The organism is Pseudomonas deceptionensis (genome assembly GCF_900106095.1).
Lineage (GTDB): Bacteria > Pseudomonadota > Gammaproteobacteria > Pseudomonadales > Pseudomonadaceae > Aquipseudomonas > Aquipseudomonas deceptionensis.
This window is the reverse complement of sequence record NZ_FNUD01000002.1, coordinates 1,168,664-1,223,804: the sequence shown is the minus strand read 5'-3', so window position 1 is coordinate 1,223,804 and position 55,141 is coordinate 1,168,664. Positions and strand designations below refer to the sequence as shown.

The window sequence follows — 55,141 nt, the reverse complement described above, 5'->3', positions numbered from 1 at the left end:
CTGCTGACTGAAATCCTCGACACCGCAGACTCGTTCCTCGAAGTCGGCGCCCGGGCGGTGAAAAAAGTCCCGTTGCTGCGCGGCAAGACCGTGTGCAACGTGTTCTTTGAAAACTCCACCCGCACCCGCACCACCTTTGAGATGGCCGCCCAGCGCCTGTCTGCCGACGTGATCACGCTGAACGTGTCGACCTCGTCCGCGAGCAAGGGCGAAACTCTGCTCGACACCCTGCGCAACCTTGAAGCCATGGCCGCCGACATGTTCGTGGTACGCCACGGCGACTCCGGTGCCGCACACTTCATCGCCGAGCACGTGTGCCCGCAGGTCGCGATCATCAACGGTGGCGACGGCCGCCACGCTCACCCGACACAGGGCATGCTCGACATGCTGACCATCCGCCGGCACAAGGGCAGCTTTGAAAACCTGTCGGTGGCCATTGTCGGCGACATCCTGCACTCGCGGGTGGCGCGCTCGAACATGATCGCCCTCAAGACCCTCGGCTGCCCGGACATCCGTGTGATCGCGCCCAAAACCCTGCTGCCGATCGGCATCGAGCAATACGGCGTGAAGGTCTACACCGACATGACCGAAGGCCTGAAAGACGTCGACGTGGTCATCATGCTGCGCCTTCAGCGCGAGCGCATGTCGGGCGGCCTGCTGCCGAGCGAAGGCGAGTTCTACCGCCTGTTCGGCCTGACCACTGCCCGCCTGGCCGGCGCCAAACCCGATTGCATCGTGATGCACCCGGGCCCGATCAACCGAGGGGTCGAGATTGAATCGGCGGTAGCCGATGGTCCGCAATCGGTCATTCTCAACCAGGTCACCTACGGTATCGCCGTGCGCATGGCCGTGTTGTCCATGACCATGAGCGGGCAAACCGCCCAGCGCCAATTCGAACAGGAGAACGCCCAGTGAAGCTCAGCATTCTCGGCGCCCGCGTGATTGATCCGACCAGCCAACTGGATCAAGTGACAGACCTGCATCTGGAAGCCGGCAAGATCATTGCCATTGGCGCAGCGCCAGCCGGTTTCACCCCGACCCAGACCATCGAGGCCAAAGGCCTGGTGGCCGCTCCCGGGCTGGTTGACCTGAATGTCGCCCTGCGCGAGCCGGGTTACAGCCGCAAAGGCACCATTGCCAGCGAAACCCGCGCAGCTGCGGCCGGTGGCGTCACCAGCCTGTGTTGCCCGCCGCACACCAAGCCAGTCCTGGATACCTCGGCGGTCGCCGAGCTGATCCTTGACCGTGCCCGTGAAGCCGGCAACTGCAAAGTGTTCCCGATCGGGGCACTGAGCAAAGGCCTGGACGGCGAACAGCTGGCAGAACTGATTGCGCTGCGTGACGCCGGCTGCGTCGCCTTCGGCAACGGCCTCAACAGTTTCACCAACACCCGCACCCTGTGCCGGGCGCTGGAATACGCCGCAACGTTCGACCTGACGGTGATCTTCCACTCCCAGGACCGCGACCTGGCAGAAGGCGGCATTGCCCACGACGGCCCGATGGCGGCGTTCCGCGGTTTGCCGGGCATTCCTGAAACTGCCGAAACCGTGGCCCTGGCCCGCGACCTGCTGCTGGTTGAGCAAAGCGGCGTGCGTGCACACTTCAGCCAGCTGACCAGCGCCCGGGGTGTGGCCCTGATCGCCCAGGCCCAGGCTCGCGGCCTGAAAGTCACGGCCGATGTGGCCTTGTACCAGTTGATCCTCACGGATGAAGCACTGGTGGATTTCTCCAGCGTTTATCACGTGCAACCGCCGCTGCGCACCCGTGCCGATCGCGACGGTCTGCGCGAGGCAGTGAAATCGGGTGTGGTGCAAGCCATCTCCAGCCATCACCAGCCTCACGAACGCGACGCCAAACTGGCACCGTTCGCCGCGACCGAACCGGGCATGAGCAGTGTTGAACTGCTGCTGCCGTTGGCCATGACCCTGGTGGAAGACGGTTTGCTCGATTTGCCGACACTGCTTGCGCGTCTCAGCGCCGGCCCGGCTCAGGCCCTGCGCCTGCCTGCCGGCAAGCTGGCGGTGGGTGCGCCTGCGGACCTGGTCCTGTTTGATCCGGCGGCCTCGACCGTAGCCGGTGAAACCTGGCTTTCCAAAGGCGACAACTGCGCGTTCCTCGGCCATTGCCTGCCGAGTGCCGTGCGTTACACGCTGGTGGATGGCCGGATCAGTTTCGAAGGCTAACGCGGTACAAACAACCTGTCGTCATGGGAGCGAGCCTGCTCGCGAAGATCATTCGCAAGCAGGCTCGTTCCCACAGGGGCAGGGCTTGTGAGTTAACGACGCTCGGCGTTCTTGATCGAGATCTGCTCGTTCAAGGTCCAGAAGTCATAAAGGATACCGATCAGGAACAAACCACCGGTAAACAGGTAAATGATCCCCGTGATCCATTTGCCCATGTACATGCGGTGTACGCCGAACAACCCCAGAAACGTCAGTAGAATCCAGGCCACGCTGTAGTCGGTGTCACCTGAGGTGAAACGCAGGTCGGCTTCACGATCCATGCTCGGGATCAGGAACAGGTCGATCAACCAGCCAATACCCAGCAAGCCCAGGGTGAAAAACCAGATCGTCCCGGTTACCGGCTTGCCGTAATAGAAGCGGTGCGCCCCCAGAAAACCAAAAATCCACAGCAAATAGCCCAGCACTTTGCTGTGAGTATCGCGCTGTACATCATCTCGATAGCCGCTCATGAATGCCCTCTTTGCTGTTGATAGAAAAATATTGTGGTTTTTTTTGTGACTTTTTTACTGTCGCGCAACAGGTAAAAGTGTCTTACAAGAATTGGCGCAAAGCCTTGTAGTACCTGACCTGCACCGTTGCCATGTGACAATTTGCCACCACGTTTGCGGAATTTGACCCCATAGTCCAACCGACAAATGGCCTGAGAAAGGACAAAAAAGCTGTTATAAAGTTTCGCGTTTATAACCATTGAGCCCTGCCGAATGCGTCCTATATTCAAGACATGGCTAACCATTTGCCTATTATTGCCACTGGCCGCCCACGCCACCAATCGTGAGCAACATCTTCCTACAGGCTTCACTGGCTACACCGCAAAATCATCTGCGAACGCCACCGTTGTAGCCTCTAACAGCAAGACCACGAGCAAAACCGTAGCACGTCCTGCGTCCAGTAAAGCCCACCGCAAAGCCCCCGGCAAAATTGCGACCGCTTCACTGGCCGCCGCCAACAAGCAGAGCAGCACGGTTTTGAGCCGCGCTGTAAACGTGTTGGGTACCCCTTATCGTTGGGGCGGCAGCAGCCCAAGTAAAGGGTTTGACTGCAGCGGGCTGGTCAAATATGCCTTTAACGACGTGTCGGCAGTCGATTTGCCTCGCACCTCCAGCGAAATGGCCAGCGGTCATGGGCAAAAGATCGAACGCAAGGATCTGAAACCAGGCGACTTGCTGTTTTTCAACATCAAGAGCCGCAAGGTCAACCATGTCGCCATCTACCTGGGCAACGACCGGTTTATCCATGCTCCGCGTCGGGGCAAGTCGGTAACCATCGACACCCTGAACAAGCCTTACTGGCAGAGCCACTACGTGGTCGCCAAGCGTGTACTCCCTAAAGAGAAAACACCGCTGCAGGTTGTGCAACGCTAAAGCATCACACCTGATCTGTGGGAGCGGGCCTGCCCGCGAAGGCAGGCCGCGAGGCAGTTCTGGCACACCGAAGCGCTGCTTTCGCCAGCAGGCTGGCTCCCACGGCTTAGTGTGTCAGCCCCCGCTCCCTCAGCCTGTTCAGGCTCATCTCCAGCGTCTGCATGCCAACCGCCCCGCCGGTCTGGATCGCAGAAACCATCTGCGACACCTTGTTTTCCCGAATCAGATTCCGAATCGCAGGCGTAACCCGCATGATTTCGTGCGCCGCAATCCGTCCCCCGCCAACTTTCTTGACCAGCGTCTGGCAAATCACCGCCTGCAGTGACTCCGACAGCATGGCGCGCACCATCGCCTTCTCTTCAGCCGGGAAAACATCCACCACCCGGTCAATGGTCTTGGCCGCCGAAGGCGTGTGCAGCGTGGCAAACACCAGGTGCCCGGTTTCTGCGGCCGTCAGCGCCAGCCGGATGGAGTCCAGATCGCGCATCTCGCCCAGCATGATCACGTCCGGGTCTTCGCGCATGGCCGAACGCAACGCCGCAGCAAAACTGCAAGTGTCGCGATGCACCTCGCGCTGGTTGATCAGGCATTGGCGCGACTCGTGGATAAACTCAATCGGGTCCTCAATAGTGAGGATGTGCTGCTGGCGGGTGCTGTTGAGGTGATCAATCATTGCCGCCAGGGTCGTGGTCTTGCCCGAGCCGGTCGCCCCCGTGACCAATACCAGCCCGTGCGGCATATGGCAGAGCTGGCTGAACACTTCGCCCAGGCCCAGCGATTCAAGGCTCGGTACCCCCTGCGCAATGCTGCGAAAAACAGCCCCCGCACCGCGTTGCTGTTCGAAGGCGTTCACCCGGAAGCGACCCAAACCGGGCACCGCGTATGAAAAATCCGCCTCGTGATGCGACTCAAACGCCAGGCGCTGGGTGTCACTCATCACGCTGTGGATAAGTTCACACACCTCACCGGGCGCCAACTCGGGCAGCCCGCTGCGCCGTACTTCACCATCAATGCGCAGCATGGGCTCCACACCCGCCGACAGGTGCAAGTCCGAAGCCCCGTGATTGACGCCAAACGCCAACAGGTCGGTGATATCCATCCCCCCTCCCAATTCCAGTAGAATGCCGCAGACTTTCACAACGGCGGGCTTAACGAATGTCCACGATAGCTGACAACATTGCTGAAGTTGAGGCGCGTATCCGTGCCGCAGCACTGGCTGTGCAACGTGATGTGACGAGCATCCACCTGCTCGCGGTCAGCAAGACCAAACCTGCCGCCGCGCTGCGTGAAGCCTATGCCGCAGGGGTTCGCGACTTTGGCGAAAACTACCTGCAGGAAGCCCGCGCCAAACAGCTTGAATTAGCCGACCTGCCCTTGAGTTGGCACTTCATCGGCCCCATTCAATCGAACAAGACGCGCGACATCGCCGAGCATTTTGCTTGGGTGCATTCCGTGGACCGGCTCAAAATTGCCCAGCGTTTGTCAGAACAACGCCCGGCAGAACTGCCGCCGCTCAACATCTGCATTCAAGTCAATGTCAGTGGTGAGGCCAGTAAATCGGGCTGCACCCCGGCAGACTTGCCTGCTCTGGCAAACGCTATCAGTGCGTTGCCACGCCTGAAGTTGCGCGGCTTGATGGCAATACCGGAACCAACCGAAGACCGCGCCGAACAAGACGCCGCTTTCGCGACCGTTCGCCAATTGCAAGAAAGCCTGAACCTGGGGCTCGACACGCTTTCCATGGGCATGAGCCACGACCTGGAATCGGCCATTGCCCAAGGTGCCACTTGGGTGCGTATTGGTACTGCACTCTTCGGCGCCCGCGACTACGGCCAGGCCTGAGAAGACCGACCTCATTTTTTATAAGGATCTGTTATGAGCAAGACGCGTATTGCCTTTATCGGAGCCGGCAACATGGCTACCAGCCTGATCGGCGGCCTGTTGGCCAAAGGTCTGGACGCTGCACAGATCCGCGCCAGCGATCCGGGCGCCGAAACTCGGGCCAAAGTGGCAGCCGAGCATGGCATCGAACTGTTTGCCGACAACGCACAGGCCATTCAGGGCGCCGATGTGATTGTGATAGCGGTCAAGCCACAGGCCATGAAAGCCGTGTGCCAAGCCCTGCGCCCGCATCTGTTGCCGCATCAACTGCTGGTGTCGATTGCCGCAGGCATCACTTGCGCCAGCCTGCTCAACTGGCTGGGCAGCCAACCGCTGGTGCGCTGCATGCCCAATACCCCGGCACTGCTGGGCAAGGGCGTGAGCGGCCTGTACGCCACCGCCGACGTGAGCACCGAGCAACGCCAACTGGCCGAGCAACTGTTGAGCGCCGTGGGCATTGTGGTGTGGGTTGAGACTGAAGCGCAGATCGATGCCGTGACCGCTGTGTCTGGCAGTGGCCCGGCGTATTTCTTCCTGCTGATCGAGGCGATGACCGACGCCGGCGTCAAACTCGGCCTGCCCCGCGAAGTCGCCAAGCAGCTTGCCGAGCAGACAGCTCTGGGCGCAGCGCACATGGCCGTGAGCAGCGATGTGGACGCCGCCGAACTGCGTCGCCGCGTGACCTCGCCAGCCGGGACCACCGAAGCCGCGATCAAATCATTCCAGGCCGATGGTTTTGCAACCATGGTCGAAAAAGCATTGAGTGCCGCCGCGCACCGCTCGGCCGAAATGGCCGAACAACTGGGTCAATAAGGAGCACATGATGTCCGGACTTAATGGCGCTGCCATTTTTGTAATTCAAACCCTGGGTAGCCTCTACCTGCTGATCGTCCTGCTGCGGTTCATCCTGCAACTGGTACGTGCCAACTTCTACAACCCGCTGTGCCAGTTCACGGTCAAGGCCACGCAGCCGCTGCTCAAGCCTTTGCGCCGAGTGATCCCGAGCGTGTTCGGCCTGGACATGTCTTCGCTGGTGCTGGCCATCGTCGTGCAGATGGTGATCTTCGCCGTCGTGCTGACACTCAGCTACATGTCGTTCAACGTGCTGGGCCTGCTGGCCTGGGCGATCATCGGCGTGACCGCGCTGTTCTTGAAGGTGTTCTTCTTCGCCCTGATCATCAGCGTGATCCTGTCGTGGGTTGCACCTGGCAGCACCAGCCCGGGCGCTGAACTGGTCAACCAGATCACTGAACCTGCGCTGGCACCCTTCCGCCGCTTTCTGCCAAGCATGGGCGGCCTGGATATCTCGCCGATCCTGGCATTCATGTTGATCCAGCTCATCCAGAGCTTCGTGATCCCGCCATTGGCCATGTACGTCGGCATGCCGGTCGTGTTGTTCGGCCTGATCTGATGAGCTACTACCGTTGGGACGGCGAGGACCTGATTCTCGACTGTCACCTGCAACCCAAGGCCAGCAGCGATGAGTTTGCCGGCCTGCACGGTGACCGCCTGAAAATCCGTCTCACCGCCCCACCGGTAGAAGGCAAGGCCAATGCCCACCTGATGGCTTTTCTGGCCAAGGCATTCGGCATCTCGAAAAGCCAGGTAAGCCTGATCAGCGGCGAACTCAACCGACAGAAACGGGTGCGGTTGCACGCCCCGAAAAAACTGCCGGATTTGCCGGGGCTGGCTGACTCAAAACCCTGACGCTGTAGCCGCTGCCGAAGGCTGCGACGGGTTGCGAAGCGACCCCGTTGTTATCAAGCATGACAAAGGTCCTGTGGACCTTATCGCAGCCTTCGGCAGCGGCTACAGGGTTTTGCACCATTGCTTGCTGCTGCGCCCCCCGCTCATTAGACTTACGCCTCATTTAAATGAGAGCAGGGTCGATGCCAGCTGCCTTTCCCCCCGATTCCGTTGGTCTGGTTGTGCCGCAAACTGCGCACTTCAACGAGCCCCTGGCTTTAGCCTGCGGCCGCTCACTACCTGCCTATGACCTGATTTACGAAACCTACGGCCAGCTCAATGCCACGGGCAGCAATGCCGTGCTGATCTGTCACGCGCTGTCCGGCCACCATCACGCGGCGGGCTTTCACAGCGTCGATGAGCGCAAGCCCGGCTGGTGGGACAGCTGCATCGGCCCTGGCAAGCCGATTGATACCAACAAGTTCTTTGTCGTCAGCCTGAACAACCTGGGCGGCTGCAACGGCTCTACCGGCCCAAGCAGCATCAACCCCGAAACCGGTCGCCCGTTTGGCGCCGAGTTCCCGGTACTGACCGTCGAAGACTGGGTCCACAGCCAGGCACGTCTGGCTGACCGGTTGGGTATCAACCAATGGGCGGCTGTGATCGGTGGCAGCCTGGGCGGCATGCAGGCATTGCAGTGGAGCATCAGCTACCCGGATCGCCTGCGCCACTGCCTGGCCATTGCCTCGGCGCCCAAGTTGTCTGCGCAAAATATTGCATTCAACGAAGTCGCCCGCCAGGCCATCCTCACCGACCCCGAGTTCCACGGCGGTTCGTTCCAGGAAAAAGGCGTGATCCCCAAACGCGGCCTGATGCTGGCGCGCATGGTGGGGCACATCACTTACCTGTCCGATGACTCGATGGGTGAGAAGTTCGGCCGGGGCCTGAAAAACGAAAACCTCAACTACGACTTCCACAGCGTCGAGTTTCAGGTCGAGAGCTACCTGCGCTATCAGGGCGAGGAGTTTTCCGGGCGTTTCGATGCCAATACTTACCTGCTGATGACCAAGGCGCTGGATTACTTCGACCCTGCGGCCAATTTCGACGACGACCTGGCCAAAACCTTTGCCGGGGCCAAGGCGCGCTTTTGCGTGATGTCGTTCACCACCGACTGGCGCTTCTCACCAGCCCGCTCGCGGGAACTGGTGGATGCACTGATGGCCGCGAAAAAAGACGTGTGCTACCTGGAGATCGACGCTCCGCAAGGCCATGACGCCTTCCTGATCCCGATCCCCCGCTACCTGCAAGCCTTCAGCAATTACATGAACCGCATAGAACTGTGAGAACGCCATGAGAGCCGACCTGGAAATCATCCAAGACTGGATCCCCGCCGGCAGCCGCGTGCTCGACCTCGGTTGTGGTGATGGCGAACTGCTGAGCTGGCTGCGCGACAACAAGCAAGTCACCGGCTACGGCCTGGAGAACGACCCGGACAACATCGCCGAGTGCGTCGCCAAAGGCATCAACGTTATCGAGCAAGACTTGGACAAGGGGCTGGGCAACTTCGCCAGCAACAGTTTCGACATCGTGGTCATGACCCAGGCGCTGCAAGCCGTGCATTACCCCGACCGGATCCTCGACGAAATGCTGCGCGTGGGTCGCCAGTGCATCATCACCTTCCCCAACTTCGGCCACTGGCGCTGCCGCTGGTACCTGGCCAGCAAGGGGCGGATGCCGGTATCCGACTTTTTGCCCTACACCTGGTACAACACGCCGAACATCCACTTCTGCACCTTCGAAGACTTCGAGGCGCTGTGTCGCGAGCGTGAAGCACGCGTGATCAACCGCCTTGCCGTAGATCAACAACACCGACACGGGTGGGCGAGCAAAATATGGCCTAACCTGTTGGGCGAGATTGGCATTTATCGTGTCAGCAGCCCTGGCCTTCAGGATCATCAGGTCGCGGTTTAAATCAGCGAGTTCAAGGAGAAAGACAATGATGGGTCGTATTGGATTACTACTGCTTTCGATGTGCTTTGGCATGCAGGCAATGGCAGCCGGAGCACTGGTCGTCGGCCAGACAAAAGTGAATTACAACGCCTACATGTCGGACTTCCTGTCCCCCGCCATTGCCCAGAAATACAAGCTGGAACGCAGCAAGCAGCTCGGCGGGCTGAACATCAACCTGGACACGGCCGGCAAAAAAGTCGCCAGCACGATCAAAGGTACTGTGCGCGCAGAGGGCGAGAAAAAAGCCACTCCCCTGACCTTCAAGCAAGTGATCGATGACAGCGGCGCGATCGATTATTTCGCCCAGTTCCCGGTCAATAAGCCTCAAACCTTTGTTTTTGACATCGAACTCAAGATCAACGGCGAAACTTCAGACTTAAAATTCTCTCAACTGGTCGCTCCGCTCTAATGATGAACTTCACGCAATTGGTACTGGCTAGCCATAACGCCGGCAAACTCAAAGAACTTCAGGCCATGCTCGGCGAGTCGGTGCAATTGCGCTCGATTGGAGAATTCAGCAGCGTCGAACCGGATGAAACCGGCTTGTCGTTTGTTGAAAACGCGATTCTTAAAGCCCGCAACGCGGCGCGTATCTCGGGGCTGCCAGCACTGGCTGACGACTCGGGGCTGGCCGTGGACTTTCTCGGCGGCGCGCCGGGTATCTACTCGGCGCGTTATGCCGACGGCAAGGGTGACGCGGCGAACAACGCCAAGCTGCTCGACGCCCTCAAGGACGTGCCCGAAGCCGAGCGCGGCGCGCAGTTCGTGTGCGTGCTGGCGTTGGTGCGCCACGCCGATGATCCGCTGCCAATCATTTGTGAGGGCCTGTGGCACGGCCGCATCCTGCCTGCCGCCAGTGGCGAGCACGGTTTTGGTTACGACCCTCTGTTCTGGGTGCCCGAGCGCAACTGCTCAAGCGCCGAACTGAGCCCCACCGAAAAGAACCAGCTGAGCCATCGCGCCCGCGCCATGGTCTTGCTGCGTCAGCGTTTGGGCCTGAAATGACCCACGACACACCTCCCCAGCCGCTCTTTCTCAGTGAGGCTGGCTTTACCCAGCAGGCGCCGCGCGCGCCACTGACGCAACTGCCGCCGCTGTCGCTGTACATCCATATTCCGTGGTGCGTGCGCAAATGCCCGTATTGCGACTTCAACTCCCATACCGCCAGCCCCGTGCTGCCTGAAGACGAATACGTCGACGCGCTGCTGGCCGACCTCGATCAAGACCTGCACGCCGTGTATGGCCGCGAACTGAGCTCGATCTTCTTCGGCGGCGGTACCCCGAGCCTGTTCAGCGCCCAGGCGCTGGGCCGTCTGCTCAAAGGGGTTGAAGCCCGCATCCCGTTCGCCGGCGACATCGAAATAACCCTCGAAGCCAACCCCGGTACGTTCGAGCAGGAAAAGTTCGTGGCCTACCGCAAGCTGGGGATCAATCGCCTGTCGATTGGTATCCAGAGCTTCCAGGAGCAAAAGCTCAAGGCCCTGGGCCGCATCCACAACGGTGACGAAGCCGTGCGTGCGGCCGGCATGGCCCGCCAGGCGGGCTTTGACAACTTCAACCTGGACTTGATGCACGGTTTGCCCGATCAGTCGCTGGACGACGCCCTGAGCGACCTGCGCCAGGCTATTGCCCTCAATCCGACGCACCTGTCGTGGTATCAGCTGACCCTGGAGCCCAACACGGTGTTCTGGAACCAGCCACCGACCCTGCCCGAAGACGACACGCTGTGGGACATCCAGGAAGCCGGCCAGGCGCTGCTCGCCGAACACGGTTACGCCCAGTACGAAGTATCGGCTTATGCCCAGCCCGGTCGCCCGGCGCGGCACAACCTCAACTACTGGAGCTTTGGCGACTTTATCGGTATCGGCGCCGGTGCCCACGGCAAACTGAGCCATCCCGATGGCCGTATCCAGCGCACCTGGAAAACTCGCCTACCAAAGGACTACCTCAATCCAGCCAAAAACTTTCAGGCAGGCGAGAAAACCCTTACAGCCGAAGAGCTACCCTTTGAGTTTCTAATGAACGCCTTGCGCCTGACCGATGGCGTCGACTCGGCGCTTTACCCCCAGCGCACAGGACTGGCGCTTGATAGCCTGAAAACAGGACGCGAAGCAGCCGAACAAAGTGGCTTATTGCAGGTCGAACCGTCACGTCTGGCGGCAACTGCCCGAGGCCAGCTGTTTCTCAACGACTTGCTGCAGCACTTTTTGACTTAAGGAACTCGAATGGACTTGGTACTTGACCTGCTTGCCACCGTATCGCGCTGGAGCCGCAGCCACCTCTCGGAGATCGCTCTGGCCCTGATTGGCTGCTTGCTGGTGCTGTTTGGTGCCGACTTCAAGGGCTGGGTCGAACAACGCCTGGGCAGTGTTGCGGGCGCCTTGCGCGTGCCGCTGATGGCTTTGCTCTGCCTGATCGGCAGCGGTGCAGCCCTGATCTACGCCACGCCGTGGGTCGAACGCGGACTGGGCCAGTTCAACAACTACAGCCTGGCGCCGGTATTGTTGGTGGTGCTGGTGTTGATCGGGGTAGTTGCGGATCGGCGCTGAAAACTATCTGTAGCCGCTGCCACAGGCTGCGATAAGGGCCGAAGGACCTTCCTGCGACGCGCGACCGCTTCGCGCTCGATCGCAGCCTTCGGCAGCGGCTACAGGTTTGACCGGCCCCAAAGCGGGGTGAGGCCGGTATCAGAAAAAACGATTAATCCAGTTTTTCGAACTTCAAATCCCACACGCCATGCCCAAGACGTTCGCCGCGGCGTTCGAACTTGGTCACCGGGCGCTCAGGCGGACGTGGGACGCACAGGCCGTCTTCGGCCAGGTTACGATAGCCCGGCGCAACGTTCATCACTTCCAGCATGTATTCAGCGTACGGTTCCCAGTCGGTAGCCATGTGCAGCACGCCGCCGACCTTGAGCTTGGAGCGCACCAGTTCAGCGAAGGACGCTTGCACGATCCGGCGCTTGTGGTGACGGCTCTTGTGCCAAGGGTCCGGGAAGAACAACAGCAGACGGTCAAGGCTGTTGTCGGCCACGCAGCGGGTCAGGACTTCGATCGCATCGCAATCGTAAACCCGCAGGTTGGTCAGGCCCTGGGTCAGTACGCCATTGAGCAGCGCGCCAACACCCGGGCGGTGAACCTCTACACCAATGAAGTCCTGCTCAGGCGAAGAAGCCGCCATTTCCAGCAGGGAGTGGCCCATGCCAAAGCCGATTTCCAGAGTGCGCGGCGCCGAGCGACCGAACACCTGATCGAAATCGACCGGCGCGTCAGCCAGCGGCAGTACGTACAGCGGCGTGCCTTGATCGAGGCCACGTTGCTGGCCTTCGGTCATGCGCCCGGCGCGCATCACAAAACTCTTGATGCGACGGTGTTGGCGATCTTCGCCTTCTTCCGGGATTGGGGTGTCTAGTGATTCAGTCATCAGTGGCTCTTACTTGATCAGACCATCCAGCGGCGAAGAGGCGCTGGCATAGAGTTTTTTCGGCATGCGCCCGGCCAGATACGCCAGACGGCCCGCCACAATGGCGTGCTTCATGGCTTCGGCCATGATGATCGGGTGCTGGGCGTTGGCGATGGCCGAGTTCATCAGCACCGCCTCACAGCCCATTTCCATGGCGATAGTCGCGTCGGAGGCAGTACCCACACCCGCATCGACCAGCACCGGGATTTTTGCTTCTTCCAGGATGATCCGCAGGTTGTAGGGATTGCAGATCCCCAAACCGGTGCCAATCAGGCCGGCCAGCGGCATCACGGCAATACAGCCCATCGCTTCAAGCTCGCGGGCAATGATCGGATCATCACTGGTGTAAACCATCACGTCGAAACCGTCCTTGACCAGAATCTCGGCGGCCTTGAGGGTTTCGATAACGTTGGGGAACAGGGTTTTCTGGTCGGCCAGTACTTCGAGCTTGACCAACTTGTGCCCATCAAGCAGTTCGCGGGCCAGGCGACAGGTGCGCACGGCTTCTACCGCGTCATAGCAACCGGCAGTGTTGGGCAGGATCGTGTAGCGATCCGGCGGCAACACGTCGAGCAGGTTCGGCTCGCCCGGGTTCTGCCCGATGTTGGTGCGACGCACAGCAACGGTGACGATTTCAGCACCCGAGGCCTCGATGGCCAGGCGGGTTTCTTCAAGGTCACGGTACTTGCCGGTGCCTACCAGCAGACGCGACTGGTAAGTACGGCCGGCCAGGATAAAAGGCTTGTCGCTGCGAACGTTGCTCATCGGGAGTCCTCTTTAATTGTGTGCACTGTGGGGCGAGCATGAAGCGGGGGCAAAACCTAGCCGCCACCGATGGCGTGCACTACTTCTACCTGATCGCCTGCTTTGAGTACCGTCTCGGCGTGCTGGCTGCGCGGGACAATGTCCAGGTTCAGCTCGACCGCAACCCTGCGGCCGGTCAGCTCCTGACGTGCCAGCAGGTCCGCAACGGTCTCACCGTCCGGTAGTTCAAAAGATTCACCGTTCAACTGAATGAGCATGCGCGACGCTGCCTTCATTTTAAGGGGCCAGCATTCTAGCCCGATCAGTCAGGTCGACCCAAGCCATTCATCTTGTGGGCTCAGCTCAGGCGCCAGGCGGCCAGCCCCAAACACAGCCAGCCCGCCAGAAATGCCAGCCCGCCGAAGGGCGTAATGATCCCCAGCTTGCTCACGCCGGTCATGGTCAGCAGGTACAGGCTGCCGGAAAACAGCACGATGCCCAGGGCGAAACAGATACCGGCCCAGGTCACGAGACGGCCGGGCAGATGGGTGGCAAGCAGGGCCACACCGAACAGGGCCAGGGTGTGCACCAATTGGTAGGTTACGCCGGTGTGGAAAATGGCCAGGTATTGCTCAGTCAAACGACCTTTCAGGCCATGGGCCGCAAAAGCCCCCAGAGCAACGCCGGTGAAGCCGAAGAACGCGGCCAGCATCAAAAAAGTGCGCAACATGGGTAACTCCAGTCAGGATCATCGAAGGGCGCAGGGTCTGTATAATGGCCCGCTCAACGGGTTCGGCCAAGCCATCTATGCTGCGTTTTCTTGTACACCGCTTTCTTAAAGCCCTGCTCTGGTTCGCAGTGGGCAGCGCATTGCTGGTACTGGTTTTTCGCTGGGTACCGCCACCCGGCACCGCGTTGATGGTCGAACGCAAGATCGAGTCGTGGTTCGATGGCGAGCCCATCGACCTGCAACGCAGCTGGCGGCCCTGGGATGAAATTTCCAACGAGCTGAAAGTTGCGGTCATTGCCGGCGAAGACCAGAAATTCCCTGAGCACTGGGGCTTTGACTTCAGTGCCATTCGGGCCGCTCTGGTACACAACGGGGAAGGCGGGACGTTGCGCGGCGCCAGCACCCTGAGCCAGCAAGTCTCGAAAAACCTGTTCCTGTGGTCAGGCCGCAGCTGGTTGCGCAAGGGGCTGGAAGCCTGGTTCACCGGGCTGATCGAAGTGCTCTGGCCCAAGCAGCGGATTCTTGAGGTGTACCTCAACAGCGCGGAATGGGATGACGGCGTGTTCGGCGCCGAGGCAGCGGCACAGCATCACTTTGGTGTGAGTGCCAAAAACCTTTCGCGTCAGCAGGCCAGTTATCTGGCGGCGGTGCTGCCCAGCCCGCTGAACTGGAGCGCCGGCCACCCCAGCACCTACGTGAGCCGCCGCGCCGGCTGGATCCGCCAACAAATGCGCCAGTTGGGCGGGGACAGCTACCTCGATAATCTGAATAACTCGCGCAAGGCCCCTTGGGCGTTGTGACGGGGAAGGTCAAAAGCCCCTCACCCTGCCTCCCTCTTCCTTGGAGAGGGCTGGGGTGACAGTGCTTTTAGTACCCACACACAAAAACGCCCCGACTCTTGCGAGCCGGGGCGTTTTTTTATCGGGCCGGATTAGGCGGCAATCGACAGTTTGAGCTTGTTCATCGCGCTTTTTTCCAGCTGACGAATTCGCTCTGCAGACACGTTGTACTTCTGTGCCAGGTCATGCAGCGTGGCTTTCTCTTCAGCCAGCCAGCGCTGATACAGAATGTCACGGCTGCGGTCGTCCAGCACTTCCAGCGCTTCATGCAGGTTGCTGGTGGAGTTATCGGTCCAGTCAGCATCTTCCAGTTGGCGCGCCGGGTCGTACCGGTGGTCTTCCAGGTAGTTGGCTGGCGACTGGAACGCACTGTCGTCGTCAGCTTCGGCCGCCGGGTCGAACGCCATGTCATGGCCGGTCAGGCGGCTTTCCATCTCGCGGACTTCACGAGGCTCTACGCCGAGGCTTTCAGCCACACGATGAACTTCATCGTTGTTCAGCCAGGCCAGACGTTTTTTCTGGCTGCGCAGGTTGAAGAACAGTTTGCGCTGAGCCTTGGTGGTCGCGACTTTCACGATCCGCCAGTTACGCAGGATGAACTCATGGATCTCTGCCTTGATCCAGTGCACAGCGAACGACACCAGACGAACGCCCATCTCAGGGTTAAAGCGTTTGACCGCCTTCATCAGGCCGACATTGCCTTCCTGGATCAGGTCTGCCTGAGCCAGGCCGTAACCCGAATAGCTACGGGCAATGTGTACAACAAAACGCAGGTGGGCGAGCACCATCTGCCGAGCCGCCCCCAAATCCTGCTCATAGTAGAGACTCTCGGCCAGTTCACGCTCCTGCTCCGGTGTCAGCAATGGAATGCTGTTCACCGTATTTACATAGGCCTCAAGGTTCGCACCAGGGACCAACGCATACGCAGGTTGCAAAGAAGTGGTCATACGAATAAACCTCCGTCTCACATAACTCGTGCAGTTCAGCACTGCGAAAGTTGACCGGAAACCTGGAAAAAAGTTCCCAAAAAAAGCTGAAAAGGTCAACAGGTGTAAAGAAACTACTTAGGCGAAAGCTCACGTAAGTGACGCGCTACTGCAATCCATGCACCGATATACCCTAACAACACCGCGCCAAGCAAGAGAGACAGACCATCGGCTACTGGCACACCTGCCAAGGCAAAATTGCTGCCATACAACCCGGCCAGTCCTACTACCGCGTCGTTGAGCCAGTCCAGGCCGAATGCCAAAACGCCCCAGGACAATACACCCGCACCAAAACCATACAGCGCGCCCATATACAGAAACGGCCTGCGCACATAGCTGTCAGTACCACCGACGAGCTTGATGACTTCGATTTCGATGCGACGGTTTTCGATATGCAAACGAATCGTATTACCGATAACCAGCAGCAAAGCCGATACCAGCAATACCGTCAAGCCAAACACAAAACGATCACCCAATTTCAGGATGGCCGCCAAGCGCTCGACCCAGACTAGATCAAGTTGCGCCTGTTGCACCTTCGGCAGCTCCGAAAGGCGCTCGCGAAGGGCTTCAAGGGTGGCTTTATCGACCTCGTCAGGGGTCACCAGCACTACGCCCGGCAACGGGTTATCGGGCAGTTCTTTAAGCGCTTCGCCCAGCCCTGATTGCTGCTGGAACTCCTCGAGGGCTTTTTCGCGGCTGATAAATTCAGCGTCAGCCACCCCCGCCATACCTTTTATCTGATCGCTGAGTTTTTCACCTTGTTCGCTGCTGGCATCTATCTGCAAGTACAGCGAAATCTGCGCCGCACGCTGCCACGAACCACCCAGGCGCTCAACGTTGTTGAGCAACAACGACAAGCCCATGGGCAAGCTCAAAGCAACCGCCATCACCAGGCAGGTGAAAAAACTGCCGATTGGCTGTTTGCCCAAACGTCGCAGGCTGTCGAGCAGGCTGGCACGGTGGGACTCAACCCAGGCGTTGAACAGCATCCCGAACCCGGGACCGTCGTCATCGTCGTGTTTTTTCTTCGGTGGCTGCGGGTCGGCAGCCTTGGGTGCTACGCGTTCGGAAACCTTGGAACTGCGGGTTGCACTCATTGCGCAGCCTCCCCGTCACCGATCAATCGCCCGCGCTGCAAGGTGAGCATGCGGTGGCGCATACGCGCGATCAGCGCCAGGTCATGGCTGGCAATCAGCACACTGGTACCCAAACGGTTGATGTCTTCGAATACGCCCATGATTTCCGCCGCCAGACGCGGGTCGAGGTTACCGGTAGGTTCATCGGCCAGCAGCAAGGCCGGGCGATGGACGATGGCCCGGGCAATGCCGACGCGCTGTTGCTGGCCGGTGGACAAGTCCCCGGGGTACAGGTCGGTTTTGTCCGACAGCGCTACGCGCTCCAGTGCCGAGTCGACACGCTTGGCGATTTCCGGCTTGGACAACCCGAGAATTTGCAGCGGCAGGGCGACGTTGTTGAATACCGTGCGATCAAACAGCAACTGGTGGTTCTGAAACACCACGCCGATCTGACGACGCAAGAAAGGAATCTGCGCGTTGCTGATCTGACCCAGGTCCTGCCCCGCCAGCAGCAATTTGCCAGTGGTTGGGCGCTCCATCGCCAGCAACAGGCGCAGCAAGGTACTTTTGCCTGCGCCGGAGTGGCCGGTTACAAAGAGGAACTCGCCGCGGCGGACCCGAAAGCTCAGCTCGTGCAGGCCCACGTGTCCATTTGGATAGCGCTTACCGACCTGCTCGAAACGAATCATGGACGCTCCCGCTCCGCAAACAGAGCCTGGACAAAGGGTTCGGACTCAAAATCACGCAAATCATCGATACCTTCACCCACCCCGATAAAACGAATCGGGATGTTGAATTGCTTGGCCAGGGCGAAAATCACCCCACCTTTCGCCGTGCCATCAAGCTTGGTCAGCGCCAGGCCTGTAACCTCAACGGTCTGATTGAATTGCTTGGTCTGGTTGATAGCGTTCTGCCCGGTACCGGCATCCAGTACCAGCAGCACTTCGTGCGGGGCATCTTCGTCGAGCTTGCCCATCACACGGCGAACTTTTTTCAGTTCTTCCATCAGGTTGTCTTTGGTGTGCAGACGCCCGGCAGTATCGGCGATCAACACATCGATGCCGCGGGCCTTGGCCGCCTGTACGGCGTCGAAAATCACCGAAGCCGAGTCCGCGCCCGTGTGCTGGGCAATGACCGGGATATTGTTGCGCTCGCCCCACACCTGCAACTGCTCGACAGCAGCAGCGCGGAAGGTATCACCGGCCGCCAGCATGACTTTCTTGCCTTCAAGCTGAAGCTTTTTCGCCAGTTTGCCGATGGTAGTGGTTTTACCTGCACCGTTGACGCCGACCACCAGGATCACGAACGGCTTGCTCTGGGGCTGGATTTTCAGCGGCTGCTCAACGGGCTTGAGCATGGCGGCCAGCTCGGCCTGCAACGACTTGTACAACGCATCGGCATCGGTCAGTTGCTTGCGGGCAACCTTCTGCGTCAGGTTCTTGATGATCACCGACGTTGCTTCAACGCCCACATCGGCAGTCAGCAAGCGGGTTTCGATCTCTTCGAGCAGATCGTCATCGATGGTCTTTTTGCCCAGGAACAGGCTGGCCATGCCTTCGCCGATGCTGGCGCTGGTCTTGGACAGGCCCTGTTTGAGGCGGGCGAAGAAGCCGGTTTTTGGCTCTGGCGTGACAGCCTGCACTGCAACCGGAGCTTCAATGACGGGCTGCGGCGCTGCTACCGGAGCAGGCACCACCACCGGAACTACGACCGGCTCTGGCTCTGGCTCTGGCTCTGGCTCTGGCTCTGGCTCTGGCTCAACGATGGTTTCAACCACCTCGGGCACGTCAACCACAGGTTCAGGGGCGATCACCGGCTCAGGAACAAAGACCTCAGGCGCAGGGATCGGCGGCACGACGTGCGGTGCCTGCACGTCGGCAACCAATGCTACCGGCTCTTCGGGAACAGGCAGCGGCGGCCATGGCGCCGGCTCAGGGGCGACAGTCGGCTCAATGGCCGGCTCAACCGCTGGCGTAGCCTCCACCACAACCACTTCCGGCGTTGCCTCGACCACCACAGGAGCGGCCTCAATCAACGGCTCAGGGGTGATTTCAGGGGCAGGCGCGGGCTGTTCCACGACGGGTTCCTGCGGCTTTCTGCGCAGCCATCCGAACAGGCCTTTTTTCTCGCCAGCCGCAGCTGGGCTCTTCTTGTCGTCGTTGGAACCAAACATGGAGGACGGCTATCTCATCGTAGCGACGCGCCACTGTGGCGCCCCGGCAAATAATATTCGGTGTGATACAGACTGTTCTTTTGCCAGCTTGTTCGCACGCAACTTGCTCGCGAGGGTAAAGCACACCTCGGAAATTTCGTCTTAACTCGGGTCTGGAACGGGAAAATCGGCAAAAAAACGAAATTTACCGGGATAAATCCAAACTTCCAAACGGGCTCCTATACTGCCCGATCAAACGTCGTCTGATCGTCAAAGGCCTGATAGGCGTGGCCGCCAGTAAAACGGATCAGTATCCTAGCACCTCCTCACCCGCAGACGCTAAGGCCAAGCGGGCAGCCCAACAGGTTTAAAAACGAATGATTGTTCTAGCCCGACGCGCTGCTGGCCTGTTGCTCAGCACAGTTTTGCTCCCGCTTTCGGCCCTGGCGGCCGAACCGCAGCCTACCCACGAGTTCAGTCTGGACAATGGCCTTAAAGTCATCGTGCGCGAAGACCACCGCGCGCCCGTGGTGGTGTCCCAGGTCTGGTACAAGGTCGGCTCAAGTTACGAGACCCCGGGCAAGACCGGCCTGTCCCACGCCCTTGAGCACATGATGTTCAAAGGCAGCAACAAGGTCGGTCCCGGTGAAGCCTCGTTAATCCTGCGCGACCTCGGCGCCCAGGAGAACGCCTTTACCAGCGATGACTACACCGCTTATTACCAGGTGCTGGCCCGCGACCGTCTGGGTGTGGCCTTCGAACTTGAAGCCGACCGCATGGCCAGCCTGCGGCTGCCACCGGAAGAGTTCAAACGCGAGATCGAGGTCATTAAAGAGGAGCGCCGTCTGCGCACCGATGACCAGCCCATGAGCAAGGCCTACGAACTGTTCAGTGCCATGGCTTTCCCGTCCAGCGGCTACCACACGCCGACCATCGGCTGGATGGTCGACCTGGAGCGCATGAGCGTTGGCGAACTGCGTGACTGGTACGAAGAGTGGTATGCCCCCAACAACGCCACATTGGTGGTGGTGGGCGACGTCACGCCGGACGAAGTCAAAGCCCTGGCCCAACGCTACTTTGGCACCGTTCCAAAACGCGCAGTTCCCATTGCCAAGGTCCCGCTGGAGCTGGCCACTCCGGGCGAACGCCTGCTCAAGATCCACGTACAGACCCAACTGCCAAGCCTGATGCTGGGCTTTAACGTACCGAGCATCGCCACGGCCAAAGACCCGATCACCGCCAATGCCCTGCGCCTGATCTCGGCCCTGCTGGACGGCGGCTACAGCGCCCGCATGTCGACGCAACTGGAGCGCGGCGAAGAGCTGGTGTCCGGCGCATCGTCCAGCTACAACGCCTTCACCCGTGGCGACAGCCTGTTCATGCTCTCGGCGATGCCCAACAGCCAGAAAAAAGTCACCCTGGCCCAGGCCGAGGCAGGCTTGTGGCGATTGCTCGATGACCTGAAAAAAACCCCTCCTGCGGCTGAAGAGCTGGAGCGCGTCCGCGCCCAAGTGATTGCCAGCCTGGTTTACGAGCGCGACTCGATTACCAGCCAGGCCACCTCGATTGGCCAGCTTGAAACCGTCGGTCTGTCCTGGAAGCTGATGGACACCGAACTGCAAGACCTGCAAAAAGTCACCCCGGCCGATATCCAGAAGGCTGCCCGCACCTATTTCACTCGCGACCGTCTCAGCGTTGCGCATGTACTGCCCGAGGAGAAAACCAATGAGTGAGCGTAAAGGTCCCCGCTACGCCCTGCTCGGGCTGACCGCTGCCGTACTGGCTGGCGTACTCGGCTACTACTTCATCAGCCCTGACCGTTCCATTGCCAGTCAGGCACTGGATCAGGCCAAGACTGAGCACAAACTCGAATCCCTGGCCGAACTCGACGGCAAGGCGCCCAGCCACCGTGCACTGAACGTGCAGACCTGGAAAACCGCCGAAGGCTCCAAGGTACTGTTCGTCGAAGCCCGGCAACTGCCGATGTTCGACCTGCGCCTGACCTTCGCCGCCGGCAGCAGCCAGGACGACAACACCCCAGGGCTGGCCCTGTTGACCAACGCCATGCTTAACGAAGGCGTGGCCGGCAAGGATGTCGGCGCCATCGCCGAGGGTTTTGAAGGCCTGGGTGCAGACTTCGGCAACGGCGCCTATCGCGACATGGCCGTTGTGTCGCTTCGCAGCCTGAGCGACGCAGACAAACGCACCCCGGCGCTCAACCTGTTTGCCGAGGTGGTGGGCAAGCCAACGTTCCCGGCCGACTCACTGGCGCGAATCAAGAACCAGTTGCTCGCAAGCTTTGAGTTCCAGAAGCAAAACCCTGGCAAGCTGGCCAGCGATGAGCTGTTCAAGCGCCTGTACGGCAACCACCCGTATGCCCACGCCAGTGATGGCAATGCCCAAAGCATCGCCTCGATCACCATCGACCAGCTCAAAGCCTTCCACAACAAGACCTACACCGCCGGCAACGCAGTGATCGCGATCGTTGGCGACCTGTCGCGCGCGGAAGCCGAAGCCATTGCGGCCCAAGTCTCGGCCGCACTGCCTAAAGGCCAGGCGGTGGCCAAGACAGTACAACCGGTCGAGCCCAAAGCGGGCGCAACCCATATCGAGTTCCCGTCCAAACAGACCCACTTGCTGCTCTCTCAGCTGGGTATCGACCGTGACGACCCCGACTATGCAGCGCTGGCGCTGGGCAACAGCATCCTGGGTGGCGGCGGTTTCGGTACACGCCTGATGACGGAGGTGCGTGAAAAGCGCGGCCTGACCTACGGCGTTTATTCCGGCTTTAGCCCGATGCAGGCCCGCGGCCCGTTTATGATCAACCTGCAAACCCGTGCCGAATTGAGCGAAGGTACGCTCAAACTGGTGCAAGACATTCTGGCCGACTACCTGAAAAATGGTCCGACGCAAAAAGAACTCGACGATGCCAAGCGTGAATTGGCGGGCAGCTTCCCGCTGTCCACTGCCAGCAACGCGGCCATCGTCGGCCAACTGGGCGCAATGGGCTTCTATGATTTGCCTTTGGACTATCTGGAAACCTTCATGCAGCAGTCCCAAAACCTGACCACCGAGCAGGTAAAGGACGCCATGAACAAGCACCTGAGCGCCGACAAAATGGTCGTAGTGACCGCCGGCCCAACCGTGCCGCAAAAACCACTGCCACCTCCTACCGACAAACCTTCAGAGCAACCTCTTGGGGTTCCGGAGCATTAATGGCAAAGCCAAAAAACACATCGCACTCAGGTGCGGGTCAGTTACGCATCATTGGCGGGGAATGGCGCAGCCGCAAGCTGGACTTCCCTCATGTAGAGGGCCTGCGCCCAACGCCCGATCGCGTGCGTGAAACCCTGTTCAACTGGCTGGCCCCGGATATCATCGGTGCCAAGGTACTGGACGTGTTCGCCGGCAGCGGCGCACTGTTCCTCGAAGCCTTGTCCCGCGGTGCAGCCAAGGGCGTGGCACTGGACAGCAACCGCGAGGCGATTTCCAACATTCGCGAAAACATGGGCATCTTGCGTTGCACCGTCGGCGAAGTGCAGCAGACCGACGCCCTGCGTTACCTGGACGGCACCCCGAGCGACACTTTTGACGTCGTCTTCCTCGACCCGCCCTTCAACAAGGACCTGCTCAAGCCGGCTTGCGACTTGCTGGAACAACGCGGCTGGCTGACGGACGATGCATGGGTCTACACCGAAAGCGAGAACCGCCCTTCGGAACTGGGCCTGCCCGCCAACTGGCGCTTGCACCGCGAGCAAAAAGCCGGAGGCGTGAATTACGCACTCTGGCAGCGCGAAGCGGTTCAGGCCCCCAGCGCCGAGTAATCTGTAATCCCAGTGGGAGCTGGCCTGCCAGCTCCCGCTTCACCCGCCCCCTCCTCCGTTTCAACTCTCCCTATCTCTCTACCGCGATGTCATTATGTGGCAATTCAGACACCCCGCCGTGGCTGTCCCCCGATGAGAACCCAAGTGCCTTTTTCAACCCTCCATACATCGCCCCTTGAACCGTTCACCACGGCTTTGGGCCTCAGTAACCCCCACGTACAAACGTTATGGGGGCCGCTCTGGCGCACCAAACCCGCCATCGAGCACCGGCGTGAGCGCATTTGGCTGAAGGATGGCGATTTCCTGGACATGGACTGGCATGGCACACCTTCGGCCTATGCCCCGGTGGTGCTGGCACTGCACGGCCTGACGGGCTCATCGGGCTCGCACTATGTGCGCGGGCTGCAAAAAGCCCTCGCCGCTCTGGGCTGGACCAGTGCAGCACTCAACTGGCGAGGGTGCTCGGGCGAACCCAACTTGCTGACCCGCAGCTATCACTCGGGCGCCAGCGAAGATCTGGCCGAAACCGTGGCTCATTTACGCGCCAGGCACCCACTGTCGCCACTCTATGCAGTGGGCTATTCGCTGGGGGGCAATGTGCTGCTCAAGTACCTGGGCGAGAGCGGCAGCGAAAGTGGCCTGCAAGGCGCCGTCGCGGTGTCGGTGCCGTTTCGCCTGGACCAGTGTGCCGACCGCATCGGCCTCGGGTTTTCCAGGGTGTATCAAGCGCACTTCATGCGTGAACTGGTGGCCTGCGTCAAAGACAAGAAACGTCAGTTTCAGCTCGATAAAAAACACCGGGACCTGGCCACGCTGGACAAACTGGGCTCGGTGAAGTCGCTGAAAAAAATGCGTACGTTCTGGGAGTTCGACGACCGCGTGACCGCCCCGCTCAACGGTTATATCAATGTCGATGATTACTACCGCCGTGCCTCCAGCCGTTACTTCCTCGGCGCCATCAACACCCCGACGCTGATTATCCAGTCCGAAGACGATCCGTTCGTGTTCAAACACAGCATTCCCGAAGCCAGCGAACTGTCCGTCTGCACACAGCTGGAGTTGCACGCCAAAGGCGGGCATGTCGGATTTCTGGAGGGCACGCCAAGAAAACCGGGGTACTACCTTGAACGGCGCATTCCGCAATGGCTGGCCGCGCTGCAGCTTGAGTCTGCGTAATGAACACGGATCAGGGGGAGTCGATCCGGTTCTGGCAAACGCCGCCCCTGGAGGGCGTCGAGTTGCTCACGGCGCGCTATATCGAGCACCGCTTCGTACCCCATGTCCATGACGGTTTTGTGATCGGCATGATCATCGCGGGCGCCCAGCGTTATCGCTATCGGGGCGCGGAGCACCTGGCCGCCACCGGCACCCTGGTAATGATCAATCCGGACGAAGTTCACAACGGCTACAAAGGCCATGATGCAGGCTGGCGCTACCGGGCGTTTTACCCCGACAACGCGCAAATTCACCAGTTGCTGGAAGAACTCGATCTGCCTGCCACACACATGCCGACCTTCAATGACACGCTGCTGTATGACCCGGACCTGTTCCACGGGTTGTACCAGCTGCATCAATTGCTCGAAGGGCCTGAAACCGCGCTGCAGCAACAGACTGTCTGGCGCCAGATGATGCTCGCCCTGCTCAATCGCCATGCCCGCTTGCCAGTACCGACAAAACCCGGGGTCGAGCATCGCGCGGTGAGCCAGGCCAAAGAGCTGTTGAACGCCAGGCTGGCAGAGCCACCCTCACTGGAAGAGCTGGCTGCGGCAGTCAATTTGTCACCGTTCCACTTTGCCCGGGTGTTTCAACGGGCCACCGGCATGCCGCCGCACACTTGGCTGATGCAGCAACGCATCGCCCATGCCCGGGCATTGCTGCAACAGGGCTGTTTACCGCTGCAGGTGGCGACACAACTGGGTTTTGCCGACCAAAGCCACCTGAGTCGGCAATTCAAAAAAGTCTACGGTGTAGGCCCGGGCGCGTACCGACTGGCCAGCGCCACCCCTGCACGCTGATGATCGCAGGGGCAAATCTGGAATTGATCAATCGCCGGTCGCAATGCCCCGCGCCGGATCGTTGATCCACTCGCTCCACGAACCCGCATAGAGCTTGCCCAGCGGATAGCCTGCCAACGCCAGTGCAAACAGATTGTGGCACGCCGTCACGCCGGAGCCGCAATAGGCCACCAGCTCATCTGGCGAACGCCCTGCAAGCTTTTCGGCGAAACGTTGCTTGAGCTGCCCGACAGGCAGGAAGCGCCCGGTGCTGTCGAGGTTCTCGCTGAACGCTGCACATTGAGCGCCCGGGATATGCCCGGCAACAGGGTCAATAGGTTCAACTTCCCCCCGAAAACGCGGGAGCGCCCGGGCGTCGATCAAGGTCAGTTCAGGCCTGGCGAGACGCTTTTGCAGTTGTTCAGTGCTCAGCACCATATGGCTGTCGGGTTTGCCGGCGAAGGTGCCACGCAGTGTTGGCGACGCATCCAGGCTCAACGGGAACCCTGCGCCATGCCAGGCTTTGAGGCCGCCATCCAGGATAAACACACCGTCCCGCTTGCCCAGCCAGGTCAGTAACCACCATGCGCGGGCCGCAAAGGCACCCGGGCCATCGTCATACAACACCACATCGCTGTCGGCGTTCACGCCCCAGGCGCGCAGGCGCTCGAGCAAGGTTTGCGCGTCGGGCAACGGGTGGCGGCCGGTCACGCCCTTGACCACAGGCCCGCTCAAGTCACGCTCAAGATCGGCAAACTGCGCGCCGGCAATATGCCCCTCGGCATAACTGCAACGGCCATAGTCCGGGTCTTCAAGGGCAAAGCGACAATCCAGAATAACCAGACCGGGCTGCGCCTGACGTTCATTCAGGGCTTGAGGGCTGATCAATTGCGCAACGGGCATAGTGAACTCCTGTGAGGGGGTGAAATGCAGTTATTGAGCGTACAGCGCATGTTCCAGAGGGACGTAGTATTGCTTGATCAATTCATCGACCGCTTCACGGGCCTGGTCGGTGACGAAGCCCGACTCCAGCACCAGCAGTTGATAAACCCCGCGCTTGATCGCTTGCTCACTGAGCTGATCACTGTTCTCACGGGTCGCGCACAAAAAGCCGACCCACGAGGTGAGGATAATCCAAGCGTTGAGGCTCAGGGACTCGATTTGCTGAGGGGTCATGCGCAAAATCCCGGCCTCGACGAAGCCCGCATAGATCGCCTGCGCCTGGGCCAGGCAGCGTTGTGAAAAGCGGCGGTAGCGGGTAGCCAGCTCCGTGTCGCTGTGCAGCAGATGTTCGATATCGCGGTACAAAAAACGGTAGCGCCACATGGCATCCAGCAATTGCTGCAAGTAAAAACGCTTGTCGTCCACATTCGGCAAACGGCCTTCTGGCGGGTGCAAAAAGCTCAACACCAGCGACTCATATTCACTGAACAGGACCGAGATAATCGCCTGCTTGTTCGGGAAGTGGTAATACAAATTGCCCGGCGAAATCTCCATGTGAGCCGCAATGTGGTTGGTGCTGACACTGCGTTCGCCCAGCTGGTTGAACAACTCCAGGCTGTTGTTGGCGATGCGCTGGCTGGTTTTTATTCGTTTGGCCATGGGCTTGGGCTTAAATTAAAAACGAAAGGCATCTTACGGCCTAACCTCATATCGATAAACAACACGGACGGCAGGCCCTGCGATTGACAATTTAGAGCATAGGCTCTAGAACCTTTACTGCTCTCACAAAATAACAACTCATAAGAAATCAGCCTGGAGCAACCATGCCTGCCGACAGCGCCCACCTTCACGATGCCTCAGCCCTGCAGAGCGATCTTCATTCTCTGCTCGACATGCAACGCAAGGCCTACGCCGCTCATCCGTTCCCCCCGCTTGCGCAACGTCAGCAATGGCTAAAAAGCCTGCGCCAGTTGTTGAGCCGCGAACGTGAAGTGCTGATCGACGCCATCAGCCAGGACTTCAGCCATCGCAGCCCCGACGAAACCTTGTTTGCCGAGCTGATGCCGAGCCTGCACAGCCTTGACTACACCCTGAAACACCTAAAGCGCTGGATGAAACCTTCGTCACGCAGCGTAGGCATGATGTTCCAGCCCGCCAGCGCCAAGGTGGTGTATCAACCGGTGGGCGTGGTCGGGATCATCGTGCCATGGAACTACCCGTTGTATCTGGCGATGGGCCCTTTGATCGGCGCATTGGCCGCCGGTAACCGGGTCATGCTCAAACTCAGCGAATTCACCCCCGCCACCGGGCGGTTACTCAAGGATCTGCTGGGGCGTATCTTTCCCGAAGACATGGTGGCCGTGGTGCTGGGTGAAGCCGATGTGGGCGTGGCGTTTTCCGGCCTGGCGTTCGATCACCTGCTGTTCACCGGCTCGACCCACGTGGGCAAACTGGTGATGCGGGCGGCGGCTGAAAACCTGACGCCGGTGACCCTGGAGCTGGGCGGCAAATCGCCGGCCATCGTCTCGGCCGATGTGCCGCTCAAAGACGCGGCCCAGCGCATTGCCTGGGGCAAAAGCCTGAACGCCGGGCAAACCTGTATCGCCCCGGACTACGTGTTGGTGCCACAGGACCGGGTCGAAGGGTTTGTTGAAGCGTATCGCCAGGCCATCCACAGTTTTTATCCGACCCTGATCGACAACCCGGACTACAGCGCAATCATCAACGAGCGCCAGTTGGCGCGACTTGAACAGCTGCAAGCGGACGCGACGCTCAAGGGCGCTCGCCTGATCCCTTTGTACGACCAGGGCCAGGGGCGGCGTATGCCCCACGCCCTGGTACTGGATGTAAACGACGACATGCAGGTGATGCAAGACGAGATCTTCGGCCCGCTGCTGCCCATTGTTCCGTACACCGATCTGGAGCATGCGCTCGCCTACGTCAACGCCAGACCTCGCCCGCTGGCGCTTTATTACTTCGGCTACAACAAGACCGAACAGCAGCACGTTGTCCATAACACCCACTCCGGCGGTGTGAGCATCAACGAAACGCTGTTGCACGTGGCCATCGACGACCTGCCGTTTGGTGGCGTCGGCCACTCGGGCATGGGGCATTACCACGGCCACGAAGGCTTTTTGACCTTCAGCAAAGCCAAGGGCGTGCTGATCAAACAGCGCCTGAACAGCTCGCTGATGATCTACCCGCCTTATGGCCGGCAGCTGGTGCGCCTGATCCAGAAGCTGTTTATCCGCTAGGCGAGCCTTGACCATGACTGAACTTCATGTCGAAAACGCCCTGCTTTCCCGTCGCGGCGCGTTAAAGATCGGCGTCTGTGCCAGTGCATTACTGGCCACCGCCGGGCTGAGCGCCAGCCTCAGCGGTTGCGCGGCCAGCAGCAGCGCCCGTGGCTTTGCCGTCCTGCGCAGCAGCGACCTGGCTTTTTTACGGGCGCTGATCCCGGTCATGCTGCTCGGCAGCGTCGCCGCCCCTGCCATGCCCGGCGCGGCAGACGCCACGCTGCACAAACTGGACGACAACCTGAATCACTTGTCGCCCGGGCTGCTCTCGCTCACTCAGCAACTGTTCGATGTGCTGGCCATGCCGGTAACACGCGGGCCGTTGACCGGGGTTTGGGGCCGTTGGGAAAACGCCACTCCCGAGCAAATCCGGCACTTTTTGCAGCGCTGGCAGAACAGCAGCCTGAACCTGCTGCGCATGGGCCACAGCTCGCTGCTGCAACTGGTGATGATGAGCTGGTATGAGCGGCCCGAAGCATGGGCCGCATGCGGCTATCCGGGCCCGCCGAAGGTTTGACTGAGCACTCCTGCACAAGACCCCACACTCATATTGAGTATCTCCCATGCCCGTACCCGATCCGTTCCGCGAAGGCCTTGCCCGAGGCTGGAAAGTCTACGATGGCTCGCAACTCGACAGCGATTTGACCCTGGAGGCTGACATCGCCATCGTCGGCAGCGGCGCGGGGGGTGGTACCACAGCTGAAATCCTCAGCGCCGCCGGCTACAAGGTGCTGCTGATAGAAGAAGGCCCGCTCAAGACCAGCAGCGACTTCAAACTGCTCGAAGATGAGGCCTACGCCAGCCTGTATCAGGAAGGCATCGGGCGCATGAGCAAAGACGGCGCCATCAGCATTCTGCAAGGCCGCGCGGTAGGCGGCACCACGCTGGTCAACTGGACCTCGAGCTTTCGCACCCCGGCGCCAACCCTGGAGCACTGGGCCCGCGAGCACAATGTCATCGGCCACAGCGAAGCACAGATGGCGCCCTGGTTCGAGCAGATGGAACAGCGCCTTGGCGTCGCACCCTGGCTCGTCCCGCCCAACGCCAACAACGAAGTGATCCGCAACGGCTGCGAAAAACTCGGCTACAGCTGGCACGTGATTCCACGCAACGTGCGTGGTTGCTGGAACCTGGGCTATTGCGGCATGGGCTGCCCGACAAACGCCAAGCAATCGATGCTGGTCACCACCCTGCCCGCGACCCTCGAAAAAGGCGGCGAACTGCTGTATCTGGCCCGCGCCCAACGGCTATTGATCAGTGGCGACCAGGTCACCGGCCTGGAGTGCCAGGCCATGGACAGCCGCTGCGTGGCACCCAATGGCCGCACCATAACGGTCAAGGCCAGGCATTACGTATTGGCTGGCGGCGGTATCAACACACCCGGCCTGCTGATGCGCTCCGACGCACCCGACCCGCACAAACGACTGGGCAAACGCACATTTCTGCACCTGGTCAACTTCTCTGCAGCCCAATTCCCTGCAGCCATTAATCCTTTTTACGGTGCACCGCAGTCGATCTACTCCGACCACTTTCAATGGAAAGACGGCCCCACAGGCCCTATGGGCTACAAACTCGAAGTGCCGCCACTGCACCCGGCATTGGCCGCCACCTTGTTCGCCCGCTTTGGCCAGACCAGCGCCGAGCTGATGGCCCAACTGCCCAATACCCACATGATGCTGGCGCTGATGCGCGACGGTTTTCACCCGGACAGCCCCGGGGGCAGTGTGGAGCTGCGCGGCGATGGCAGCCCGGTGCTCGATTACACCCTCACGCCCTACGGCTGGGAGGGCCTCAAGCGCGCCTTTCACAGCATGGCCGAAATCCAGTTTGCGGCGGGCGCCAGTGCCGTCATGCCGCTGCACAGCGATGCGCAATACATGAGTAGCCTGGCCGCTACCCGTGACCGAATCGACAGTTTGAGCCTTGAGTTGTATCGGACACGCCTGGCCAGTGCCCATGTGATGGGCGGATGTTCGATGGGGGAAAATTCACAAATGTCTGTCACCGATAGCCTCGGGCGCCATCATCAATTGCGTAATGTATCGGTCCATGACGGCTCGTTATTCCCCACCAGCATTGGTGCCAACCCACAATTATCGGTGTACGGGCTAACGGCAAAACTCGCGACACAATTGGCCGAACGCCTTAAAAATTCATGAAAAAGCAGTAAATTCGTCGCGTCTATAGTGCTTTCTTCTTCGAATGGCGACTTGGCCGACCGGGAATGCTGCGATACCATCCGACTCCCCAACGGATTCCCGCCAGGACGACGCGATGAACCGAGTGTTGTACCCAGGTACATTCGACCCTATTACCAAGGGCCATGGCGATCTGGTCGAACGCGCATCGCGCCTGTTCGATCACGTGATCATTGCTGTCGCTGCCAGCACCAAGAAAAACCCCCTGTTCCCCCTGGAACAGCGGGTGGAGCTGGCTCGTGAAGTCACCAAGCACCTGCCCAATGTTGAGGTGGTCGGCTTCTCGACGCTGCTTGCGCACTTCGCCAAAGAACAGAACGCCAATGTCTTTCTGCGTGGCCTGCGTGCCGTGTCAGACTTCGAATACGAGTTCCAGCTGGCGAACATGAATCGCCAACTGGCCCCCGATGTCGAAAGCCTGTTCCTGACGCCGTCAGAGCGCTATTCGTTTATATCGTCGACGTTAGTGCGTGAAATCGCAGCGTTAGGCGGCGATATCAACAAATTTGTGCACCCGGTTGTGGCCGAGGCCCTGACCGAGCGTTTTCGCAAGAAATAACCACTGAAGCGGCGCCCGCGTGCACTGCGGGCGCCAATGCGGCACAATTGCCGCATTCGATTTCAGTTGCCCGGGCCGAGCGCCCCGGCCGGAGTACCCATGTCCCTGATCATCACCGACGATTGCATTAACTGCGACGTCTGCGAACCCGAGTGTCCGAACGCCGCCATTTCCCAGGGTGAAGAGATCTACGTGATCGACCCCAACCTGTGCACCCAGTGCGTCGGCCACTACGACGAGCCGCAATGCCAGCAAGTTTGCCCGGTCGACTGCATCCCGCTGGATGAAGCCCACCCGGAAACCGAAGAACAGCTGATGGAAAAGTACCGGGCGATTACCGGTAAGGCCTGATTCGTGCTCGCGTCTCCTGTAGCCGCTGACGAGGCACGAAGGCTGCGATCGACTGCGCAGCAGTCGTAAAGCCAGAGCCCTCGATATACCTGTCACACCAAGCCGGGCAATTCGCAGCCTTCGTACCTCGTCAGCGGCTACAAGAGGAGCGTATAGGCTACGTCTGGCAACGCGGGCAAAACACGCTGGCACGCTGACCCAGCTTGACGTCACGCAACTCTGTGCCACAAATCTTGCAGGGTTCATACCCGCGTCCGTACACGAACAGCTCTTGCTGAAAGTAGCCGGGCTGGCCATCTCCCCCGATAAAGTCGCGCAAGGTGGTACCGCCGCGCTCGATGGCTGCTGCCAAAATCCGCTTGATCTCAATCGCCAGCTTCAAATACCGCCCCCGGGAAATGCTCTTGGCCTCGCGACGCGGGTCGATCCCTGCAGCAAACAAGGCTTCGGTCGCGTAAATATTGCCCACGCCCACCACCACCGCGTTATCCATGATGAACGGCTTGACCGCCATCGAACGCTTGCGCGACAGCTGAAACAGGCGGTCGCCATCAAACAGATCGGTCAGCGGCTCCGGCCCAAGGCGCACCAGCAGTTCGTGGTTCAGCGGGTCCAGGCTCCAGAGCATTGCCCCGAACCGGCGCGGGTCGGTGTAACGCAAGGCCAGCCCGGACTCCAGCTCAATATCCACATGCTCATGCTTGGCGGCGGGTAAACCCGCCTCCACCAGCCGCAAGTTGCCAGACATGCCCAAATGGCTGATCAGCGTCCCCACCTCGGCGTTAATCAGCAGGTACTTGGCCCGGCGCTCGACCAACACAATGCGCTGCCCGGACAGGCGTACGTCAAGGTCTTCGGGGATCGGCCAGCGCAAACGGCGCTCGCGCACAATCACCCGGCTGACCCGCTGCCCTTCAAGATGCGGGGCGATGCCACGTCGGGTGGTTTCGACTTCAGGTAATTCAGGCATGGAGGCTCCGTACTCTGGAAGAGCTTGCGATTCTAACGGAAATTTCTGAGCTACCAGCTCCGTGATCCGACGCAATGCGGTGAATCAGCCAAGCCTCGAGGTTACGTCTAAGGCTATAATCGCGCCCTTTTCAATACCCGGAGCGACGTCATGTCCCTGCCAAGCCTGCGCCTTAAAGCCAATGCCGATCGACGCCTGCGCGCCGGCCACTTGTGGGTCTACAGCAACGAAATCGATGTAGCCACCACCCCGCTTAACGGCTTTAAGGCCGGCGACCAAGCGCTGCTCGAAACCGCCGGCGGCAAGCCGCTGGGCATCGTGGCCATGAGCCCGAACAACCTGATCTGCGCCCGCCTGCTGTCGCGTGACATCAAGCTGCCATTGGACAAGTCGCTGCTGGTTCACCGCCTGAACATGGCCCTGTCCCTGCGTGACCGTCTGTTCGACAAGCCTTACTACCGTTTGGTGTTCGGCGATTCCGACCTGCTGCCGGGTCTGGTAGTCGATCGTTTCGGCGATATCCTGGTCGTTCAGCTGGCCTCGGCCACCATGGAACAGCACAAAGACGACGTGATCGCCGCGCTGGTCCAGGTGCTCAAGCCAAGCGGCATCCTGTTCAAGAACGACTCGGCTGCCCGCGATGCCGAAGGCCTTGAGCGTTACGTTGAAACCGTGTTCGGCCTGGTGCCGGAGTGGGTTGCCCTGGAAGAGAACGGCGTGAAGTTCGAAGCCCCGGTCATGGCCGGCCAGAAAACCGGCTGGTTCTACGACCACCGCATGAACCGCGCCCGTCTGGCCCCGTACGTCAAGGGCAAGAAGGTCCTGGACCTGTTCAGCTACATCGGCGGCTGGGGTATTCAGGCCGCAGCGTTCGGCGCCAGCGAAGTGACCTGTGTCGACGCGTCGTCGTTCGCCCTGGACGGTGTTGAGCGCAACGCCGCGCTGAACGGCTTTGCCGAAAGAGTCACCTGCATGGAAGGCGACGTGTTTGAAGCCCTCAAGGAGCTCAAGGCCAACGAAGAGCGTTTCGACGTGATCGTTGCTGATCCGCCTGCCTTCATCAAACGCAAAAAAGACCTGAAAAACGGCGAAGGTGCTTACCGTCGCCTGAATGAGCAAGCCATGCGCCTGCTCAGCAAGGACGGGATTCTGGTCAGCGCATCGTGCTCGATGCACCTGCCGGAAGACGACCTGCAAAACATCCTGTTGACCAGCGCCCGCCATCTGGATCGCAACATCCAGCTGCTGGAACGCGGCGGTCAGGGCCCGGATCACCCGGTACACCCGGCCATCGCAGAAACACGCTACATCAAGAGCATCACCTGCCGTTTGCTGCCTAACAGCTAATTTGGCGCATTAGCCACGGTGGGAGCGAGCAGGCTCGCTCCCACCGTTGAGGTCACACGAAGTTGAGGCTCACTGTTTGTCCAGCGTCGGGCTCAGCTCCACCCCGCCAATCTGCAACGATTGATAGCGCGGCGTCACCACCTTCACCTTGCCCTGACGGATCTGCTCGATCAGCTCCAGCGAGCTTTCCCCACCCGCATAGGTACCGGCACGTTGCCAGTTGCCCTGAGCATCACGCTTAAAGAAGTAAAGTGGCTCAGACCACTTGTTCTTGGGTAATTGCAGCACCTCCGGCTGCCCGTCCTGATCCAGGTCCACTGCCCACAACGCGCAACCTGGGGCCAGGCATGACTGCCCGTCGAATCGCTTGTCGTAAAACTGCTCGCTGCCCTCGACCTTGGGACCAATCCATTCCAGTAGCCGCTCAGTCCCGCGTGGACCATTGCCCGCATTCACCTCCTTGAGGCGTTTCAACAAAACTTGCCGCCCAGGCTCGGCCAACACCAAACCCTGTTCGACTTGCTCCAGCAACGCGTCATACGCCTGTTTGCCCTGTGGCCCCAGACGATTGCGCAAAGTGTCTGCATCAAAGTTATCCACCGCCGTCTTGCCACTGAGCAAGCGCTGCACCTGATTGTTCGCGCTCATCTTCAGCGGGCTGAACCACGGCGTGTGCATCGCCAGCAGCAGCACCACGCACAGCAGCGCAATCAACGGGTTACTCAAGCGCAAACTGCCCAGCCAGGTTGACCGAGAGACAAACACGGCCAAAAGCGCCGCCACAGCATGAACAAAAATCACCAGCACCAGCACCATTGCCAGAATCCGCGACGGTGTCAGGCCGTATTGCTCAATGCGCAGCCATGTCGAATACCCCGCCAACACCACCAGCACCGGCAAACACACCAGGCACAGGTCAACCACTCGTACCAGCCACGTCGGATAACCACTGCCCAGCGTTCCATCCTGAAACACGCCATTAAGCAAAAACAGATTGACCGCCACCAGCCACAGCATGATCGGCGTCGAATAGCCGGTATCCCAGATCGGCTCCAGCCCGGTAAAGGGCAAGGCGAAGGTGAACACAATGACAATCAATGCACTCAATGGCAGCAGGAAGCGGCACAGAGCCAGCACCACTCCCCGCAGCAGGCCGATGACCCGTTCTTTTTCGCGGCCCATATGCACACCCAGGGCAAATACCATCGCCGAGCTGATGCATATAAACCCATCGGTTGAGAACAATTTATTGAGGGCCACAATCCCGAGCATTTTGAACAGGCCGCCCCACAACCACAGCAACGCCCAGAACACCGCGTTCAGCAGCAGCCCCAGCAAGACGATAAACACCGTGTCCCAGGCATGGCGAAACAGGTCTTCGTAGCGCGGGTAACGCCCCTCTCGGGCTGGCCAGCTCAGAATGAAAACCGTGCAGATATAGGTAATGACTACGGCAAAAAAGCTCCAACTGCCCACCAGCCAGCTGCCTGGGCGCCAATACTCATCGCCATCCCAAAACACCCAGGCACTGATTGCCGTCATGACTGCCGTGAGCCCGAGCACCAGCCATACAGTGCCACGCTGGCGGATGTTTTCCCCCAGCAGCAACAGGTTGATGCCACCCACCAGCACCGCCGTAATCAGCGCATACCACACACCGGGATCGCCCATGGAAGTGGCCAGCCACAGCAACAACCCTTGCACCAGGCCGATGGCCAGATACGTCATGACGGAGCGTTCGAGCGTCAGCATTTAGAGTCCTCACTGAAAAACCAATCACACACTATTACTTGAATCCCATGAAACGGTCCTGCCACCGTTTAAAATAGTCTTTTCCTGCATAAAGGCAGTCTTAGTCTTACTCGATGCCTGGTAATAGCTCACCGCACCTAATCCTTAGTCATCCTGCTGCACATACCAGGGCTCATTACCCACGTACGGCTGCCAGTAGCCTGTTTGTACTCTGGAGCAACCGTCTGGCCCATTCCCTCCGGCCGCCAGCCGTGTAGAATCGACGGATTCATCGCCAATCATCCCCGGCGGGTTTATGAGCTCAGGCCCAGGCGCGCGGCGATCCCGCAGCGTTTAAGGCAGCTAGCTGACACGTAGTCATTTTCTGTGTGGTCTGCCAGTCATTAGAAGCTCACTTCCCTGTTTGTTACCTGATTAGCCGCCCGGAGTTGTTCCATGCCTGACTATCGTTCGAAAACCTCCACCCACGGCCGCAACATGGCCGGTGCCCGCGCTTTGTGGCGCGCCACGGGGATGAAAGATGCCGACTTCAAAAAGCCGATCATCGCCATTGCCAACTCCTTCACCCAGTTCGTACCCGGCCACGTCCACCTCAAGGACATGGGCCAGCTGGTTGCCCGCGAGATCGAACGCGCTGGCGGCGTTGCCAAAGAATTCAACACCATTGCCGTAGACGACGGCATCGCCATGGGCCATGACGGCATGCTGTATTCGCTGCCGAGCCGCGAGATCATCGCCGACTCCGTCGAGTACATGGTCAACGCCCACTGCGCCGACGCCATCGTGTGCATCTCCAACTGCGACAAGATCACCCCTGGCATGCTGATGGCCTCTTTGCGCCTCAACATCCCGGTGATTTTCGTTTCCGGTGGTCCTATGGAAGCGGGCAAAACCAAGCTCGCCAGCCACGGCCTGGACCTGGTAGACGCCATGGTCATCGCCGCCGACTCCAGCGCTTCTGACGAGAAGGTTGCAGAGTACGAGCGCAGCGCTTGCCCGACGTGCGGTTCGTGCTCCGGCATGTTCACCGCCAACTCGATGAACTGCCTGACCGAAGCCCTGGGCCTGGCCTTGCCGGGCAATGGCACCGCTCTGGCGACCCACAGCGACCGCGAGCAACTGTTCCTGCAGGCTGGCCGCACCATCGTCGACCTGTGCCGCCAGTACTACGTCGAAAACGACGAGTCGGTATTGCCGCGCAACATCGCCAACTTCAAGGCATTCGAAAACGCCATGACGCTGGACATCGCCATGGGCGGCTCGACCAACACCATCCTGCACTTGCTGGCCGCAGCCCAGGAAGCCGAGATCGATTTCGACCTTAAAGACATCGACCGCCTGTCGCGCCATGTGCCGCAGCTGTGCAAAGTGGCGCCGAACATCCAGAAGTACCACATGGAAGACGTGCACCGCGCCGGCGGCATTTTCTCCATCCTCGGCTCGCTGGCCCGTGGCGGCTTGCTGCACACCGACCTGCCGACCGTACACAGCAAGACCCTGGCCGAAGGCATCGCCAAATGGGACATCACCCTGACTGACGACGAAGCTGTACACACCTTCTTCAAGGCAGGCCCGGCCGGCATCCCGACACAAACTGCGTTCAGCCAGTCGACCCGCTGGGAAACCCTGGACGACGACCGTGAAAACGGCTGCATCCGCAGTGTCGAGCACGCCTACTCGCAAGAGGGCGGCCTGGCCGTGCTGTACGGCAACATCGCGCTGGATGGCTGCGTGGTGAAAACCGCGGGTGTTGACGAGTCGATCCACGTGTTTGAAGGCAACGCCAAGATTTTCGAAAGCCAGGACAGCGCCGTGCGCGGCATTCTGGCTGACGAAGTGCAGGCCGGTGACATCGTGATCATCCGCTACGAGGGTCCAAAAGGCGGCCCGGGTATGCAAGAGATGCTGTACCCGACCTCCTACCTGAAATCCAAAGGTCTGGGCAAAGCCTGCGCCTTGTTGACCGATGGCCGCTTCTCGGGCGGTACTTCGGGCCTGTCCATCGGTCATGCTTCTCCGGAAGCGGCGGCTGGCGGTGCGATTGGTCTGGTGCAGGACGGCGACAAAGTGCTGATCGACATTCCAAACCGCTCGATCAACCTGATGATCAGCGACGAAGAAATGGCCGCACGCCATGCAGAGCAAGACAAGAAAGGCTGGAAGCCGGTAGAAATCCGCCCACGCAAAGTCACCACCGCCCTCAAGGCCTACGCCTTGCTGGCTACCAGCGCCGACAAGGGCGCGGTGCGTGATAAAGCGTTGCTGGACAAGCTGGTGCCGTAAGCCTGCGCGCAACAACAAAAATCCCGGCCATGTGCCGGGATTTTTTATGCGCAACCGAAATTGCAAAAATCCTGTAGCCGCTGACGAGGAACGAAGGCTGCGATCGGTTGCGCAGCAACCGTAAAGTCAGACACTTCAATGAGCCAGATAAATCGAGGACTCAGGTTTTACGGGCGTTGCCCGATCGCAGCCTTCGTTCCTCGTCAGCGGCTACAGATATTGCCTGTGGTTACTGGATCTGATCTGGCTTGACGATCACCCAGTTCTTGTCCGCCGTCACCGGCAAACCTTCCTTGGCCTGCGCCGCCGCGTTCTTGGCCATCATGCCTTCCAGCTGCGCCATGTATTTGTCCTTGCGGTTGACCCACAGGTGAATCCCGCCTTTGGCCACGTCCACCCCGTGGAACAGCATGTAACCATCACTGGATGGGGTATCACCGCCCACCAGCACCGGTTTTTTCCATTGATCGATATAGGTCAGGATCGCCGCTTGCTTGCCCGCCATCCACGTCGCCGGCGTCCACAGGTAAGGCGTCAGCTCCAGCCCAAGGTTGGCCTTTTCGTTGTAAGTACCGGCGCTGATCTGTTTACGGGCAGTCGTCAACTCACCGGTTTTACGGTCCTTGAGCAAGGTGGTCACGCCGATCACGTTCTGCGGTTTGACGTTGTAGCCGTACTTGGGGTCCGCCGCGACCATACGCACCAGCTCTTCCGAGGCAGCGGTCATCACGTAGACCTCGATGCCGTTCTCCATCAGCTTGTTGAACAGCTCAACCTGACCGGTAAACACCTTGGGCGGCTGCACCTCGGAGCTCTTGACCACATCGCCCTCAAAGTAAGTTACCGGCACCCGCTTGCCCGACGCCATCAACTCGTCCACATGACCTTTGAGCTCTTGCAGGGTAAAGCCGGAAAACACCTGGGCCACCCACGGGTAGCAGACCATGTCGTCGATTTCACACAGACGGTAGTAGTAGCTGAACAGGCTTTCCTTGTGGTCAGCGGTGTCCTTGAACGGGATCAGCTTGAGCGACGGGTCGAGGCTGTCGCGGGTGATCAGGCCCTTGCTTTCCATATAAGGCAGCAGGGCCTCTTCCAGATCGTTGCGATAGCTGGTGTTGTCCATGTCAAAGACCGCGAAGTTACCTTTGTTCGCGTTGGCGGCAATCATGGCCTCCAGTTGCTTGGCCTGGTCAGCGGGCCAATGCTTCAAATCGGTGGCCAACGCTTGGCCCGTCAAGCCTATACACAGGGTCGCAGCGATCAACTTCGTGGTCAGATTCATCAGCTATGCTCCTCGTTAAAGGCATCGACGCTAGCAAAATCAGGTGACAATTTTTACTTCGGCACGACTGCTACCGTCCTGATAGCGGCACATGCTTATGCCCAAAACAAAGGTAGTCATTCCAGAACGGTATATTTCCAGCTATATCAACCTGTTAGCATTTCCGGTTCGAAATTGTTACATCTCAAGACTGGTACAAGTCGCCCCTCGGAGCTTTCATGAATTTCCCGCTGATCCTCAATCTGCTGGTGTTCCTCGCGTTGCTGTTCGGCTTGTCGCTGACCCGCCACACCGCGTGGAGCCTGGCGAAAAAAGTCTTGCTGGCGCTGGTTCTCGGCGTGGTCTTCGGCCTGTGCCTGCACATGACCTACGGTGCAGACAGCCCTACGCTGAAAACCTCCATCGGCTGGTTCGATCTGGTCGGCAGTGGCTACGTGCAATTGCTGCAAATGATCGTGATCCCGCTGGTCTTCGCATCGATTCTGAGCGCCGTAGCCCGCCTGCATAACGCTTCGTCGCTGGGCAAGATCAGCTTTCTGACCATCGGCACGCTGCTGTTCACCACCATGATCGCAGCGCTGGTGGGCATCGGCCTGACCAACCTGTTCGGCCTGACCGCCGATGGCCTGGTGGCCGGCGCGGCTGAAATGAGCCGTCTGCAAGTGATCCAGAGCGATTACGCGGGCAAGGTTTCGGACCTGAACGTGCCGCAACTGCTGCTGTCGTTTATCCCGCAAAACCCGTTTGCCGACCTGGCCCGGGCCAAGCCGACGTCGATCATCAGCGTGGTGATTTTCGCTGCATTCCTGGGTATTGCTGCACTGCAACTGTTCAAGGACGAACCGGAAAAAGGCGGCAAGATCCTCAGCGCCATCGACACCCTGCAAGCCTGGGTGATGCGTCTGGTGCGTCTGGTGATGAAACTGACCCCGTATGGCGTTCTGGCCCTGATGACCAAAGTGGTCGCCATGTCCAACGTGCAAGACATCATCAAACTGGGCAGCTTTGTGGTGGTGTCCTACATCGCCCTGGCGCTGATGTTTGTGATCCACGGCGTGATCGTGTCGGTATCCGGTGTTAACCCGCTGCGCTTTTTCCGCAAGGTATGGCCGGTGCTGACGTTTGCTTTCACCAGCCGTTCGAGCGCCGCCAGCATCCCGCTGAGCATTGAAGCGCAAACCCGTCGCTTGGGGATTCCGTCTTCCATCGCCAGCTTTGCCGCCTCGTTTGGCGCCACCATTGGCCAGAACGGCTGTGCCGGTCTGTACCCGGCCATGTTGGCGGTGATGGTTGCCCCGACCGTCGGCATTAACCCGCTAGACCCTGTGTGGATCGCATCGCTGGTAGCGATTGTGACCTTGAGTTCAGTGGGCGTGGCCGGTGTGGGCGGTGGTGCAACCTTCGCGGCACTGATCGTGTTGCCGGCCATGGGCTTGCCGGTATCGCTGGTGGCGTTGCTGATTTCGGTCGAGCCGTTGATCGACATGGGCCGGACGGCGCTGAACGTCAGCGGTTCGATGGTGGCCGGCACGGTGACCAGCCAGATCCTGAACCAGACCGACAAGGCCATTCTGGCTGAAGACGATCACGGTGATCTGGCACACGCTTAAAAGCCAACCCTCTCCCGGAGGGAGAGGGTGCTGATTTGAGGGGTTGCGAGAATCTGCTTTTGCCTTTAGTCCCCTCTCCCTACGGGAGAGGCGTGGTGAGGGCCTTTTGATCTTAAGCCCTTTCCCACACCTCAAAGCTGAACGCCGGTTTGCCATCTGCCGCCCCGTGCAGCTCTTCTGACACCAGCTTCCACTGCGCCTGATCAAACTCAGGGAACCACGCATCGCCTTCCGGGCTCAGGCCCACCCGCGTCAGGTACAACCGGTCGGCATCCGCCAGGCCCTGGGTGTACAGCTGCGCGCCGCCAATCAACATCACTTCGCTGACGCCCTGCTCGGCTGCCCACTGCTCGGCACGCTCAACAGCGGCCTCCAGGGAGGCAAACACCTCGGCACCTTCGAGCTGCAGATCGGTCTGACGACTGACCACCAGGTTCAAGCGACCCGGCAACGGGCGACCCAGCGAATCCCAGGTTTTGCGACCCATGATGATCGGCTTGCCCAGGGTGGTGGCCTTGAAGTATTTGAAATCCGCAGGCAAATGCCACGGCATGCTGTTGTCGACGCCGATCACGCGGTTTTCAGCGAGTGCCGCGATCAGGCTAAGGGGGAGTGATTTTTTCATGGCGCCGAGGATACCAGAGCGGCCCGCGCCGACAGTACCCCGCCTGACTAACAGCGGTTATGCTCTTTGCTCACTTGAATGGAATGTCGCGTGACTCAACTTTCCCCATTACAACGCCTCTGGTTGACCGAAACCGTGCGCCTGCGCGAAGAACACGCGGGCCCGCTGGACGACCTCGAAGCCAATCGCCGTGCCCGAACCTCGGCAGGCGACTTATCCACACGCCTGCAAAACCGCGCCCTGTGGCTGGCCGAACGTGATGGCTTGCTCAGTGCCATGCAGCACTGGTTGCAAGGTGCCCGGCTGGCGCTGTTGGTGCTGGCCGTACTGGCCGTGATCAGTGGCGCCGGTCTTGCATTCGCGGCCCTGGGCGACGGGCAAACCCCGGTCAATGTGTTCTGGGCACTGGGCAGTTTGCTCGGGATCAATCTGATCCTGCTTCTGAGCTGGGGGCTGGGGCTGCTGTTTGCCGGCGAACACGGTGCCAGCCTGGGCCGCCTGTGGTTGTGGCTCAGCGAGAAATTCGCCCGCGACGCCAAGGCCGCACAATTGGCCCCCGCGTTATTGCTGTTGCTGCAACGGCGAAAACTCAATCGCTGGGCGCTCGGCACACTGGTCAATGGCCTGTGGCTGCTGGCGATGCTCAGCGCGCTGGTGATGCTGCTGTTACTGATGGCCACCCGGCGTTACGGCTTTATCTGGGAAACCACGATTCTGGGCGCCGACGTATTTGTCGCCGCCACCCGCGCCCTCGGTGCACTGCCCAACTGGCTGGGTTTCAGCGTGCCTACCGTGGAGATGATCCGCATCAGCAACGACAGCAGCCTCTACAACAACGAACTGGTGCGCCAGGCATGGGCGGTCTGGCTGGTCGGCGTGGTGCTGATCTACGGCGTGATTCCACGCCTGCTTCTGGCAGCCTTGTGCCTGTGGCGCTGGAGAAGCGGACGCAACGCTTTGCAGCTGGATCTCAACCTGCCCGGCTACAGCCAGTTGCGTGAGCCCCTGATGCCCAGCAGCGAGCGTCTGGGCATCAACGACCGCGCCCCCGAGCAATTGCACAACGTGCAGGCCGGGCACAGCGACCTGCAAACCGATGGCGCATTGATCGTGGCCATTGAGCTGGACGACCAGCACCCGTGGCCACCCAAATTGCCCGCCACGGTCAAGGACGCGGGCATTCTCGACAGCCGCGAGTCCCGGCAAAAACTGCTCGAACAAATGACCCGCTTCCCCCCGGCGCGGCTGGCCATTGCCTGCGACCCGCGTCGCTCGCCGGATCGCGGCAGCCTGGCGCTGATCGGCGAGCTGGCTCGCAGTGCCAGCGAAACCCGCGTGTGGCTGCTGCAAGCCCCGCCCGGTCAGGCGCTGGACGCCGATCGCCTGGGCGACTGGCACACCGCGCTGCAACAACTGGGGCTGCCTTTCGCCGCCAGCGCGCCCTTGAACTGGCTGGAGACAGGCCATGACTAAGCCACTCACGCTGGCCGTAGTCGGCCACACCAATGTCGGCAAAACCTCATTGCTGCGCACCCTGACCCGGGATGTCGGCTTTGGCGAAGTGTCCCATCGCCCCAGTACCACGCGCCATGTCGAAGGCGCACGGCTCTCGGTAGACGGCGAGCCGTTGCTGGAGCTGTACGACACGCCGGGGCTGGAAGATGCCATCGCCCTGCTCGACTACCTCGAGCGCCTCGACCACCCCGGCGAACGCCTTGATGGCCCGGCGCGGGTGGCACGGTTTCTCGAAGGCAGCGAGGCGCGCCAGCGTTTTGAGCAGGAAGCCAAAGTACTGCGCCAACTGCTGGCATCGGATGCGGGACTGTATGTGATCGACGCCCGCGAGCCGGTACTGGCCAAGTACCGCGACGAACTCCGTGTGCTCGCCAGTTGCGGCAGACCGCTGCTGCCGGTACTCAATTTTGTCAGCAGCCCGCAGCATCGCGAACCCGAGTGGCGCGAAGCTCTGGCACGACTGGGCTTGCATGCACTGGTGCGGTTTGACAGCGTGGCCCCGCCTGAAGATGGCGAGCGTCGTTTGTATGAAAGCCTGGCCCTGCTGCTGGAACATTCACGGGGGGCGCTGCAGCGTCTGATTACAGACCAGGAGGCCCAACGAGAAGCCCGCAAGCACAGTGCGCTGCGCTTGATCGCCGAATTATTGATCGACTGCGCCGCATGTCGACGCAGCGTGGTCAGCGAAAAAGCCGCCGAACAACAGGCCATCCAGCAACTGCGTGAAGCGATCCGTCAGCGTGAGCAGCGCTGCGTTGAGGCAATGCTCAAACTGTATGGCTTTCGCACCAGCGATGCAGCCGCCAGTGACTTGCCGTTGCTCGATGGGCGCTGGGGCGATGACTTGTTCAACCCCGAAACCCTCAAGCACTTGGGTGTTCGGGTCGGTAGCGGGATTGCCGCAGGCGCGGCGGCCGGGGCTGGAGTGGACCTGATGGTCGGCGGCCTGACCCTGGGCGCAGCCGCATTGGCCGGGGCGATTGCCGGCGGGGCGCTGCAAACCGCACGCAGCTACGGCAGCCGCTTGCTGGGCAAGCTCAAGGGCCAGCGTGAGTTGACGGTGGACGACAGCGTGTTGCGCCTGCTGGCCTTGCGCCAACGACAGTTGCTGCATGCGCTCAATGCCCGTGGGCATGCGGCGGTGGAGAGCATCAAGGTCGCCACCCCGCAGGACAAAACCTGGCGCGAGGGCAAATTGCCCGAAGCCCTGAACAAAGCCCGCGCGCACCCGCAATGGTCGTCGCTCAACCCGCATCCGAAGCTGAACCAGGCTGAGCGCCAGGAGCAGATCGAGGCGTTGGCCGGGCAGATCTAAGTACCGACTCAACCCCCGTGGGAGCGAGCCTGCTCGCGATTGGATCGCTGATACACCGCGTCGTTTGTTTCGCGAGCAGGCTTGCTCCCACAAGAATGGGTGCTTAAGCCTCTAACAGGCGGACGGCCTTGTTCTTGAGGAGTTGCAGGTCGATCAGTGGCACGTGCATTTCCTTGGCCTGCTCATCCCAGACCCGCATGCGCAGGCTGAGCTGGCACAGTGGGTCTTGCTCGAATGCATCCGCCTCGGCCTCGCTCATCACGCCGCCCTGATACCCCAGCGTACGAATACTGGCTTCACTCAGCAGGTCGTAATACCCCGGCTGACGCAAGGTCAGGTAGCGCTTGGCCTGCACGTGGTACTCCACCAGCTTGGCCAGCCGTTCGCTGAAGCCTGCACGGCGCAAATAGCGGGCGCCTACCAGCTCATGACTGACCACACCATATCCGCCCATGTTCTGTGCATTATTGCCGCAGAAGTGGCCAATATCGTGAAAGAACGCCGCCAGGATCACTTCATCATCACAGCCCTCATTCAGCGCAAGCTGCGCGGCCTGGGACATATGCTCGATTTGCGACACCGGCTCGCCGATGTAATCGTCAGTGCCGTATTGCTGATACAAGCCAAAAACGTCTTCAACCACTTGCTGCGCGTGAGTCATCACCTCTCCTCCAGCAACCGGGCGATATTGCCCTCGGCCATCGCCGGGCCCACGCTCATGCCGACGCCGGAGTGCATCAGCGCCGCATTCAAGCCGGGCGCCACCTCCAGCCAGGAGAACGGCTTGGCCCCTTTCGCACCATAGACCCCCTGCCAGCGCTCGACCACCCGGACTTCACAGCCAAGGGTTTCTTCGCAGAGTTGCAGCATCCAGTTATCCACCTGTTCACCGTTAAAGGGCGATGGATCCCGGCCGTAATCGTGAGAATCACCGACAATCAGGTCGCCGTAAGGGGTTGGGCTGATCAGTAGATGAATGCCGTGCTGATCCAGATGCGGGCTGTCGCGCAGAATTTCGTTCTGCACCGCCGCCGCTTGCGGCAGGTCGGCAAAGGCGCCGTAATGCACACAGCTCAACCCGGTCATCAGGGCGTGTTGCAGCTTCAAATCGACTTTGGGTCGCACGCGCAGCATTTGCAGGCGGCAAATCTGCGGACTGAGTTTGGCCAGCGGCTCAGCCAGCAACGTCAGGTAATCGTGACCCGAACACACAATCACCTGTGAACCCTTGAAACTGCCCGCTGTGGTGTGGACCTGACCGGGCTCGACGTCGCGCACCAGGGTCGAAAAATGAAACTCGACACCCAGGTCACGCTGCAGATACGCAATCAATGCCGGAATCGCTTCCCGGGAATAGACCTGCTGGTCGTCCAGACCATGCAACGCAGCACGGTGATGGCTGAATTGACCGCCGTACAGCGCGTCCATTTCTGCACCGCGCAGCAGTTCGGCGCGATAGCCAAATTCGCGAGCCCGGCCTTGGCAGAAAGCATCCAGCAAGTGCTCTTCGGCTTCGGTGCGGGCGAACAGGTATGAGCCATTACGCTTGAGCTCAAAGCCTGCGCGCGGTGCCCAGTCAGCCCAAATGCTGCGGCTGGCACGGGCCAGATCGAGCATCACGCCGGGAGGTTGGCCGGTGACCAGTGCCTGGCCAAAGTTGCGTACCGAAGCACCCAAGGGCGTGGCGGTGCGCTCGAATACGCGCACCTTGAGCCCGCGTCTTGCAGCGGCGTAGGCATGGGACAAGCCCAGAATGCCAGCGCCGACGATAAGGATTGAATCGGATTGGGACATCTTGAAGTCCTTGTATAGCCACAACCCTCACCCCAGCCCTCTCCCAGAGGGAGAGGGGGCAGATTTGAGTCGTACACACTATTCGGGAACACCCCGATCAAGCGCCCTCTCCCTGTGGGAGAGGGTTGGGGTGAGGGGCTTTACTGCGCCACTTTCTCGGACTTGCCGTCATAGCGCTTGCGCCATTCGGCCAGAATGCTGTCGCGGTTCTTGGAGGCCCAGGCGAAGTCGTTTTTGATCAGGCGTTGCTCATAATCGGCCGGCAGTTCCGTCTGTGGCTTGGCAATGCCGGGCTGCGCCAGTACCGCAAAGTTCTCTTTATAAAGCTCCATCGCTGCAGGGCTGGCGGAGAAGTCAGCCAGCTTTTTCGCCGCCTCTTCATGCGGTGTGCCTTTGATCACGGCAGTGGCTTCGATTTCCCAGCCCAGGCCTTCTTTTGGCAACACGATGTCCAGCGGTGCGCCCTGGCGCTTGAGCTGCACGGCCGGGTATTCAAACGAAATGCCGATCGGGAACTCACCCGAGGCCGCCAGCTTGCACGGCTTGGAACCCGAGTGGACGTACTGGCCGATGTTCTGGTGCAGATCATCCATGAACTGCCAGCCCTGCTTCTCACCGAAGGTTTGCAGCCACGCACTCACGTCCAGAAAACCGGTGCCGGACGAAGCCGGGTTAGGCATGACGATCTTGCCCTTGTACTCGGGCTTGGTCAGGTCTTGCCAGCTCACCGGCTTGGTCAGGCCCTGCTTTTCGGCTTCGATGGTGTTGAAGCAAATGGTGGCGGCCCACACGTCCATCCCCACCCAGGCAGGCGGGTTGGCCGTATCGCGGTAGTTGGCGCCGATCTTGGCCAGGTCTTTGGGCGCATAGCTTTGCAGCATGCCCTGCTGGTCGAGGATCGCCAGGCTGGACGCGGCCAGCCCCCACACTGCATCCGCTTGCGGGCGGGCTTTCTCAGCCAGCAACTTGGCCGTGATGATGCCGGTGGAGTCGCGCACCCACTTGATCTCGACGTCCGGGTTGGCCTTCTCAAAAGCCTGCTTATAGGTTTTGAGCTGCTCGGCTTCGAGGGCCGTGTACACGGTCAGCTCGGTTTTGGCAGCAAACGCGTTGAAGCTAAAAGCAGTGAGGACAGCAGCGGCAAGAGCAAGTGGCTTGAACATGGTGCGGTTCCTTTTAGGTGGTAGGGGCTGGATTGAGAGGGCACGAATCATTGAGCAGGAGCGCCCTGGCGCCAGGCCTGGGAGCGGCGCAGCAGGCCGCGCGAAGCCCAGGCCAGCAGCAGGGACACACCTGCCGAGGTGAACAGGATCAGGGTCGACATGGCCGCCGCGCCGCCCACGTTGCCGGCGTCGTCCATGTTCAGCACCGCCACCGCCGCCAGGATGGTGTCGGGGCTGTAGAGGAAGATCGCCGCTGACACGGTGGTCATCGCCGAGACAAACAGGTAGCGGATGATGTCCAGCAGCGCCGGCAGGCAGATCGGTACGGTGACGCGCCAGTAATGGCGATACAGAGGGGCCTTGAGCGACAGCGCAGCAGCTTCGAATTCGCCGTCGAGCTGACGCAGTGCCGTCGTGGCGGTCATTTGTGCGGTGGTCAAATAGTGAGCAATGGTGCACACCACCAGCAGAGTCATGGTGCCGTAGAGCACGTGAAGCGGGTTGCCGGGCAAGTTGAAAAAGAACACGTAGCCCAGGCCAAGCACCAGGCCGGGCACCGCCATCGGCACAAAGCTGAGCATGCGCAGGGCCAGGTTGAGTCCTTTCTGGCCCTTGGTTTTCTCCATCAGATAGGCACCGGTGAAGATGACCGCACTGCCGATCAAGGCCGTACACACCGCCATCGTCACGCTGTTGCGATAGGCCAGCCAGCCGCCGCCGGCCGTGTCGTTGAATTGGTAGTGGTTGAGCGACAAGGACAGGTTGTACGGCCAGAACTTGACCAGCGACGAGTACACCGCCATGCCGAATACCAGCAGCAAAATGGCGCAGATCAGCAGCACGATGGTCAGGTAGCAGCGGTCACGCACTTTGGAAGGCACTGGTTTGAACACCTGGGCGCGGCCACTCATGGAATCGCCATGCTGGCGGCGCAGCCAGGCATCGACCCCGAAGCTGAACAACGCAGGCAGTAGCAAGACCATGCCGATCAGCGCGCCGCGACCGAATTGCTGCTGCCCGACCACGGCCTTGTAGGCTTCCAGCGCCAGCACTTGATAGTCGCCGCCCACTACAACGGGCACACCGAAGTCGGTGATGGTCAGGGTGAACACCAGGCAGAACGCCGCGAACACGGCCTGTTTGGTGCCTGGCCAGGTGATGCTGCGAAAGGCTTTAAACGGACCGGCGCCCATGCTCGATGCCGCGTCAAACAAGCGCGCATCGGCCAGCGACAAGGCCGACAGCAAAATCATCAACGCGTGGGGGAAGGTATAAATCACTTCACCGAGCACGATCCCCCAGAAGCCGTAGATGTTGTCCGAAATGAGCCCGCGCAACATGCCCTGGTTACCGAACAGGTAAACCAGCGCAATGCCCGGCAACATCGACGGAGCCATCAGCGGCAACAGCGACATCCCGCGCCAGATACGCTTGCCGGGGATCATGGTGCGTTGCAGGGCGTAGGCAAACAGGTATGCCAGCGGTACAACAATTGCCGCTACGCTGAGCGCAACTTTGAGGCTATTGCCCACCAGCCAGTGGAAGTTATCGCTGGTGACCAGCTCCCGTGCGGCGACCCAACCGCCGCCCTGGCCATCTTCGGCACTGAACCCGCGCCAGAAAATCGCCAGCAACGGCATCAGCACCGCGACGCCCAACAGCAGCAGCAACAGCAGCTTGCCGCCCACGACGAAGATGCGGTCACCGAGCTCCGCCTTCGAGGCTTTGCGGGTCACTTTGCCGGGTAACGGCAAGGTCATTTGCGCGGCCATATCAGGCAAACACCTGCAGGCTGCCCGGCGGCAGGGCGACAAAAATGTCCGGAGCGCCAAGGCGCGGCAAGTCCTGGCTGCCGACTTCGGCGGTCAGCGCATGGCCCGGCAAATGGTTGAGCTCAAAACTCATGCGGCACCGGTTGCCCAGAAAGGTGATTTCACGCACCCGCGCCGGGAACAGGTTTTCCTGGTGCAGCACCGGGTTGACGCTGATGGCTTCGGGGCGACAGAACAAACGGCCCGAGGCGGCCCGCCCGGCGTCGTCTGCCAGACGCATGTTCATCCCGCCCACCTGCGCGTGGCTGTCACTGCTGCGCTGGAATGGAAGCCAGTTGCCCTGCCCGACAAACTCGGCGACAAACGGCGTGGCGGGTTTGTCGTAGATTTCTTGCGGGGTGGCGTATTGCTCGACCTTGCCGTTGTTCATCACGGCGATGCGGTCAGCCATCAACATGGCTTCGTCCTGGTTGTGGGTCACCATCAAGGTGGTGATCCCCAGGCTGCGCTGCAGTTGGCGCAGCTCGGTACACAGGTGCTCACGTACCCGGGCATCCAGCGCCGACATCGGCTCGTCGAGCAACAGCAAGGACGGCGACGGCGCCAGCGCGCGGGCCAGGGCAACACGTTGCTGCTGGCCGCCGGAAAGCTGGCCAGGGAACTTCTTTTCGCTGCCGGTCAGGCCCACCAGCTCCAGCATGTCGCCAACCCGCTTGCGCACCACATCGCGATTGCTGCCGGCCAGGCCGTAGGCGATGTTGGCTTCAACGCTCAGATTGGGGAACAGGGCGTAGGACTGAAACAGAATCCCGTAATCTCGGGCTTGAGGGGCGAGATCGGACACATCGCGCTCACCGAGGTACAACGCACCGTTGTCCTGGCGCTCCAGCCCTGCGATGCAACGCAACAGCGTGGTCTTGCCGCAGCCGGAAGGCCCGAGCAGACACACCAACTCGCCTGCGGCCACGTCCAGCGAGACGTTGTCCAGCGCGGTAAAGGCGCCAAAGCGCTTGCTCACATTGCGCACCTTCATCGGTACGCCGGGTTGGGTCAAAGCGGTTGCGTTCGAGCGGTTCATGGATGCACCTCATCAAGCAGATGGGGGTCATCCTAGAGACGCAATGCGTACAAGATGTGGCAGCAAGGCCAAAGCTGCCGATAGTGGTATTGGTGGATTTGGGTAGTGAACGCCTTAAGCAATCTGATCCCTGTAGATACTCTGTTGTAGGTCAAGCCCTACTGTGGGAGCGAGCAGGCTCGCGCCCACAGTTGCCGTTGTCCTGTAGCCGCTGCCGAAGGCTGCGATCGAGCCCGCAGGGGTCGCGCTGTTTCAAGAGCAAAGGTCCTTCGGCCCTTATCGCCGCCTTCGGCAGCGGCTACAAAAAATCTCAGGCCGGGGCCATTTCCTGCGCCAGCCCCAGAAATGCCGCGGGCAAACGCGCCGATTTGCGCTCTTTGAGGCAGTACAGATATTCGTGAATGACCGGCGCATTTTCCAGGGTCAGCACCCGAAGCTGCGGGTCGTGGGGCACCTCTTGCCGGGCAATGATGCTGATGCCGATGTTGCGCAATACCGCCTCGCGGATCGACTCGCGGCTGCCAATCTCCAGCAATGGGCCAAAACTCACACCGGCGCTTTCAAGCAGTTCTTCTGTCAGCTTGCGCGTGGTCGAGCCCTGTTCGCGCATCAACAGGCAATGCCCCGCCAGCGCACTCAATGGCACGTGTTCGAGCTTGGCCAGCGGGTGATTGCGATGCACCGCCAGCACCAGCGGATCGGTGCCGAGTACGCGGCGAATCAGGCGCGGGTCCTCCAGTAACTGCGACGAAGCGGCGATGTCGACCCGGTATTCATCCAGCGCTTCAAGCACCTGCTGGGAGTTGCCGATGTCCACCGACACTTCGATCTGCGGCAAGCGCTCTCGAAAGGCCTTCACCAGATCGAGGATGTAATACGGCGCCGTGGCGGCGATGCGCAAGGTGCCCATACCCTGACCGCTGTTGCGCAAAAAGAACTCAATGTCGGCTTCTTGCTGGAGCAGCGCCTTGACCATCGGCAGCAAGCGCACACCCTCATCGCTGAGGGTCAGGCGCCGTGCGCCGCGATAGAACAGCTCCACGGCGTACTTGCTTTCGAGGTTGCGGATTTGCGTGGTCACAGTCGGCTGGCTAAGCCCGAGCTTTTTCGCGGCCTGAGTAATGCTGCCCAACTGGGCCACCCGGTAAAACGCTTTCAGCTCGGCACTTAACACTGCGGCCTCTCTTGTTCTATTTGCGCAACAGGCGCAAACCGTTGAATACCACCAACAGGCTGACGCCCATGTCGGCAAACACGGCCATCCACATGGTGGCCATACCGAGGAAGGTTACCGCAAGAAAGATCGCTTTGATGACCAATGCCAGGGCAATGTTCTGCTTCAGGATGCTGGAGGTTTGGCGTGACAGGCGAATGAATGCCGGGATCTTGCGCAGATCGTCGTCCATCAGGGCGACATCCGCCGTCTCAATCGCAGTATCTGTACCTGCCGCGGCCATCGCAAAACCAATCTCGGCGCGGGCCAGGGCCGGGGCGTCGTTGATCCCGTCACCCACCATGCCCACGTGATGACCTTTGGCGTACAGGGCTTCGATCGCCTTGAGCTTGTCCTCCGGCAGCAAGTTGCCTTGCGCTTCGTCGATGCCGACCTGGGCCGCAATGGCACTGGCGGTGTGCGGGTTATCGCCGGTCAGCATCAAGGTTTTGATGCCCAGTTCATGCAACTCCCGAATCGCTTCGCGACTGGTTTCCTTGACGGTGTCTGCCACCGCAAAAAGCGCCATCGGGCCTGAGTTGTCACACAGCAAGATGACCGTTTTGCCCTGCTCTTCCAGCGCAAAGAGTTTGGCTTCAAGGGCAGGCGAGCACAGGCCCAGCTCCTCTACCAGACGATGGTTGCCCAGGTGGTAAAGCTTGCCGTCAATCTCGCCTCGCACACCGCGCCCCGCCAGGGCGGCAAAGTTATCCACAGCGCTCAATTGCAGGTTTTTATCCACAGCCGCAGTGGCCACGGCCAGTGAGACCGGGTGATCGGAGCGCGAGGCAAGGCTCGCGGCCAACACTACGGCGCTGTCGGTGACCAACGGATCAAGGGGCAGGTAGTCGGTTTGCACCGGCTTGCCGTGGGTGATGGTGCCGGTCTTGTCGAGGGCCAGAAAGTCGAGTTTGTGGCCGCTTTCGAGGTACACACCGCCCTTGACCAAAATCCCCTTGCGGGCCGCTGCTGCCAGGCCGCTGACGATGGTGACCGGAGTCGAGATCACCAGCGCACACGGGCACGCCACCACCAGCAACACCAGAGCGCGGTAGATCCAGTCGAACCATACGCCGCCCATGAACAGGGGCGGGATCACGGCCACTGCCAAGGCAAACACGAACACCAGCGGGGTATAGATTTTCGAGAAGCTGTCGACGAAACGCTGGGTAGGCGCCCGTGAGCCCTGGGCTTGCTCCACGGCGTGGATGATGCGCGCCAGCGTCGAGTTGTTGGCCGCAGCCGTCACCCGGTACTCCAGGGCACCGGCCTGGTTGATGGTGCCCGCGAAGACTTTATCGCCAATGGTTTTTTCGATCGGCAGGCTTTCGCCGGTAATCGGCGCCTGATCGATGGTCGAACTGCCCGCGATCACTTCGCCGTCCAGGCCGATCCGCTCGCCGGGGCGCACCCGCACGACGGCGCCAAGCGCGATGTCTTTGACCTCAAGCTCAACCCAGGTGCCATCCGCCTGTTGCACGGTGGCTTTGTCTGGCGCCATTTGCATCAGCCCGCTGATGGCATTGCGTGCGCGGTCGAGGGATTTGGCCTCGATCAACTCGGCCACGGTAAACAGGAACATCACCATGGCGGCTTCTGGCCATTGGCCGATCAGCACCGCGCCGGTCACGGCGATGCTCATCAGCGCGTTGATATTCAGGTTGAGGTTTTTAAGGGCAATCCAGCCCTTTTTGTAGGTGGTGAGGCCGCCGCTGAGGATCGACACCAGCGCCACCAACGCAATCACCCAGGTCGGCGCCGCATCGGTGAAGTGCAGCACTTCAGCCGCCAACGCCCCCACACCGGCCACCGCCAGCGGCCACCAATGCTTCTTGGCCGGTGGCGCCGCGGCGCCTACCCCGGGCTCCAGCGGATCGGCCTGCATGCCGAGGGATTTGATCGCCTCGACAATCGGGTCCGTGGACGGCAGGTCGTGGGTCACGCCCAGCACCCGGTTGATCAGGTTGAATTCCAGTTGCTGCACACCCGCCAGCTTGCCCAGTTTGTTCTGGATCAGCGTTTGTTCGGTGGGGCAGTCCATGGCCTCGATGCGAAAGTTGCTCAGGCGAGCGCCCGCTGTCGGGGCGCCACCGAGCTTGACGATGCTGGGTGCCTCAGCCGCCGAGCAGCAGCTGCCGGCATGGCTGGCGTGGTCATGCTTCGCGCCATGATCGTGATCGTGATCGTGATCGTGATCGTGATCGTGATCGTGATCATGATCATGGGGATGTTTGTGCGGGGTGTGAATGGAATCGCTCATCAGGTTGCGTCCGGAAAAGGTGCCTGTTGCCAAGTAAAGACCCTGTAGCCACTATAGGGTCAAGCAACCTTTCGGAGATAAACGCGATGAAAATTGGTGAACTGGCGAAATTGACCGACTGTCAGGTCGAAACCATCCGTTATTACGAGCGCGAAGGGTTGCTGCCGGAACCTGCGCGCAGTGAAGGCAATTACCGCTTGTACACCCAGGCCCACGTGGAGCGACTGACGTTTATCCGCAATTGCCGCAGCCTGGACATGACCCTTGAAGAGATCCGCAGCCTGCTCAACCTGCGTGACAGCCCGCAGGACCAGTGCGAAAGCGTGAACGCACTGATCGACGAGCACATCCACCACGTCAAGGCGCGGATCGACGGCTTACTGGCGTTGCAGACACAACTGCTCGACCTGCGCCAGCGATGTGGCGAAGGGCCGAACGGGGAACATTGCGGGATTTTGCAGCGGCTGGAAGTCAGCGGATCGGTCAGCACGCCGGAAGGCGAGCCCAGCCATGTGGGCAGAAGCCACGGGCATTAAAGCAAATAGACCACTCCCCTTGTGGGAGCGAGCCTGCTCGCGAAGGCCTCAACAAGACTTTCGCGAGCAGGCTCGCTCCCACAGGGATGCAGTTACACCGCCATCGGCGCGGTCATGGGTGCGTGGTGCTGGTAGCCTTCGAGGCTGAAGTCACTCGGCTCGATCAGGCCCAGCCACTCTGGCTGGTAGACGCCCGTCTTGGCGAATTCCGGCACACGGTCCGAGATCACCAGTTTTGGCATCGGGAACGGTTCGCGGGTCAGCTGCTCATTGAGCATGTCCAGGTGGTTTTCATACACATGGGCATCGCCGATGAAGTAGGTGAACCAGCGCGGCGTGTACCCGGTCAGGCGGCCGATCAGGCTCAGCAGAGCAGCCCCTTCGGTCAGGTTGAACGGCGTGCCCAGGCCCAGGTCATTGGAACGGATGTAGAGGGTCAGGGAGATTTCCTTCGTCTCGACATTCGGGTGGAACTGGTACAGCAAATGGCACGGTGGCAGGGCCATTTCGTCGAGCTGGGCGCAGTTCCAGCCGTGGAACAGAATACGGCGGCTGCCTGGGTCATTGATGATGGTGTCCACACACTGGCGCACCTGATCGATGGCCTTGTACAGCACCACGTAGGCCTGGCCGTCTTCTTCACCTTCGGCAATCTGGCGATAGCCCTGGCTCAGGCACAACTCGATGGCCGCCTGATTGCTGCGCTCGATCTGCTTGTAAGCCGGCCATTTGCGCCATTGCACACCGTAGATCTCGCCCAGGTCGTCTTCGCCCTGGCGGAACGGGTTGGCCAGCCATTGGGCGTTTTCGTTGGCGTTCTGGTCCCAAACCTTGCAACCCAGTGCACGGAAATCTGCCGCGCTGTTGACCGGGCGCAGGAAACCGCACATCTCGCCAATCGCAGACTTGAATGCCATGCGGCGGGTGGTGATGGCCGGGAAGCCTTCCTTGAGGTCATAGCGCAACATGGCGCCGGGCAGACTGATGGTCTTAACGCCCGTGCGGTTAGCTTGCAAGGTGCCGTTTTTGATGACGTTGGCAACGAGGTCGAGATATTGCTTCATGGTTTTCCTACCGTTTGAATGCAGGGCTTTTCAAGCCCTGCCATTCGAATTCATTACACAGCTTTGTTAGCCGCTGGATCGCGGTGGTAAGCCCACCAAATCAGGAACAGGCCGCCCGCGATCATCGGGATGCAGAGGATTTGCCCCATCGTCACCCAGCCAAACGCCAGATAGCCTAACTGAGCATCCGGCACTCGGACGAACTCGACGATAAAGCGGAAGAT

The 55,141-nt window shown here is 60.3% G+C and carries 55 protein-coding genes (2 of these 55 cut by a window edge); 30 read left to right on the top strand and 25 right to left on the bottom strand.

Going from position 1 to position 55,141, the window contains the following annotated elements; all coding sequences use genetic code 11:
- Both BLW11_RS05490 and BLW11_RS05485 read left to right on the top strand, forming a co-directional pair.
- Positions 1–915, top strand: the 3' portion of a protein-coding gene (locus BLW11_RS05490) for an aspartate carbamoyltransferase catalytic subunit (protein WP_048361252.1). Its footprint begins 90 nt before the window's first position; the window shows 915 of its 1,005 coding nt (coding positions 91–1,005); its start codon lies beyond the left edge, outside the window; the stop codon is at positions 913–915.
- On the top strand, positions 912–2,183 hold the full coding sequence (locus BLW11_RS05485; protein WP_048361253.1) for a dihydroorotase: 1,272 nt from the start codon (positions 912–914) through the stop codon (positions 2,181–2,183). The genes BLW11_RS05490 and BLW11_RS05485 overlap by 4 nt, the downstream gene beginning before the upstream one ends.
- A 92-nt stretch (positions 2,184–2,275) precedes the next feature.
- On the opposite strand, the gene BLW11_RS05480 is transcribed toward BLW11_RS05485, so the two are convergent.
- On the bottom strand, positions 2,276–2,692 hold the full coding sequence (locus tag BLW11_RS05480) for an NINE protein (protein ID WP_048361254.1): 417 nt from the start codon (positions 2,690–2,692) through the stop codon (positions 2,276–2,278).
- 252 nt (positions 2,693–2,944) lie between these two features.
- Between BLW11_RS05480 and BLW11_RS05470 the strand changes: the two genes are divergently transcribed.
- The gene (locus tag BLW11_RS05470) at positions 2,945–3,604 is read left to right on the top strand and encodes a C40 family peptidase (protein WP_048361255.1); all 660 of its coding nucleotides are present in this window, start codon (positions 2,945–2,947) and stop codon (positions 3,602–3,604) included.
- A gap of 106 nt (positions 3,605–3,710) precedes the next feature.
- Here the strand turns inward: BLW11_RS05470 and BLW11_RS05465 are convergent, their stop codons facing one another.
- Complete coding sequence (locus BLW11_RS05465; protein WP_048361256.1) at positions 3,711–4,703, bottom strand: type IV pilus twitching motility protein PilT; 993 nt, start codon at positions 4,701–4,703, stop codon at positions 3,711–3,713.
- A gap of 56 nt (positions 4,704–4,759) precedes the next feature.
- On the opposite strand from BLW11_RS05465, the gene BLW11_RS05460 reads away from it, so the two are divergent.
- The 10 genes from BLW11_RS05460 to BLW11_RS05415 all read left to right on the top strand — a co-directional run bounded on the left by BLW11_RS05460 (position 4,760) and on the right by BLW11_RS05415 (position 11,730).
- The gene (locus BLW11_RS05460; RefSeq protein ID WP_048361257.1) at positions 4,760–5,446 is read left to right on the top strand and encodes a YggS family pyridoxal phosphate-dependent enzyme; all 687 of its coding nucleotides are present in this window, start codon (positions 4,760–4,762) and stop codon (positions 5,444–5,446) included.
- Between the two features lie 33 nt (positions 5,447–5,479).
- On the top strand, positions 5,480–6,298 hold the full coding sequence (gene proC / locus BLW11_RS05455) for a pyrroline-5-carboxylate reductase (protein WP_048361258.1): 819 nt from the start codon (positions 5,480–5,482) through the stop codon (positions 6,296–6,298).
- Between the two features lie 10 nt (positions 6,299–6,308).
- Positions 6,309–6,896 (top strand): YggT family protein, encoded by a 588-nt coding sequence (locus tag BLW11_RS05450; protein WP_048361259.1) that lies wholly within the window; start codon positions 6,309–6,311, stop codon positions 6,894–6,896.
- Positions 6,896–7,192 carry a DUF167 domain-containing protein gene (locus BLW11_RS05445; RefSeq protein ID WP_048361260.1) on the top strand — a complete coding sequence of 99 codons (297 nt, stop codon included), beginning with the start codon at positions 6,896–6,898 and terminating at the stop codon, positions 7,190–7,192. The genes BLW11_RS05450 and BLW11_RS05445 overlap by 1 nt, the downstream gene beginning before the upstream one ends.
- Positions 7,193–7,374: 182 nt before the next feature.
- Positions 7,375–8,514: a homoserine O-succinyltransferase MetX gene (gene metX / locus BLW11_RS05440; RefSeq protein WP_048361261.1), complete on the top strand. Its 1,140-nt coding sequence runs from the start codon at positions 7,375–7,377 to the stop codon at positions 8,512–8,514.
- 7 nt (positions 8,515–8,521) lie between these two features.
- Positions 8,522–9,142 carry a methionine biosynthesis protein MetW gene (gene metW / locus BLW11_RS05435; protein WP_048361262.1) on the top strand — a complete coding sequence of 207 codons (621 nt, stop codon included), beginning with the start codon at positions 8,522–8,524 and terminating at the stop codon, positions 9,140–9,142.
- 25 nt (positions 9,143–9,167) lie between these two features.
- A complete protein-coding gene (locus BLW11_RS05430; RefSeq protein ID WP_241486160.1) occupies positions 9,168–9,590 on the top strand; it encodes a DUF4426 domain-containing protein in 423 nt (140 codons plus the stop codon).
- A complete protein-coding gene (gene rdgB, locus BLW11_RS05425; protein ID WP_048361263.1) occupies positions 9,590–10,186 on the top strand; it encodes an RdgB/HAM1 family non-canonical purine NTP pyrophosphatase in 597 nt (198 codons plus the stop codon). Before BLW11_RS05430 ends, rdgB begins: the two co-directional genes overlap by 1 nt.
- A complete protein-coding gene (gene hemW, locus BLW11_RS05420; RefSeq protein ID WP_048361264.1) occupies positions 10,183–11,397 on the top strand; it encodes a radical SAM family heme chaperone HemW in 1,215 nt (404 codons plus the stop codon). The genes rdgB and hemW overlap by 4 nt, the downstream gene beginning before the upstream one ends.
- A gap of 9 nt (positions 11,398–11,406) precedes the next feature.
- Positions 11,407–11,730 carry a DUF3392 domain-containing protein gene (locus tag BLW11_RS05415; protein ID WP_048361265.1) on the top strand — a complete coding sequence of 108 codons (324 nt, stop codon included), beginning with the start codon at positions 11,407–11,409 and terminating at the stop codon, positions 11,728–11,730.
- Between the two features lie 151 nt (positions 11,731–11,881).
- Here BLW11_RS05415 and trmB read toward each other — a convergent pair whose 3' ends face one another.
- The 4 genes from trmB to BLW11_RS05395 all read right to left on the bottom strand — a co-directional run bounded on the left by trmB (position 11,882) and on the right by BLW11_RS05395 (position 14,117).
- A complete protein-coding gene (gene trmB, locus BLW11_RS05410) occupies positions 11,882–12,604 on the bottom strand; it encodes a tRNA (guanosine(46)-N7)-methyltransferase TrmB (RefSeq protein ID WP_048361266.1) in 723 nt (240 codons plus the stop codon).
- A gap of 9 nt (positions 12,605–12,613) precedes the next feature.
- Positions 12,614–13,408 (bottom strand): thiazole synthase, encoded by a 795-nt coding sequence (locus tag BLW11_RS05405; RefSeq protein ID WP_048361267.1) that lies wholly within the window; start codon positions 13,406–13,408, stop codon positions 12,614–12,616.
- Between the two features lie 56 nt (positions 13,409–13,464).
- Positions 13,465–13,665, bottom strand: coding sequence for a sulfur carrier protein ThiS (gene thiS, locus BLW11_RS05400; protein ID WP_016782550.1), 201 nt, complete (start codon positions 13,663–13,665; stop codon positions 13,465–13,467).
- Between the two features lie 80 nt (positions 13,666–13,745).
- Positions 13,746–14,117: a DUF423 domain-containing protein gene (locus tag BLW11_RS05395; protein ID WP_048361268.1), complete on the bottom strand. Its 372-nt coding sequence runs from the start codon at positions 14,115–14,117 to the stop codon at positions 13,746–13,748.
- Between the two features lie 44 nt (positions 14,118–14,161).
- Between BLW11_RS05395 and mtgA the strand changes: the two genes are divergently transcribed.
- Positions 14,162–14,917, top strand: a complete 756-nt coding sequence (mtgA, locus tag BLW11_RS05390; protein WP_048361269.1) for a monofunctional biosynthetic peptidoglycan transglycosylase — start codon at positions 14,162–14,164, stop codon at positions 14,915–14,917.
- Positions 14,918–15,048: 131 nt separating this feature from the next.
- Here mtgA and rpoH read toward each other — a convergent pair whose 3' ends face one another.
- The 4 genes from rpoH to ftsY form a co-directional block, all read right to left on the bottom strand.
- On the bottom strand, positions 15,049–15,903 hold the full coding sequence (rpoH, locus tag BLW11_RS05385) for an RNA polymerase sigma factor RpoH (protein ID WP_004419731.1): 855 nt from the start codon (positions 15,901–15,903) through the stop codon (positions 15,049–15,051).
- 113 nt (positions 15,904–16,016) lie between these two features.
- Positions 16,017–17,039 (bottom strand): permease-like cell division protein FtsX, encoded by a 1,023-nt coding sequence (gene ftsX, locus BLW11_RS05380; RefSeq protein ID WP_048361270.1) that lies wholly within the window; start codon positions 17,037–17,039, stop codon positions 16,017–16,019.
- Positions 17,036–17,707 carry a cell division ATP-binding protein FtsE gene (ftsE, locus tag BLW11_RS05375; protein WP_004419735.1) on the bottom strand — a complete coding sequence of 224 codons (672 nt, stop codon included), beginning with the start codon at positions 17,705–17,707 and terminating at the stop codon, positions 17,036–17,038. The genes ftsX and ftsE overlap by 4 nt, the downstream gene beginning before the upstream one ends.
- A complete protein-coding gene (gene ftsY, locus BLW11_RS05370) occupies positions 17,704–19,191 on the bottom strand; it encodes a signal recognition particle-docking protein FtsY (RefSeq protein WP_048361271.1) in 1,488 nt (495 codons plus the stop codon). Before ftsY ends, ftsE begins: the two co-directional genes overlap by 4 nt.
- Positions 19,192–19,547: 356 nt before the next feature.
- Between ftsY and BLW11_RS05365 the strand changes: the two genes are divergently transcribed.
- The 5 genes from BLW11_RS05365 (at position 19,548) to BLW11_RS05345 (ending at position 25,009) form a co-directional block, all read left to right on the top strand.
- On the top strand, positions 19,548–20,903 hold the full coding sequence (locus tag BLW11_RS05365; protein WP_048361272.1) for a M16 family metallopeptidase: 1,356 nt from the start codon (positions 19,548–19,550) through the stop codon (positions 20,901–20,903).
- Entirely contained in the window at positions 20,896–22,386 is a 1,491-nt protein-coding gene (locus BLW11_RS05360; protein WP_048361273.1) for a M16 family metallopeptidase, read from the top strand. The genes BLW11_RS05365 and BLW11_RS05360 overlap by 8 nt, the downstream gene beginning before the upstream one ends.
- Positions 22,386–22,994 (top strand): 16S rRNA (guanine(966)-N(2))-methyltransferase RsmD, encoded by a 609-nt coding sequence (gene rsmD, locus BLW11_RS05355; protein WP_048361274.1) that lies wholly within the window; start codon positions 22,386–22,388, stop codon positions 22,992–22,994. Before BLW11_RS05360 ends, rsmD begins: the two co-directional genes overlap by 1 nt.
- A 144-nt stretch (positions 22,995–23,138) precedes the next feature.
- A complete protein-coding gene (locus tag BLW11_RS05350; protein WP_244156419.1) occupies positions 23,139–24,170 on the top strand; it encodes a hydrolase in 1,032 nt (343 codons plus the stop codon).
- On the top strand, positions 24,170–25,009 hold the full coding sequence (locus BLW11_RS05345; protein ID WP_048361276.1) for an AraC family transcriptional regulator: 840 nt from the start codon (positions 24,170–24,172) through the stop codon (positions 25,007–25,009). Before BLW11_RS05350 ends, BLW11_RS05345 begins: the two co-directional genes overlap by 1 nt.
- A gap of 27 nt (positions 25,010–25,036) precedes the next feature.
- On the opposite strand, the gene BLW11_RS05340 is transcribed toward BLW11_RS05345, so the two are convergent.
- Together BLW11_RS05340 and BLW11_RS05335 are read right to left on the bottom strand one after the other, a co-directional pair.
- Complete coding sequence (locus tag BLW11_RS05340; protein WP_048361277.1) at positions 25,037–25,891, bottom strand: sulfurtransferase; 855 nt, start codon at positions 25,889–25,891, stop codon at positions 25,037–25,039.
- A gap of 30 nt (positions 25,892–25,921) precedes the next feature.
- A complete protein-coding gene (locus BLW11_RS05335; protein WP_048361278.1) occupies positions 25,922–26,590 on the bottom strand; it encodes a TetR/AcrR family transcriptional regulator in 669 nt (222 codons plus the stop codon).
- 164 nt (positions 26,591–26,754) lie between these two features.
- Between BLW11_RS05335 and BLW11_RS05330 the strand changes: the two genes are divergently transcribed.
- The 5 genes from BLW11_RS05330 to BLW11_RS05310 all read left to right on the top strand — a co-directional run bounded on the left by BLW11_RS05330 (position 26,755) and on the right by BLW11_RS05310 (position 31,335).
- Entirely contained in the window at positions 26,755–28,185 is a 1,431-nt protein-coding gene (locus tag BLW11_RS05330; RefSeq protein ID WP_048361279.1) for a coniferyl aldehyde dehydrogenase, read from the top strand.
- Between the two features lie 13 nt (positions 28,186–28,198).
- Positions 28,199–28,744, top strand: a complete 546-nt coding sequence (locus BLW11_RS05325) for a hypothetical protein (RefSeq protein WP_048361280.1) — start codon at positions 28,199–28,201, stop codon at positions 28,742–28,744.
- A 46-nt stretch (positions 28,745–28,790) separates the two neighbouring features.
- A complete protein-coding gene (locus tag BLW11_RS05320) occupies positions 28,791–30,386 on the top strand; it encodes a GMC family oxidoreductase (RefSeq protein WP_048361281.1) in 1,596 nt (531 codons plus the stop codon).
- Between the two features lie 115 nt (positions 30,387–30,501).
- Positions 30,502–30,984, top strand: a complete 483-nt coding sequence (coaD, locus tag BLW11_RS05315) for a pantetheine-phosphate adenylyltransferase (protein WP_048361282.1) — start codon at positions 30,502–30,504, stop codon at positions 30,982–30,984.
- A gap of 99 nt (positions 30,985–31,083) precedes the next feature.
- The gene (locus BLW11_RS05310; protein ID WP_016782613.1) at positions 31,084–31,335 is read left to right on the top strand and encodes a YfhL family 4Fe-4S dicluster ferredoxin; all 252 of its coding nucleotides are present in this window, start codon (positions 31,084–31,086) and stop codon (positions 31,333–31,335) included.
- 157 nt (positions 31,336–31,492) lie between these two features.
- On the opposite strand, the gene mutM is transcribed toward BLW11_RS05310, so the two are convergent.
- Positions 31,493–32,305, bottom strand: coding sequence for a bifunctional DNA-formamidopyrimidine glycosylase/DNA-(apurinic or apyrimidinic site) lyase (gene mutM, locus BLW11_RS05305; protein WP_048361283.1), 813 nt, complete (start codon positions 32,303–32,305; stop codon positions 31,493–31,495).
- Positions 32,306–32,455: 150 nt separating this feature from the next.
- Here mutM and BLW11_RS05300 point away from each other — a divergent pair, with 150 nt between their 5' ends.
- Positions 32,456–33,652: a class I SAM-dependent rRNA methyltransferase gene (locus BLW11_RS05300; protein WP_048361284.1), complete on the top strand. Its 1,197-nt coding sequence runs from the start codon at positions 32,456–32,458 to the stop codon at positions 33,650–33,652.
- Between the two features lie 69 nt (positions 33,653–33,721).
- Here BLW11_RS05300 and BLW11_RS05295 read toward each other — a convergent pair whose 3' ends face one another.
- Positions 33,722–35,404 carry a DUF4153 domain-containing protein gene (locus BLW11_RS05295; protein WP_048361285.1) on the bottom strand — a complete coding sequence of 561 codons (1,683 nt, stop codon included), beginning with the start codon at positions 35,402–35,404 and terminating at the stop codon, positions 33,722–33,724.
- A gap of 435 nt (positions 35,405–35,839) precedes the next feature.
- On the opposite strand from BLW11_RS05295, the gene ilvD reads away from it, so the two are divergent.
- The gene (gene ilvD / locus BLW11_RS05290; protein WP_048361286.1) at positions 35,840–37,687 is read left to right on the top strand and encodes a dihydroxy-acid dehydratase; all 1,848 of its coding nucleotides are present in this window, start codon (positions 35,840–35,842) and stop codon (positions 37,685–37,687) included.
- 229 nt (positions 37,688–37,916) lie between these two features.
- On the opposite strand, the gene BLW11_RS05285 is transcribed toward ilvD, so the two are convergent.
- The gene (locus tag BLW11_RS05285) at positions 37,917–38,972 is read right to left on the bottom strand and encodes an HAD family hydrolase (protein WP_048361287.1); all 1,056 of its coding nucleotides are present in this window, start codon (positions 38,970–38,972) and stop codon (positions 37,917–37,919) included.
- Between the two features lie 218 nt (positions 38,973–39,190).
- Between BLW11_RS05285 and BLW11_RS05280 the strand changes: the two genes are divergently transcribed.
- Complete coding sequence (locus tag BLW11_RS05280) at positions 39,191–40,582, top strand: L-cystine transporter (protein ID WP_048361288.1); 1,392 nt, start codon at positions 39,191–39,193, stop codon at positions 40,580–40,582.
- A gap of 112 nt (positions 40,583–40,694) precedes the next feature.
- Here the strand turns inward: BLW11_RS05280 and BLW11_RS05275 are convergent, their stop codons facing one another.
- A complete protein-coding gene (locus tag BLW11_RS05275; RefSeq protein WP_048361289.1) occupies positions 40,695–41,207 on the bottom strand; it encodes a dihydrofolate reductase in 513 nt (170 codons plus the stop codon).
- A 90-nt stretch (positions 41,208–41,297) separates the two neighbouring features.
- Between BLW11_RS05275 and BLW11_RS05270 the strand changes: the two genes are divergently transcribed.
- Together BLW11_RS05270 and BLW11_RS05265 are read left to right on the top strand one after the other, a co-directional pair.
- Positions 41,298–42,680 carry a DUF2868 domain-containing protein gene (locus tag BLW11_RS05270; protein WP_048361290.1) on the top strand — a complete coding sequence of 461 codons (1,383 nt, stop codon included), beginning with the start codon at positions 41,298–41,300 and terminating at the stop codon, positions 42,678–42,680.
- Positions 42,673–44,037: a GTPase/DUF3482 domain-containing protein gene (locus tag BLW11_RS05265; protein WP_048361291.1), complete on the top strand. Its 1,365-nt coding sequence runs from the start codon at positions 42,673–42,675 to the stop codon at positions 44,035–44,037. The genes BLW11_RS05270 and BLW11_RS05265 overlap by 8 nt, the downstream gene beginning before the upstream one ends.
- A gap of 103 nt (positions 44,038–44,140) precedes the next feature.
- Here BLW11_RS05265 and BLW11_RS05260 read toward each other — a convergent pair whose 3' ends face one another.
- The 7 genes from BLW11_RS05260 to BLW11_RS05230 all read right to left on the bottom strand — a co-directional run bounded on the left by BLW11_RS05260 (position 44,141) and on the right by BLW11_RS05230 (position 53,317).
- The gene (locus tag BLW11_RS05260; RefSeq protein WP_048361292.1) at positions 44,141–44,698 is read right to left on the bottom strand and encodes a phosphonate degradation HD-domain oxygenase; all 558 of its coding nucleotides are present in this window, start codon (positions 44,696–44,698) and stop codon (positions 44,141–44,143) included.
- Positions 44,698–45,831 (bottom strand): TIGR03364 family FAD-dependent oxidoreductase, encoded by a 1,134-nt coding sequence (locus BLW11_RS05255; protein ID WP_048361293.1) that lies wholly within the window; start codon positions 45,829–45,831, stop codon positions 44,698–44,700. The genes BLW11_RS05260 and BLW11_RS05255 overlap by 1 nt, the downstream gene beginning before the upstream one ends.
- Positions 45,832–45,971: 140 nt before the next feature.
- On the bottom strand, positions 45,972–46,994 hold the full coding sequence (locus BLW11_RS05250) for a putative 2-aminoethylphosphonate ABC transporter substrate-binding protein (RefSeq protein ID WP_048361294.1): 1,023 nt from the start codon (positions 46,992–46,994) through the stop codon (positions 45,972–45,974).
- A 47-nt stretch (positions 46,995–47,041) separates the two neighbouring features.
- Complete coding sequence (locus BLW11_RS05245; protein WP_048361295.1) at positions 47,042–48,766, bottom strand: putative 2-aminoethylphosphonate ABC transporter permease subunit; 1,725 nt, start codon at positions 48,764–48,766, stop codon at positions 47,042–47,044.
- A gap of 1 nt (position 48,767) precedes the next feature.
- Positions 48,768–49,844: a putative 2-aminoethylphosphonate ABC transporter ATP-binding protein gene (locus BLW11_RS05240; RefSeq protein ID WP_048361296.1), complete on the bottom strand. Its 1,077-nt coding sequence runs from the start codon at positions 49,842–49,844 to the stop codon at positions 48,768–48,770.
- 310 nt (positions 49,845–50,154) lie between these two features.
- A complete protein-coding gene (locus tag BLW11_RS05235) occupies positions 50,155–51,018 on the bottom strand; it encodes a LysR family transcriptional regulator (RefSeq protein WP_048361297.1) in 864 nt (287 codons plus the stop codon).
- A 16-nt stretch (positions 51,019–51,034) separates the two neighbouring features.
- Positions 51,035–53,317 (bottom strand): heavy metal translocating P-type ATPase, encoded by a 2,283-nt coding sequence (locus BLW11_RS05230; protein ID WP_048361298.1) that lies wholly within the window; start codon positions 53,315–53,317, stop codon positions 51,035–51,037.
- Between the two features lie 86 nt (positions 53,318–53,403).
- On the opposite strand from BLW11_RS05230, the gene cadR reads away from it, so the two are divergent.
- On the top strand, positions 53,404–53,853 hold the full coding sequence (gene cadR / locus BLW11_RS05225; protein ID WP_048361299.1) for a Cd(II)/Pb(II)-responsive transcriptional regulator: 450 nt from the start codon (positions 53,404–53,406) through the stop codon (positions 53,851–53,853).
- A 92-nt stretch (positions 53,854–53,945) separates the two neighbouring features.
- Here the strand turns inward: cadR and BLW11_RS05220 are convergent, their stop codons facing one another.
- Positions 53,946–54,917 carry a thymidylate synthase gene (locus BLW11_RS05220; protein WP_048361300.1) on the bottom strand — a complete coding sequence of 324 codons (972 nt, stop codon included), beginning with the start codon at positions 54,915–54,917 and terminating at the stop codon, positions 53,946–53,948.
- A gap of 53 nt (positions 54,918–54,970) precedes the next feature.
- Positions 54,971–55,141 carry the 3' portion of a prolipoprotein diacylglyceryl transferase gene (gene lgt / locus BLW11_RS05215; protein WP_048361301.1) on the bottom strand. 633 nt of this gene lie beyond the right edge of the window, so 171 of the gene's 804 nt are visible here — the last part of the coding sequence; its start codon lies beyond the right edge, outside the window; it ends in the stop codon at positions 54,971–54,973.

What these genes read in the sequence shown, in the direction of transcription:
- BLW11_RS05480 (WP_048361254.1), bottom strand. Translation starts at nt 2,692, where the DNA reads ATGAGCGGCTATCGAGATGATGTACAGCGCGATACTCACAGCAAAGTG.
- BLW11_RS05470 (WP_048361255.1), top strand. Translation starts at nt 2,945, where the DNA reads ATGCGTCCTATATTCAAGACATGGCTAACCATTTGCCTATTATTGCCA.
- BLW11_RS05465 (WP_048361256.1), bottom strand. Translation starts at nt 4,703, where the DNA reads ATGGATATCACCGACCTGTTGGCGTTTGGCGTCAATCACGGGGCTTCG.
- BLW11_RS05460 (WP_048361257.1), top strand. Translation starts at nt 4,760, where the DNA reads ATGTCCACGATAGCTGACAACATTGCTGAAGTTGAGGCGCGTATCCGT.
- proC (WP_048361258.1), top strand. Translation starts at nt 5,480, where the DNA reads ATGAGCAAGACGCGTATTGCCTTTATCGGAGCCGGCAACATGGCTACC.
- BLW11_RS05450 (WP_048361259.1), top strand. Translation starts at nt 6,309, where the DNA reads ATGTCCGGACTTAATGGCGCTGCCATTTTTGTAATTCAAACCCTGGGT.
- BLW11_RS05445 (WP_048361260.1), top strand. Translation starts at nt 6,896, where the DNA reads ATGAGCTACTACCGTTGGGACGGCGAGGACCTGATTCTCGACTGTCAC.
- metX (WP_048361261.1), top strand. Translation starts at nt 7,375, where the DNA reads ATGCCAGCTGCCTTTCCCCCCGATTCCGTTGGTCTGGTTGTGCCGCAA.
- metW (WP_048361262.1), top strand. Translation starts at nt 8,522, where the DNA reads ATGAGAGCCGACCTGGAAATCATCCAAGACTGGATCCCCGCCGGCAGC.
- BLW11_RS05430 (WP_241486160.1), top strand. Translation starts at nt 9,168, where the DNA reads ATGATGGGTCGTATTGGATTACTACTGCTTTCGATGTGCTTTGGCATG.
- rdgB (WP_048361263.1), top strand. Translation starts at nt 9,590, where the DNA reads ATGATGAACTTCACGCAATTGGTACTGGCTAGCCATAACGCCGGCAAA.
- hemW (WP_048361264.1), top strand. Translation starts at nt 10,183, where the DNA reads ATGACCCACGACACACCTCCCCAGCCGCTCTTTCTCAGTGAGGCTGGC.
- BLW11_RS05415 (WP_048361265.1), top strand. Translation starts at nt 11,407, where the DNA reads ATGGACTTGGTACTTGACCTGCTTGCCACCGTATCGCGCTGGAGCCGC.
- trmB (WP_048361266.1), bottom strand. Translation starts at nt 12,604, where the DNA reads ATGACTGAATCACTAGACACCCCAATCCCGGAAGAAGGCGAAGATCGC.
- BLW11_RS05405 (WP_048361267.1), bottom strand. Translation starts at nt 13,408, where the DNA reads ATGAGCAACGTTCGCAGCGACAAGCCTTTTATCCTGGCCGGCCGTACT.
- thiS (WP_016782550.1), bottom strand. Translation starts at nt 13,665, where the DNA reads ATGCTCATTCAGTTGAACGGTGAATCTTTTGAACTACCGGACGGTGAG.
- BLW11_RS05395 (WP_048361268.1), bottom strand. Translation starts at nt 14,117, where the DNA reads ATGTTGCGCACTTTTTTGATGCTGGCCGCGTTCTTCGGCTTCACCGGC.
- mtgA (WP_048361269.1), top strand. Translation starts at nt 14,162, where the DNA reads ATGGCCCGCTCAACGGGTTCGGCCAAGCCATCTATGCTGCGTTTTCTT.
- rpoH (WP_004419731.1), bottom strand. Translation starts at nt 15,903, where the DNA reads ATGACCACTTCTTTGCAACCTGCGTATGCGTTGGTCCCTGGTGCGAAC.
- ftsX (WP_048361270.1), bottom strand. Translation starts at nt 17,039, where the DNA reads ATGAGTGCAACCCGCAGTTCCAAGGTTTCCGAACGCGTAGCACCCAAG.
- ftsE (WP_004419735.1), bottom strand. Translation starts at nt 17,707, where the DNA reads ATGATTCGTTTCGAGCAGGTCGGTAAGCGCTATCCAAATGGACACGTG.
- ftsY (WP_048361271.1), bottom strand. Translation starts at nt 19,191, where the DNA reads ATGTTTGGTTCCAACGACGACAAGAAGAGCCCAGCTGCGGCTGGCGAG.
- BLW11_RS05365 (WP_048361272.1), top strand. Translation starts at nt 19,548, where the DNA reads ATGATTGTTCTAGCCCGACGCGCTGCTGGCCTGTTGCTCAGCACAGTT.
- BLW11_RS05360 (WP_048361273.1), top strand. Translation starts at nt 20,896, where the DNA reads ATGAGTGAGCGTAAAGGTCCCCGCTACGCCCTGCTCGGGCTGACCGCT.
- rsmD (WP_048361274.1), top strand. Translation starts at nt 22,386, where the DNA reads ATGGCAAAGCCAAAAAACACATCGCACTCAGGTGCGGGTCAGTTACGC.
- BLW11_RS05345 (WP_048361276.1), top strand. Translation starts at nt 24,170, where the DNA reads ATGAACACGGATCAGGGGGAGTCGATCCGGTTCTGGCAAACGCCGCCC.
- BLW11_RS05340 (WP_048361277.1), bottom strand. Translation starts at nt 25,891, where the DNA reads ATGCCCGTTGCGCAATTGATCAGCCCTCAAGCCCTGAATGAACGTCAG.
- BLW11_RS05335 (WP_048361278.1), bottom strand. Translation starts at nt 26,590, where the DNA reads ATGGCCAAACGAATAAAAACCAGCCAGCGCATCGCCAACAACAGCCTG.
- BLW11_RS05330 (WP_048361279.1), top strand. Translation starts at nt 26,755, where the DNA reads ATGCCTGCCGACAGCGCCCACCTTCACGATGCCTCAGCCCTGCAGAGC.
- BLW11_RS05325 (WP_048361280.1), top strand. Translation starts at nt 28,199, where the DNA reads ATGACTGAACTTCATGTCGAAAACGCCCTGCTTTCCCGTCGCGGCGCG.
- BLW11_RS05320 (WP_048361281.1), top strand. Translation starts at nt 28,791, where the DNA reads ATGCCCGTACCCGATCCGTTCCGCGAAGGCCTTGCCCGAGGCTGGAAA.
- coaD (WP_048361282.1), top strand. Translation starts at nt 30,502, where the DNA reads ATGAACCGAGTGTTGTACCCAGGTACATTCGACCCTATTACCAAGGGC.
- BLW11_RS05310 (WP_016782613.1), top strand. Translation starts at nt 31,084, where the DNA reads ATGTCCCTGATCATCACCGACGATTGCATTAACTGCGACGTCTGCGAA.
- mutM (WP_048361283.1), bottom strand. Translation starts at nt 32,305, where the DNA reads ATGCCTGAATTACCTGAAGTCGAAACCACCCGACGTGGCATCGCCCCG.
- BLW11_RS05300 (WP_048361284.1), top strand. Translation starts at nt 32,456, where the DNA reads ATGTCCCTGCCAAGCCTGCGCCTTAAAGCCAATGCCGATCGACGCCTG.
- BLW11_RS05295 (WP_048361285.1), bottom strand. Translation starts at nt 35,404, where the DNA reads ATGCTGACGCTCGAACGCTCCGTCATGACGTATCTGGCCATCGGCCTG.
- ilvD (WP_048361286.1), top strand. Translation starts at nt 35,840, where the DNA reads ATGCCTGACTATCGTTCGAAAACCTCCACCCACGGCCGCAACATGGCC.
- BLW11_RS05285 (WP_048361287.1), bottom strand. Translation starts at nt 38,972, where the DNA reads ATGAATCTGACCACGAAGTTGATCGCTGCGACCCTGTGTATAGGCTTG.
- BLW11_RS05280 (WP_048361288.1), top strand. Translation starts at nt 39,191, where the DNA reads ATGAATTTCCCGCTGATCCTCAATCTGCTGGTGTTCCTCGCGTTGCTG.
- BLW11_RS05275 (WP_048361289.1), bottom strand. Translation starts at nt 41,207, where the DNA reads ATGAAAAAATCACTCCCCCTTAGCCTGATCGCGGCACTCGCTGAAAAC.
- BLW11_RS05265 (WP_048361291.1), top strand. Translation starts at nt 42,673, where the DNA reads ATGACTAAGCCACTCACGCTGGCCGTAGTCGGCCACACCAATGTCGGC.
- BLW11_RS05260 (WP_048361292.1), bottom strand. Translation starts at nt 44,698, where the DNA reads ATGACTCACGCGCAGCAAGTGGTTGAAGACGTTTTTGGCTTGTATCAG.
- BLW11_RS05255 (WP_048361293.1), bottom strand. Translation starts at nt 45,831, where the DNA reads ATGTCCCAATCCGATTCAATCCTTATCGTCGGCGCTGGCATTCTGGGC.
- BLW11_RS05250 (WP_048361294.1), bottom strand. Translation starts at nt 46,994, where the DNA reads ATGTTCAAGCCACTTGCTCTTGCCGCTGCTGTCCTCACTGCTTTTAGC.
- BLW11_RS05245 (WP_048361295.1), bottom strand. Translation starts at nt 48,766, where the DNA reads ATGGCCGCGCAAATGACCTTGCCGTTACCCGGCAAAGTGACCCGCAAA.
- BLW11_RS05240 (WP_048361296.1), bottom strand. Translation starts at nt 49,844, where the DNA reads ATGAACCGCTCGAACGCAACCGCTTTGACCCAACCCGGCGTACCGATG.
- BLW11_RS05230 (WP_048361298.1), bottom strand. Translation starts at nt 53,317, where the DNA reads ATGAGCGATTCCATTCACACCCCGCACAAACATCCCCATGATCATGAT.
- cadR (WP_048361299.1), top strand. Translation starts at nt 53,404, where the DNA reads ATGAAAATTGGTGAACTGGCGAAATTGACCGACTGTCAGGTCGAAACC.
- BLW11_RS05220 (WP_048361300.1), bottom strand. Translation starts at nt 54,917, where the DNA reads ATGAAGCAATATCTCGACCTCGTTGCCAACGTCATCAAAAACGGCACC.